This is a genomic window from Collinsella acetigenes (assembly GCF_012844445.1).
Lineage (GTDB): Bacteria > Actinomycetota > Coriobacteriia > Coriobacteriales > Coriobacteriaceae > Collinsella > Collinsella acetigenes.
In genome coordinates this window covers 1-57,671 of sequence record NZ_JABBCP010000006.1, presented here as the reverse complement: position 1 = coordinate 57,671, position 57,671 = coordinate 1, and the positions used below count along the sequence as shown (strand labels likewise).

55 protein-coding genes (1 of these 55 running past the window's edge) are annotated in these 57,671 nt (G+C 58.1%); 48 read left to right on the top strand and 7 right to left on the bottom strand.

The features are described 5' to 3' along the window. Together purE and HF320_RS09120 are read left to right on the top strand one after the other, a co-directional pair. Nucleotides 1-230, top strand: partial view of a 5-(carboxyamino)imidazole ribonucleotide mutase gene (gene purE, locus HF320_RS07385; RefSeq protein WP_040219680.1) — the 3' portion only. The gene continues 235 nt to the left of window position 1, outside the view; only the last 230 of its 465 coding nucleotides appear in the window; the start codon falls outside the window, past its left edge; its stop codon occupies nt 228-230. 29 nt (nt 231-259) lie between these two features. After that, on the top strand, nt 260-1,939 hold the full coding sequence (locus HF320_RS09120) for a sortase domain-containing protein (protein WP_248276669.1): 1,680 nt from the start codon (nt 260-262) through the stop codon (nt 1,937-1,939). Between the two features lie 360 nt (nt 1,940-2,299). On the opposite strand, the gene HF320_RS07375 is transcribed toward HF320_RS09120, so the two are convergent. Further along, nucleotides 2,300-3,553, bottom strand: coding sequence for a putative ABC transporter permease (locus HF320_RS07375; protein WP_169277751.1), 1,254 nt, complete (start codon nt 3,551-3,553; stop codon nt 2,300-2,302). A gap of 609 nt (nt 3,554-4,162) precedes the next feature. On the opposite strand from HF320_RS07375, the gene HF320_RS07370 reads away from it, so the two are divergent. From HF320_RS07370 to pcp, 14 genes are all read left to right on the top strand, one after another. Then, a complete protein-coding gene (locus HF320_RS07370) occupies nt 4,163-4,480 on the top strand; it encodes a helix-turn-helix domain-containing protein (RefSeq protein ID WP_040219519.1) in 318 nt (105 codons plus the stop codon). A 280-nt stretch (nt 4,481-4,760) separates the two neighbouring features. Next, complete coding sequence (gene purF, locus HF320_RS07365; protein WP_169277750.1) at nt 4,761-6,434, top strand: amidophosphoribosyltransferase; 1,674 nt, start codon at nt 4,761-4,763, stop codon at nt 6,432-6,434. An 87-nt stretch (nt 6,435-6,521) separates the two neighbouring features. After that, a complete protein-coding gene (purM, locus tag HF320_RS07360; RefSeq protein ID WP_169277749.1) occupies nt 6,522-7,628 on the top strand; it encodes a phosphoribosylformylglycinamidine cyclo-ligase in 1,107 nt (368 codons plus the stop codon). Further along, on the top strand, nt 7,618-8,304 hold the full coding sequence (gene purN, locus HF320_RS07355) for a phosphoribosylglycinamide formyltransferase (protein WP_169277748.1): 687 nt from the start codon (nt 7,618-7,620) through the stop codon (nt 8,302-8,304). The genes purM and purN overlap by 11 nt, the downstream gene beginning before the upstream one ends. Before the next feature lie 123 nt (nt 8,305-8,427). Next, nucleotides 8,428-9,714 carry an ATP-binding protein gene (locus tag HF320_RS07350; RefSeq protein WP_169277747.1) on the top strand — a complete coding sequence of 429 codons (1,287 nt, stop codon included), beginning with the start codon at nt 8,428-8,430 and terminating at the stop codon, nt 9,712-9,714. A 110-nt stretch (nt 9,715-9,824) separates the two neighbouring features. Further along, a complete protein-coding gene (locus tag HF320_RS07345) occupies nt 9,825-10,295 on the top strand; it encodes a PTS sugar transporter subunit IIA (RefSeq protein ID WP_169277746.1) in 471 nt (156 codons plus the stop codon). Nucleotides 10,296-10,507: 212 nt separating this feature from the next. Next, nucleotides 10,508-11,725 (top strand): peptidylprolyl isomerase, encoded by a 1,218-nt coding sequence (locus HF320_RS07340; protein ID WP_169277745.1) that lies wholly within the window; start codon nt 10,508-10,510, stop codon nt 11,723-11,725. Between the two features lie 73 nt (nt 11,726-11,798). Next, nucleotides 11,799-12,242 carry a GatB/YqeY domain-containing protein gene (locus HF320_RS07335; RefSeq protein WP_169277744.1) on the top strand — a complete coding sequence of 148 codons (444 nt, stop codon included), beginning with the start codon at nt 11,799-11,801 and terminating at the stop codon, nt 12,240-12,242. 279 nt (nt 12,243-12,521) lie between these two features. Further along, complete coding sequence (locus HF320_RS07330) at nt 12,522-13,253, top strand: amino acid ABC transporter ATP-binding protein (RefSeq protein ID WP_040219509.1); 732 nt, start codon at nt 12,522-12,524, stop codon at nt 13,251-13,253. A gap of 112 nt (nt 13,254-13,365) precedes the next feature. Continuing rightward, complete coding sequence (locus tag HF320_RS07325) at nt 13,366-14,220, top strand: transporter substrate-binding domain-containing protein (RefSeq protein WP_169277743.1); 855 nt, start codon at nt 13,366-13,368, stop codon at nt 14,218-14,220. A 109-nt stretch (nt 14,221-14,329) separates the two neighbouring features. Next, a complete protein-coding gene (locus HF320_RS07320; protein WP_169277742.1) occupies nt 14,330-15,076 on the top strand; it encodes an amino acid ABC transporter permease in 747 nt (248 codons plus the stop codon). 3 nt (nt 15,077-15,079) lie between these two features. Next, nucleotides 15,080-15,727: an amino acid ABC transporter permease gene (locus HF320_RS07315; RefSeq protein WP_138377674.1), complete on the top strand. Its 648-nt coding sequence runs from the start codon at nt 15,080-15,082 to the stop codon at nt 15,725-15,727. Nucleotides 15,728-15,801: 74 nt separating this feature from the next. Then, a complete protein-coding gene (locus HF320_RS07310) occupies nt 15,802-16,533 on the top strand; it encodes a cytidylate kinase-like family protein (RefSeq protein WP_169277741.1) in 732 nt (243 codons plus the stop codon). A gap of 91 nt (nt 16,534-16,624) precedes the next feature. Continuing rightward, complete coding sequence (gene pcp, locus HF320_RS07305) at nt 16,625-17,230, top strand: pyroglutamyl-peptidase I (protein WP_169277740.1); 606 nt, start codon at nt 16,625-16,627, stop codon at nt 17,228-17,230. Nucleotides 17,231-17,460: 230 nt separating this feature from the next. Here the strand turns inward: pcp and gltA are convergent, their stop codons facing one another. The 4 genes from gltA to pth form a co-directional block, all read right to left on the bottom strand. Then, complete coding sequence (gene gltA, locus HF320_RS07300) at nt 17,461-18,870, bottom strand: NADPH-dependent glutamate synthase (RefSeq protein WP_022386249.1); 1,410 nt, start codon at nt 18,868-18,870, stop codon at nt 17,461-17,463. After that, nucleotides 18,858-19,700: a sulfide/dihydroorotate dehydrogenase-like FAD/NAD-binding protein gene (locus HF320_RS07295; protein ID WP_169277739.1), complete on the bottom strand. Its 843-nt coding sequence runs from the start codon at nt 19,698-19,700 to the stop codon at nt 18,858-18,860. Before HF320_RS07295 ends, gltA begins: the two co-directional genes overlap by 13 nt. A gap of 319 nt (nt 19,701-20,019) precedes the next feature. Beyond that, a complete protein-coding gene (locus HF320_RS07290) occupies nt 20,020-22,464 on the bottom strand; it encodes an autotransporter outer membrane beta-barrel domain-containing protein (protein WP_169277738.1) in 2,445 nt (814 codons plus the stop codon). Nucleotides 22,465-22,607: 143 nt separating this feature from the next. After that, entirely contained in the window at nt 22,608-23,237 is a 630-nt protein-coding gene (pth, locus tag HF320_RS07285; RefSeq protein WP_195906619.1) for an aminoacyl-tRNA hydrolase, read from the bottom strand. Between the two features lie 321 nt (nt 23,238-23,558). Between pth and HF320_RS07280 the strand changes: the two genes are divergently transcribed. Next, complete coding sequence (locus HF320_RS07280) at nt 23,559-25,256, top strand: zinc ribbon domain-containing protein (protein ID WP_169277737.1); 1,698 nt, start codon at nt 23,559-23,561, stop codon at nt 25,254-25,256. A 21-nt stretch (nt 25,257-25,277) separates the two neighbouring features. Continuing rightward, nucleotides 25,278-26,165 (top strand): aldose 1-epimerase family protein, encoded by an 888-nt coding sequence (locus tag HF320_RS07275; protein WP_169277736.1) that lies wholly within the window; start codon nt 25,278-25,280, stop codon nt 26,163-26,165. 462 nt (nt 26,166-26,627) lie between these two features. On the opposite strand, the gene HF320_RS07270 is transcribed toward HF320_RS07275, so the two are convergent. Beyond that, the gene (locus HF320_RS07270; RefSeq protein ID WP_169277735.1) at nt 26,628-27,716 is read right to left on the bottom strand and encodes a DUF1385 domain-containing protein; all 1,089 of its coding nucleotides are present in this window, start codon (nt 27,714-27,716) and stop codon (nt 26,628-26,630) included. Nucleotides 27,717-27,980: 264 nt separating this feature from the next. On the opposite strand from HF320_RS07270, the gene prfA reads away from it, so the two are divergent. From prfA to HF320_RS07135, 27 genes are all read left to right on the top strand, one after another. Beyond that, a complete protein-coding gene (gene prfA / locus HF320_RS07265) occupies nt 27,981-29,048 on the top strand; it encodes a peptide chain release factor 1 (RefSeq protein WP_169277734.1) in 1,068 nt (355 codons plus the stop codon). Between the two features lie 303 nt (nt 29,049-29,351). Next, nucleotides 29,352-29,798 (top strand): PTS sugar transporter subunit IIA, encoded by a 447-nt coding sequence (locus HF320_RS07260; RefSeq protein WP_040219491.1) that lies wholly within the window; start codon nt 29,352-29,354, stop codon nt 29,796-29,798. An 11-nt stretch (nt 29,799-29,809) separates the two neighbouring features. Then, entirely contained in the window at nt 29,810-30,271 is a 462-nt protein-coding gene (locus HF320_RS07255; protein WP_022386356.1) for a PTS sugar transporter subunit IIB, read from the top strand. Between the two features lie 77 nt (nt 30,272-30,348). After that, a complete protein-coding gene (locus HF320_RS07250; RefSeq protein WP_022386355.1) occupies nt 30,349-31,209 on the top strand; it encodes a class II fructose-bisphosphate aldolase in 861 nt (286 codons plus the stop codon). 11 nt (nt 31,210-31,220) lie between these two features. Continuing rightward, entirely contained in the window at nt 31,221-32,051 is an 831-nt protein-coding gene (locus tag HF320_RS07245; RefSeq protein ID WP_169277733.1) for a sugar phosphate isomerase/epimerase family protein, read from the top strand. Further along, nucleotides 32,051-32,821, top strand: coding sequence for a PTS mannose/fructose/sorbose/N-acetylgalactosamine transporter subunit IIC (locus tag HF320_RS07240; protein ID WP_169277732.1), 771 nt, complete (start codon nt 32,051-32,053; stop codon nt 32,819-32,821). Before HF320_RS07245 ends, HF320_RS07240 begins: the two co-directional genes overlap by 1 nt. Beyond that, nucleotides 32,811-33,650 (top strand): PTS system mannose/fructose/sorbose family transporter subunit IID, encoded by an 840-nt coding sequence (locus HF320_RS07235; RefSeq protein WP_169277731.1) that lies wholly within the window; start codon nt 32,811-32,813, stop codon nt 33,648-33,650. The genes HF320_RS07240 and HF320_RS07235 overlap by 11 nt, the downstream gene beginning before the upstream one ends. A gap of 23 nt (nt 33,651-33,673) precedes the next feature. Beyond that, entirely contained in the window at nt 33,674-34,849 is a 1,176-nt protein-coding gene (locus HF320_RS07230; RefSeq protein WP_169277730.1) for a mannitol dehydrogenase family protein, read from the top strand. Nucleotides 34,850-34,895: 46 nt separating this feature from the next. Continuing rightward, nucleotides 34,896-35,939: a zinc-dependent alcohol dehydrogenase gene (locus tag HF320_RS07225; RefSeq protein WP_040219482.1), complete on the top strand. Its 1,044-nt coding sequence runs from the start codon at nt 34,896-34,898 to the stop codon at nt 35,937-35,939. 2 nt (nt 35,940-35,941) lie between these two features. Continuing rightward, on the top strand, nt 35,942-36,913 hold the full coding sequence (locus HF320_RS07220; RefSeq protein WP_075844162.1) for an aldo/keto reductase: 972 nt from the start codon (nt 35,942-35,944) through the stop codon (nt 36,911-36,913). A 189-nt stretch (nt 36,914-37,102) separates the two neighbouring features. Then, nucleotides 37,103-37,822: a GntR family transcriptional regulator gene (locus tag HF320_RS07215; RefSeq protein ID WP_169277729.1), complete on the top strand. Its 720-nt coding sequence runs from the start codon at nt 37,103-37,105 to the stop codon at nt 37,820-37,822. Nucleotides 37,823-38,052: 230 nt separating this feature from the next. Further along, on the top strand, nt 38,053-39,243 hold the full coding sequence (locus HF320_RS07210) for a N5-glutamine methyltransferase family protein (protein ID WP_169277728.1): 1,191 nt from the start codon (nt 38,053-38,055) through the stop codon (nt 39,241-39,243). Nucleotides 39,244-39,441: 198 nt separating this feature from the next. Next, on the top strand, nt 39,442-40,140 hold the full coding sequence (locus HF320_RS07205; RefSeq protein ID WP_169277727.1) for an L-threonylcarbamoyladenylate synthase: 699 nt from the start codon (nt 39,442-39,444) through the stop codon (nt 40,138-40,140). A 2-nt stretch (nt 40,141-40,142) separates the two neighbouring features. Then, entirely contained in the window at nt 40,143-41,684 is a 1,542-nt protein-coding gene (glpK, locus tag HF320_RS07200; RefSeq protein WP_169277726.1) for a glycerol kinase GlpK, read from the top strand. A gap of 130 nt (nt 41,685-41,814) precedes the next feature. Then, the gene (rpiB, locus tag HF320_RS07195; protein ID WP_169277725.1) at nt 41,815-42,258 is read left to right on the top strand and encodes a ribose 5-phosphate isomerase B; all 444 of its coding nucleotides are present in this window, start codon (nt 41,815-41,817) and stop codon (nt 42,256-42,258) included. An 85-nt stretch (nt 42,259-42,343) separates the two neighbouring features. Then, entirely contained in the window at nt 42,344-42,991 is a 648-nt protein-coding gene (gene upp, locus HF320_RS07190; RefSeq protein ID WP_169277724.1) for a uracil phosphoribosyltransferase, read from the top strand. A gap of 459 nt (nt 42,992-43,450) precedes the next feature. Next, nucleotides 43,451-43,747, top strand: coding sequence for a hypothetical protein (locus HF320_RS07185; RefSeq protein ID WP_022386342.1), 297 nt, complete (start codon nt 43,451-43,453; stop codon nt 43,745-43,747). 45 nt (nt 43,748-43,792) lie between these two features. After that, a complete protein-coding gene (atpB, locus tag HF320_RS07180) occupies nt 43,793-44,590 on the top strand; it encodes a F0F1 ATP synthase subunit A (RefSeq protein ID WP_169277723.1) in 798 nt (265 codons plus the stop codon). A gap of 99 nt (nt 44,591-44,689) precedes the next feature. Beyond that, entirely contained in the window at nt 44,690-44,881 is a 192-nt protein-coding gene (locus HF320_RS07175) for an ATP synthase F0 subunit C (RefSeq protein ID WP_019127352.1), read from the top strand. 35 nt (nt 44,882-44,916) lie between these two features. Next, the gene (gene atpF / locus HF320_RS07170; protein WP_075844158.1) at nt 44,917-45,513 is read left to right on the top strand and encodes a F0F1 ATP synthase subunit B; all 597 of its coding nucleotides are present in this window, start codon (nt 44,917-44,919) and stop codon (nt 45,511-45,513) included. Beyond that, nucleotides 45,506-45,982, top strand: a complete 477-nt coding sequence (locus HF320_RS07165; RefSeq protein ID WP_169277722.1) for a F0F1 ATP synthase subunit delta — start codon at nt 45,506-45,508, stop codon at nt 45,980-45,982. Before atpF ends, HF320_RS07165 begins: the two co-directional genes overlap by 8 nt. A gap of 2 nt (nt 45,983-45,984) precedes the next feature. Further along, entirely contained in the window at nt 45,985-47,589 is a 1,605-nt protein-coding gene (gene atpA / locus HF320_RS07160) for a F0F1 ATP synthase subunit alpha (protein ID WP_169277721.1), read from the top strand. Nucleotides 47,590-47,594: 5 nt separating this feature from the next. Then, entirely contained in the window at nt 47,595-48,503 is a 909-nt protein-coding gene (gene atpG / locus HF320_RS07155; protein WP_169277720.1) for an ATP synthase F1 subunit gamma, read from the top strand. Continuing rightward, entirely contained in the window at nt 48,503-49,957 is a 1,455-nt protein-coding gene (gene atpD / locus HF320_RS07150; RefSeq protein WP_022386336.1) for a F0F1 ATP synthase subunit beta, read from the top strand. Before atpG ends, atpD begins: the two co-directional genes overlap by 1 nt. A 3-nt stretch (nt 49,958-49,960) precedes the next feature. Then, nucleotides 49,961-50,353: an ATP synthase F1 subunit epsilon gene (gene atpC / locus HF320_RS07145; protein ID WP_169277719.1), complete on the top strand. Its 393-nt coding sequence runs from the start codon at nt 49,961-49,963 to the stop codon at nt 50,351-50,353. Nucleotides 50,354-50,442: 89 nt separating this feature from the next. After that, on the top strand, nt 50,443-51,726 hold the full coding sequence (gene murA, locus HF320_RS07140) for a UDP-N-acetylglucosamine 1-carboxyvinyltransferase (RefSeq protein WP_169277718.1): 1,284 nt from the start codon (nt 50,443-50,445) through the stop codon (nt 51,724-51,726). 13 nt (nt 51,727-51,739) lie between these two features. After that, on the top strand, nt 51,740-52,906 hold the full coding sequence (locus tag HF320_RS07135) for an LCP family protein (protein ID WP_248276668.1): 1,167 nt from the start codon (nt 51,740-51,742) through the stop codon (nt 52,904-52,906). 91 nt (nt 52,907-52,997) lie between these two features. On the opposite strand, the gene pepT is transcribed toward HF320_RS07135, so the two are convergent. Continuing rightward, entirely contained in the window at nt 52,998-54,245 is a 1,248-nt protein-coding gene (pepT, locus tag HF320_RS07130; protein ID WP_169277716.1) for a peptidase T, read from the bottom strand. 113 nt (nt 54,246-54,358) lie between these two features. Between pepT and HF320_RS07125 the strand changes: the two genes are divergently transcribed. From HF320_RS07125 to HF320_RS07115, 3 genes are all read left to right on the top strand, one after another. Then, complete coding sequence (locus HF320_RS07125) at nt 54,359-54,784, top strand: metal-dependent transcriptional regulator (RefSeq protein ID WP_169277715.1); 426 nt, start codon at nt 54,359-54,361, stop codon at nt 54,782-54,784. A gap of 23 nt (nt 54,785-54,807) precedes the next feature. Then, nucleotides 54,808-55,749, top strand: coding sequence for a homocysteine S-methyltransferase family protein (locus tag HF320_RS07120; protein WP_248276667.1), 942 nt, complete (start codon nt 54,808-54,810; stop codon nt 55,747-55,749). Between the two features lie 71 nt (nt 55,750-55,820). Further along, nucleotides 55,821-57,224, top strand: a complete 1,404-nt coding sequence (locus HF320_RS07115; protein WP_169277714.1) for a phosphohexomutase domain-containing protein — start codon at nt 55,821-55,823, stop codon at nt 57,222-57,224. Nucleotides 57,225-57,671 lie beyond the last annotated feature (447 nt).

The following is a 57,671-nucleotide window of genomic DNA, read 5'->3' as shown; positions in this document are numbered from 1 at the left end:
CCGCCTTCACGCCGCTGCCCGTCATCGGTGTGCCCATGAAGACCTCCGACCTTGGCGGCCTTGACTCGCTTCTCTCGATGGTGCAGATGCCCTCTGGCGTGCCGGTTGCCTGCGTTGCCATCAACGGTTCCAAGAATGCGGCGATTTTTGCCACCCAGATTCTGGGTGCCACGATGCCCGAGTATCGTACGGTGATCGAGAACATGAAACGCGAGATGGCCGAGGCCTAAACTCGACATCTTAAGAAATGGGGAAGAGCATGGCCGATATGGCACATACCGATAGGGGAGGCGCTATGCCGGGTGGTCGTCATGTGGCGGGGCAATCGCGTGTGCGCATGGTAAAGGCCGGCTCGCATTTCGCATCCGCCCCGGCTGCTTCTTCGGCCACGCCCGATCCAAAGGCTGCAGCAGACGCCTTCGAGCCTGCATGGACACCTCGTCCTGTGGGCGCGCGCTTTGCGACGTCGCCCAAGGCCGAGCAGCCTTCTGCCACGCAAGTGGCGGCGCAGATCGCGCCCAAGCCCGTGACGCTTCCGACGCGCTCATCCACATCGGCGAGTAACCCTTCTGCTTGGGAGACCGCCGAGTTCATGCGCATTGCGGCGGCGCGCGGCACGTCCGGTGCATCGTCTGCCGGCGCGGTAACGGCAAACGCGGCCTCTGCCACGCGCGCCATGCAGCCAATCGCTTCGCCTGCGGCGGCTCCGGCTACGGTATCCCGCGCTGCAAAGCAACCCGCTCTGCGCACGACGGCTCCGGCTCCTTCGGCACGTGCTGCCTCGCATTCTCCGCAGGTAAAGCCCCTGGCATCCGCTCCTGCAGAGGCTCCGGCTTTTGACCCCTTTGCGTATCATCCCGAGGTTGCCGAGCCCGACGAGGTGCCGGCGCATGTCGCGCCCGCCGTGCGCTCCGCGTCTCCCGCCACCGCGCCGGCTCCCCATGGCGCCGCGGCTGTTACTGCTCGGATTCCCGTGCAGACACCTCGGACCTCACAAAACCAGATGACATCCCCGAAGGGAGTTGCCCCTGTGGTTGCCGCTTCCACGCATCGCTCTTCCGCAAAGCAGCCGCGCCCGGTCCGCGCCGGTGGTTCTGTGCCGCCTCGCGCTCCGGAGCGTGGAGCCAAAGGCGGTCGCGGTGATAATCGTCCCCCGTGCAAGAAAAAGCAGATACTGCCTCTGGTCTTCATTATTGTGGGTATAGCCCTTTTGCTGGTTGCCGGAGGCCTGTTCATCAAGGCTCAGCTAGGCTATCAGGAGGCGCAATCATGCTATAAGCAGCTTGAGCAGTATGCCGTCAAGGGCGATGAAGGCGATGAGGTGCCCAGCGTGGACTTCAATGCCTTGGCGCAGATCAATCCGGATATTGTGGGCTGGATTTATGTCCCAGGCACGGTAATCAATTACCCCGTGGTTCAGACCAGCAACAATACAACCTATCTGAGCAGGCTTTTTGATGCTTCAGGCAATGGCTCGGGCACCATCTTCATGGACATGGACGATACAGCTCCGGGCTTGGTGGACGAGCAAACCACCATTTACGGCCATCATATGAACGACGGTTCTATGTTCAAGGCAATTGACAATACGCTCAATCAGGGTGATTTCGACAAAATCGGCAAGGTGTACTACATCACGCGCGATACCACCTATGTTCTCGAGCCTATGTTTACCGCGCAGGTCGAGGACACCTATGTCGACGCCCGCCGCACTAACTTCGATGCGTCCGATAAGACGCTCACCGCGTATCTTGAAGATACGCTTGGCCAGGCAAAGGCGAAGTCGAGCACCGCGGGGGAAGATGTCAAGAAGGCAAAACAGGTTCTTACGCTCGTGACCTGTGCAGGCGAGATTATCCCGCGTACCACGCGAGCCGCCATGGTGTGCACGGTTGTGGAGGCGCAGCCGCGCGTCGAGGGACAGGGCTCTGCGAACTAAGACGCTTTGCTGTCGCGCCCCCGCACGCGCAAGTTGTCGAAACGGCGAACTGGGATTTTGAATCGAGGGTGCCCATGTTTTGGGCTACTCGTCTACTGTCGGAGATGTGTTGCAAAGCGCATCTCCGTTTTTTTGAACGTTTGTCGAGCGATAGAAATGAGTGGCGGAAGAACGTGCACCTGGACGCTGCATGGAGCCCAAAAACGATTCAAAAGCCGCCATTCATCTGCAAACGAATGAATAACCGCCACTCATCTGGTCCGGCTCCCGAGTCAAACCAGCGCGATGGACCCTGTGCCATCGACACATGTGACAAAACGAACCTGAGGACTTTTGTCATGTGCGTGGGCGGTCTGGGGTTTAGGCGGCGCTGTCTTCGGCACTGAGCACGCGACTGGTATCCTGCGGCGTGATTGTCATGCTTTGGAAGCGATGCTGCATGTAATCGTCATCAAAATGAGCGGCATAGAACTGTTCGACATGCGTTTGCGGGGTGAGGCCGCTTACGCGCTCGAACCAGCAGTCGAGCGATTGCAGGGTCATGACGCCGTCGATAAGCATGAGAAGCGTGCAGATGGACGTAAGCGAATAGCGCCAGGTCCAGGGGATGCGGTTGATAAGCTTGAGCAGGCGCGGCAAGAGCACGCGAATCCATGCGAGACCCAGGCAGCCCCAGATGCCAGCGAACATCGTGCAGGTGCGGCCGCCAAAGAGCACAGCGATGGGATCGGGCATGCCAAAGAGGCGCATGTGGTTGTAGTCCCAGGCAACAACACCAAACGATATCTGCAAGAACCAGGCGACAGCCACTTCGAAAAGCGCCCCGATGCATGCGCTCACCATAAAGATGATGATCGGGTTCTTTTTATAAAAGCGGTTGAGCGCCACCGTCATGAGCAGGGCGCCAAAACCGTAGATAGGCGAGAACGGGCCAAAGAGGAGACCAGCTCGATCTTGATAAACACCCGGCTCCACCACAACCATATGCCAGATGGTCTCAAGCACCAGGCCAATGACGCTACATGCGATAAATACCCAGAACAGATTGAAGAAGTTGAGGCGAATGAACCCCTCGCCTGTCTCGTCACGGCCAAGCATGGCATCGCGTGCGGCCTCGCGATTGATCATGTTGCGCAGGCGACGCTGCAGTTCGCGCTCCTGGCGAAGCGATGGATCGACGGTGATTGAGAGGGCGATGAGAATCGCAAGCTGTACGGCAGGTCGGATGAGATGCGACCCGATACCGCTAAGCATCATATCGATGATGATCTGAATGATGGTGACGACGATAAGCGCGTATGACCAGCGTGCAGCGTGGCGTCTGCGATTCTTGATGAGTGAGATGCCAAAAACGATAAGGCCCACGGTATCGAGTACGGCAAACGAGATACCGACGATGGCGATGACAAGGGCTACAAGTGGGTTTGCACCGATGGTCACGGTGTCGGGGTTTTGAATGAGTTGCTGGGCAATGTAGCCAAAGAACATCAGGTAGACCGGAATCGAGATGACGCCGGAGGCGATGCAGAGGCCGCCGTAGATTTTAATGAAGAGGGGAAGCTCTCGAATTTCCGATTCGGTGACGATTTTTGGATCAAGCATGTTGCGCGCCATAAGCGCTCCTTTTGTTTCAATCAAACCTGAATCATATGGTAGCTCATCCAAGGTAGTGCTCCGTGCGGTGTGCGCGGGTTGCATAAGGGTAGTGTACCGATTGCTATTATATGAAGATTATGTACCAATTGCGACTGGGGGATGGCTAAATAAATGCCGCTGTGTCCGTTTGATATTGCGGCCTAATTGCATGTGCGCTAGCGATGAAGTGGCATTTTGTAAATCGGTACAAACCCAGCAGCCCTCTAAAGGGGACAACGCCCCTTTGCATTTTTACCGAGGCGTTTACCGAGGCGGCGTCGCGACTCGCCGACTAGAAACTGAAAAGAATACATCAGTGTACTAAAATCACAAAAGGCGACACAGGAATGTTACATAAAACGTGCATACAAGTACGTTGGGCGAGAAGGGTCGGTGGTCGGCCGCATGATAACCGTCGAATTAAATAACGGGGGGGGGATCTTCAAAATCGACCTGTACCTCAACGATTTCTCTAGAGCAATTGCTTTTTATGGGTCGATTGGCAGACGCCACCTTGAATCGTCCTCTCGCTCCTCGGGGTTTTGCAGCATGTTGGATGGCGGCCAAAACGCAGCTGAGGAGTGACGCATGTCTAGGAAAGTAACGCTCACGGTACCCGTCGATATCGTAGTTCGTGATCGGGACGTTCATGTGCTGGCACTGGTAAAAAAGCGCAGTGGGGCATCGAGCCATGGCGTGAGCGCGTCGATTCGTTCGTTTGCAGACGAGCTGGACGTGAGCCTCGACACCGCGCGTCGTGCCCTTGCTTCGTGCGAGGAGGCGGGCTATCTGACGGTGAGAGCCAACCGCATGGAGAACGGTGGTCAGCTTGAAAACACCTATTGCGTTACCAAGAGCGGCGATGGGGTCATCGAAGCCGCGCGAAGGGCGGGGCTCATCTCCTAGGTTCTGCCATTTGCTGCGGCTCTTAAGGCGACTGCAGAGTTTAGAGGGCTTCGGCCATAATTTGCATCGCCGCCGGTGTCGCTGTGCTCAAGGGACGCCATGAGTAACAAGCCAAGGCCCCGTGCTTAAATTCACATCGAATTATTGGTCCGCATCCTCGTTTGAGGGTGCGGACTTTTTTCTAAGCTTCTCGAGAGGCTCCGTTGCCGTCCGTCTGCCGTCGTACCTGTGCGTATAATAATCTGGTAAACGCCAATGCATAGAGTCATGAGGGGATAGCATGTCTCAAGAAACCATCCATGCGGCCCAGGCCGCCGCAGGACGTGTGTCCGAGCCGGAGCAGCTGGACGAAGATAAGGATCAGCTGCACGAGGAGTGCGGTGTCTTTGGTGTTTGGGCGCCAAAACGCGACGTTGCTCGCCTGACGTATTTTGGCTTGCGCGCGCTGCAGCATCGCGGCCAGGAGTCGGCGGGTATCGCGGTGGGTGACGGCGGTACCGTTATGGTGCGCAAGGATCTGGGCCTTTGCGGTCAGGTCTTCTCCAACGCCGACCTCTCCACGCTTACCGGCCAGCTTGCAGTGGGACACGTGCGCTACGGAACCGCAGGTGCCAAGAGCTGGGAGGCCGCGCAGCCGCACCTCTCTACCATCAACGAGGTCATTATCGCGCTTGCGCATAACGGCACCCTCGTGAACACCGACGAGCTGCGTCGTCAGCTTATCGAGCTGGGAGTTCCGTTTCTCTCAAATTCCGACTCCGAGGTAGCAACCAAGCTCATTGGCTACTTTACCCAGCGCACCGGTCATTTGCGCGAGGGCATCCGCAAGACCATGGAGCTCGTGCGCGGCGGTTACGCCATGACCCTCATCAACGAGAGCTCCCTCTACGCCTTCCGTGACCCGCATGGCATCCGTCCGCTCGTGCTGGGCAAGCTCGTAGACGGCGGCCTTGATCAGGCCGACCTCAAAGCGGCTGCCAAGCTTCCCTCGCTCGAGGAGAGCACCGAGGCGAACGAGCCTGTGCCCGAGGTCACTACGGCGGGCGGCTGGGTTGTCGCTTCCGAGACGTGCGCCCTCGACATCGTGGGCGCCGAGTATGTTCGCGACATTCGCCCGGGCGAGATTTTGCGCATCAACGACGAGGGCCTTGTTTCCGAGCAGGGCGTGCCCGCGGCGGAAAAGCCGGCAAACTGCATCTTTGAGCAGGTTTATTTTGCTCGTCCCGATTCCATCATGAACGGCAAGAGCGTTTATGCTTGCCGCTACGACATGGGCCGCATGCTTGCTATCGAGTCGCCCGTCAACGCCGATATGGTCATTGGCGTTCCCGACTCCGGCATGCCTCCGGCGGAGGGCTTTGCTCACGAGAGCGGCATTCGCTATGGCGAGGGCCTTATCAAGAACCGCTACGTGGCTCGTACCTTTATTGAGCCCACGCAGGAGCTGCGCGCCATGGGCGTACGCATGAAGCTCAACCCGCTCAAAGACAACATCGAGGGCAAGCGCATCGTCGTGATCGACGACTCCATCGTGCGCGGCACCACTATGGTGCAGCTCGTCAAGATGCTGCGCGGCGCCGGCGCCAAAGAGATTCACGTGCGCATCAACTCGCCCGAGGTCATTTGGCCGTGCTTCTATGGCATCGACACCGATGTCCAGCAGCAGCTGATCAGCGCCAATAAGACGGTCGACGAGATTTGCGAGTTCATCGGTGCCGACTCCCTGGCGTTCCTCTCGGTCGAGGGCCTGCTCAAGTGCATGCCGGAGGGCGGCTACTGCGACGCCTGCTTTACGGGTGTCTATCCGGTGGCTATTCCCGATAGCTTTGGTCGCGACAAGTTCATGGAAGGCTACAAGCCGCGCAACCTCACCAAGCCCATGCGCTTTGCAGACGATGCGATTGTCGAGAAGGATAAGGATAAGAGCTGGGAAGAGAATCATCCCGAGGCATAATGCACCTTTTGGCGCCAGGAGCGGCAACCCGCGACTTGGCGCCTGTGTCTTTTTGTTACCAAACCGCTCCACGCGAAAGGAAATCCGATGAGCGAGAATACCAAGCACGTGACGTACGAGGACGCCGGCGTCGATACGGCCGAGGGCGGTCGCGCGGTCGACGCCATCAAGCAGATGGTCAAGGAAACCAATCGTCCCGAGGTCATTGGCGGTATTGGCGGCTTTGGCGGTCTGTTCTCCGCCGCCGCCCTTAAGGACATGGAAGACCCGATTCTTATTTCGGGCACCGACGGCGTGGGCACCAAGCTCGTGCTGGCGCAGCTGCTCGACCGCCACGAGACGGTGGGTCAAGATCTTGTTGCCATGTGCGTAAACGATATTCTCGCTTCTGGCGCCGAGCCGCTGTTCTTCCTTGATTACGTGGCTATCGGTCATATCGAGGCCGAGCACATGGCAAAGATCGTGAAGGGCGTGGCTGACGGCTGCAAGCTTGCGGGCTGTGCGCTTGTGGGCGGCGAGATGGCCGAGCATCCCGGCGTCATGCGCCCGGACGATTACGACCTTGCCGGCTTTACCGTGGGCGTTGTCGATCGCCCCAAGATGATCGACCCTGCAAACGTCCGCCCGGGCGACGTCATCATCGGTTTGCCCTCCACAGGCGTTCACTCCAACGGCTACTCGCTGGTGCGCAAGGTTATTGGCGTCGACGGCATCGTGCCGGGCACGCCCGAGGCGGCCGCCAAGCGTGCCGAGCTTGAGCAGCCGCTTGAGGAGCTGGGCGGCCTTTCGCTGGCAGATGCCCTGCTGGCACCCACTCGCATCTATGTGAAGCCGGTGCTCGAGCTGCTGCGCGGAGGCGCCAACGTGCACGCCATCGCTCACATTACGGGCGGCGGCATCACCGAGAACCTCAATCGCGCGCTGGCGGCAGATGTCGACGCCGTGGTCGAGCGCGACGGATCCAAGATGGGCTGGGACGTGCCTCCTGTCATCACCTACATTTCCGAGCATGCCGAACTTGCCCCCAACGAGGCGTGCAAAACCTTCAACATGGGTGTGGGCCTGTGCTTCATCGTGGCTCCCGAGGACGAGGCTGCAATCACCGTCGCCCTCGAAGGCATGGGCGAGAAGCCCTTCCGCGTAGGCACCTGCGTCGAGGGCTCGGGCAAGGTGACATACTCCGATGAGCGATAAGAACGTTTCCCGTCCCGCTCCCTATACGCGCCCGACGGGTACACCCGTGGCCGAGCCGCTCAAAATCGGCGTGCTTATCTCTGGCTCTGGCACCAATCTTCAGGCCTTGATCGACCGCATTGCCGAGGGCAGCCTTAACGCCAGTATCGAGCTGGTGGTTTCGAGTCGTGCGGACGCCTATGGCATCAAGCGCGCGGAGGAAGCCTCCATCGAGACGCTCGTGATGAGCCGCGAGGATTATGCCGATCCCATCGCTGCCGATCAAAAGATCGTGGACGCTCTGCTCGAGCGCGGCGTGGAGTATGTGGTGATGGCCGGCTACATGCGCATGGTCCGTACTCCGATGCTTCGGGCGTTTGAGAATCGTGTGGTCAACCTGCATCCGGCATTGCTGCCGAGCTTTGTAGGCGCGCATGCCATCCAGGACGCGTTCGACCGTGGCGTCAAGGTGACGGGCGTGACCGTTCACTTTGCAAACGAGGTGTACGACTGCGGCCCCATCATCGCTCAGCGCGCGTTGCCCATCGAGGAAGAGTGGGACGTCGACACGCTCGAGTCTCACATCCACGATATCGAGCACGTGCTGTATCCCGAGGCTGTGCAGATGCTCGCCGATGGTCGCGTTCATGTGCTGGCCGACGGCAAGGTGGCTATCGATCCGGTGCCCGCCGCATAGCGTTTCTTGCTTGTCGCTTCAATCGACTTGACCCATACAAGCTCCCCAACCTGCCCTCAAATACGAGGGGACGGTTGGGGAGCTTTGCTATGATGGGGGCGTAGCTTCGAAAGAGGTGGCGACATGATCGATGACGTCCGGTTTTGTGAGATTGTGAACAGACTCCGCGCGCAGGGAACCGACGACGGCGAGGTCGAAGTCAAAACCTGCGAGACGAGGCTCAGCGCGGATATCTGGGAATCGGTAAGTGCATTTGCCAATACGGCAGGTGGCATCATCATTTTGGGTCTGAGTGAAAAGGACGGCTTTGCGCCGGCCCCTCACTTCAACATCGATCGCGTGCGCGATCAATTCATTGCGGGTATAGGCGATGGTGGGTCGCAGGGGTGCGTTGGAAACCCTCCTGAGTACGAACTGGCCCGCCGCGAGGTGGATGGCAAGCAGGTTCTGGTTATCGAAGTGCAGGAACTAGACCTTCGCTTCAAGCCCTGTTATGTGGCCGCACGTGGCATTCAAAACGGCAGCTACAAGCGCGTCGATGATAAGGACATCCACCTGTCCCCAACAGAGCTGTACGGCTATCAGGGTGCTTTGCTTCCAAGCGATGCCGAGTCGATGCCTGTGCCGGATTCTTCTGTGGACGATCTGGATGAGAACTTGGTGGAGGCAATTGTAAAAAAGCGCGTGCTCCAGGCGCCGCATGTTATGCGTGGCGCGGAAACGCGGGAGAAGCAACTTGTTCGCCTTAATATTGCAAGTGCTGCGGGGCCCTTGCGTCTGGCAGGACTTCTTGCTGCTGGGCTCTATCCGCAGCAGTTTTATCCCGAACTCGTTATCGATGTCGCGGTTCATCCGAATCTGCAAAGGCTCGGGGCGGGTTCTGTGCGATTCGTTGACCGGCAGGTGTGCGACGGTCCGCTTACCGTTTGCATTGAGGATGCCCTTGCTGCGGTGGGGCGAAATCTGCGCCGTGTATCACGCACTATCGGTGCTCGCGACCGTGAGGAATGGGAAGTCCCCGAAGAGGTTCTTCGCGAGGCAATCGCAAACGCCTGCATTCATCGCGAATATTCGACGCTGTTTATAGGGCGCCCGGTGAGTGTAGGCCTCTATCCCAACCGGATAGAGGTGCTTAATCCAGGAGGTCTTTGGGGTGGAAAGACGCTTGGCAATTTGTGTGACGGTGAATCGCGCTGCAGAAATCCCAAGCTGATGAGTCTTATGGCTGCCGCGCCTTTTAAAGGCGCGCGCGATTTGGCTGTCGAGCGACATGGGGCTGGCATGGCGACAATGATCCATGAGCTCGAAATGCGTGGGCTCGATAGGCCGCAGCTCGAGGCACGGGCAGATTCATTCAAAGTTGTATTTTGGCGTCCACGGACCGTGCTCAATTGTTGCACTTGTATGTAAATTGCTGTACAACTTTTGCCCAGCGATGGCTGTGCTACCATCGATTTTGCTAAGCTGTCTCGCTGCCCATTTTGAGACAGCGCACATGTCAACAAGACAGGAGAGAGAACATGGCAAGCAAGGATACTGAGCTGTTTAGCCCCGATCTGGTCTTCTTTGATTGGGAGGCCCAGAGCACTGACGAGTTCTTCACCAAGCTTGGTGCCGAGCTCAAGCAGCGTGGCAACATCAATGATGGCTGGTTCGACGGCATCTCCACGCGTGAGAAGAACTACCCCACCGGTCTTCACACCGAGGCCGCTGCCATTGCCATTCCTCACACCGATCCTCAGTTCATCGAGAAGCCCTATATCGCGGTGATCAAGCCCAAGACCCCGATCGTCTTCCAGCCCATGGCAGGCATGGGCGACGAGGTCCCCGCCGAGCTCATCATCAACCTGGGCGTTCTGCGTGATGGCGGCCAGGTTGCCGTGCTGCAGAACCTCATGAACATCTTCATGGACAAGGAGAAGACGGCCGACATCCTCGCGCAGACCACGCAGGAGGGCATGATCGACGCCATCACCAAGTACTTCGAGTAGCATTCGTTTCCTGTTTTGATCAACAGGTTTTAGCTGCCCCCTTTTATGACCCCTGTGAGCCTGCCGCTCGCAGGGGTTTTGTATATGCAGGCCGTTAAGGCGTTTGATATTGTCACGTTTTTCTGAGCTGGGCATATCTATGAGACAATAGGAAAACTCAGGTAGTAACCAGTGTGCGCGCCTGCGAGCGCAGGCGCGATAAGGATGTATCTATGGCTCAGCAAAAAAAGAAATCGCCTACGCCCGCCGATAAGACTCAGGCACCGCGCAAGAAGGACGTGCGTGCCCGCGCTCGAAAGACGCGCATGTCCAAGGGCGTCAAGATTTTGCTTGTTGCCATCGGCTGCGCAGCGATGATTCTCTCCGTTTCCACCATGGCGTGCTCCGGCATCATCAACCAGAGCCAGAACAAGAAATCGTATACGCTTACCGGCGGTGTTGCTGCCAAGGTCGACGGCGTGAATATTACCGAGGACACCGTGACCAAGCAAATCATGAACGTGCGCGCTTCCGGTGGCTATGACACCGACAAGAAGTGGGCTCAATATCTGGTTGACAACGGCATGACGCCCGAGAGCTATCGTGCGAGCGTGATCGACTCCCTGGCGCGCCAGTACCTGGTGCAGAAGGCCGAAAAAGAATACGACGTCCAAGTGACCGATGAAGATGTCGAGCAGGCTTGGAAAGACGCCGCCGCAAACTATGAGAGCGAGGAGGCATTCGAGAACCAGATCAAGATGTTTGGCTTCACTAAGGACAGCTACAAACAGCAGCTTGAGAGCACCCTTAAGCAGACCAAGCTCAAGGAGAAGGTCGCCAAGGCCGCCGAGCCCACCGACCAGGAGGTTATCGACTATCTCAACAGCAACCTCTCCACCTACAACGACGCCCGCCGCTCTCAGAACATCCTGTTCAAGGTGAATTCGGGCGCTACCGATGAAGAGAAGGCAAAAGTCAAGGAGAAGGCCCAGGAGGTGCTCGACAAGATCAACGCGGGCGAGATTTCCTTTGACGATGCCGTGAGCAAGTATTCCGAGGACACCGGGTCCAAGGACAACAAGGGCGATGTGGGTTGGGATAAGCTCACGAGCTTTGTCGATGAGTATCAGTCGGCTCTTTCCGGTCTCAACAAGGGCGACGTGAGCCAGCTTGTCGAGTCTTCCTACGGCTATCACATCATCAAGTGCACCGACTATTTCCACGTGGACGAGTCGGTCACCTCGATCGATCAGGTTCCCAAGAAGATCGTGAGCTACGTCAAGAACATCCTCAAGACCCAAAAGGAGAGTACGGCGTACTCTAAATGGATGGACGCCTATATCAAGAAGGCCGACATCCAAGTCAACGACATGCCCAAAGAGGTTCCGTATAATGTGAGCCTGAAACACGTGACGCCAAGCACCGGCTCCTCCTCAACTTCGAACGAGTAGTCGCGCGTGACAACTGTACGTTTACCTGCGAGCCCGCCCAAACGGCGGGTTCGTTTATCGGAAAGGGGTTTCGATGACCAACGAAGAGCTGCAAAAAGAAATGATCGCCGCTATGAAGGCGAAGGACAAGACGCGTCTGTCTATCATTCGCCAGGTCAAGGCCGAGGTGAAAAACATCGAGGTCAACGAGCGCCGCGAGGTGACCGAGGAAGATGTGAACGGTATGATTAAGCGTCTGATCAAGCAGACGAGTGAGACGCTTGATATGTCCATCAAGGCCGGCAACAACGCTGAGCGCACCGAGACCCTTACCGAGCAGGTTGAGATTTTGCAGAGCCTGCTGCCTCGCCAGATTTCGGGCGAAGAGCTCGTGGCGCTGATCGAAGAGGTCATTGCCGAGACGGGCGCTACCGCCAAGAAGGATATGGGCCGTGTGATGGGCGAGCTCGGTCGCCGCACCGGGGGCAATTTCGATAAGCCGGCGGCAGCAAAAGAGGTTGGCTCTCGTCTGGCATAGGCATATCCTTGGGCTCTTTAGCCTGATGGAGAATTCGAGCGGTATACCAGGCGCTCTGTATGAAGTACGAAAAGAGTGGGCATAAAACCCACCAATTCGTATAAAACCGCCTTTTCTACCGTTGCCCGTTTGTAACAACTCGATTTCGAATCGAACAAGCGCCCCCTCATACGGAGCGCTTGGTTTTTTCCAACCGTAGAATGGATGGAGCCGCGAAGCAGTGTTGCTTGTGGATGCGCCGCGTCCCGATTCGATGGCAGATAAGGAAGGAACTCGTCCATGTCCGATATGATCCAGATCAAAGGGCTCAACAAATACTTCGGTGACCTGCATGTCCTGAAGGATGTCAACCTGAACGTCAAGGCTGGCGAGAAGCTCGTTGTCATCGGTCCGTCCGGTTCCGGTAAATCCACGCTCATCCGCTGCGTCGATTTTCTTGAGGAGCCCACGTCTGGCGAGGTCATCATCGACGGCACGCCGCTTACCAAGAAGAATCACTTGGAGATGGCCCGCAAGTATTCGTCGATGGTGTTTCAGCAGTTCAATCTGTATCCCAACATGACGGTGCTGGGCAACTTGACGCTGGCTCCCATCAAGCTCCAGAAGAAGAGCAAGGAAGAGGCCAACAAGATCGCCATGGCCGCGCTTGAGCGCGTTGGTTTGGCGGCAAAAGCGGGGGAGTATCCTCAGAATCTCTCCGGTGGCCAGCAGCAGCGCGTTGCAATCGCCCGCGCTCTGTGCACCAAACAGCCCATCATTCTCTTTGACGAGCCTACTTCTGCGCTCGATCCCGAGATGGTCCAGGAGGTGCTCGACGTTATGGTCGAGCTCGCTCACGAGAACATCACCATGATTTGCGTCACCCATGAGATGGGCTTTGCCCGTCAGGTGGCCGACCGCGTGGTGTTTATGGACGATGGCCAGATTCTGGAAGAGGGCACGCCCGATCACTTCTTTGAGAATCCCGAGAACCCGCGTTGCCGTGAGTTCTTGGACAAGATTCTTCACTAGTTTGTTTTCGCATGCGGTATAGCCGCCGCATCGAGATATGCCGAGTATGGGTTCGGCGCCATGGCTGCATACGCTGCCATGAATTGCGTATCGCAGGGAAGGGGTACCAACAATGGATATGTCTCGTCGTCAGTTTTTGAAAGTAGCCGGTTTGGGCGTCCTGAGCGTTGCCAGCATAGGCGCGCTTGCTGGCTGCGGTTCCGGTAGCAAGGGCTCTGGTTCCAGCAGCGACTCCAAGATTGCCACCATCAAGGAGCGCGGTAAGCTTAAGTGCGGCGTCAAGAAGGACGTTTTGGGCTATGGCTACCTGGATACCAAGACCAAGAAGTACGAGGGTCTCGAGATTGACCTTTGCTACCAGATTGCCGCTGCCGTCCTGGGTGTTTCTTACGAGGAGGCCGTCAAGAAGGAGCTTTGCGAGTTCACCGACGTCACGCCCAAGACTCGCGGTCCGCTGATTGATAACGACCAGCTTGACATCATCGCTGCCACCTATACCATCACCGATAAGCGCAAGAAGAGCTGGGACTTCTCGACCCCGTATCGCACCGACCACGTGGGCATCCTTATCAAGAAGAACTCCGGCATGAGCAAGATGGCCGACCTTGACGGCAAGCTCATCGGCGTCTCCCAGGGTTCCACCACCAAGGATTTGGTTCTCAAGATGCTTGAGGACGAGAAGATCGACGCTACTCCCGAGTTCAAGGAGTTCCCGGACTATCCGTCCATCAAGAGCGCCCTTGACGCCGGCAATGTCGACGCCTTTGCTATGGACCGCTCCACGCTCAAGACCTACACCACCGACGACTGCGAGCTGCTGCAGCCCGAGATTGAGTTCGGCGCCCAAGAGTACGGCGTGGCCACCAAGAAGGGCTGCGACCTGTCCAAGACCGTCGACGATACCGTCAAGAAGCTTCAGAAGGACGGCTGGATCGACGAAGAGATCTCCAAGTGGGGCCTGCTCTAAGGTGATGCCGTTGCTGTGCTAAACGCATCTGCGTTGCACGGCTTTTGATCGCCCGGGCGCCGGCGCGTCCGGGCGATATATGTTCGTAAGTTAGGAAGGAACTCTCGCCATGCTTGAAGGACTCCTCGACTCCATGCGATGGGAGATGACCTTTAGCGAGATGGGAAGCTTTTGGGATGGCTTCTTCGTCACGCTGCAGGTTGTAATTGCCGGTTTGGCGCTCTCGCTGATCCTGGGCACCCTGCTCGGTGTGTTTTCCACCACGCGTTCGCGCGTGCTGCGCGCTATTAGCCGCATTTACGTGGAGTTTTATCAAAATACGCCGCTGCCGGTCCAGGTGTTCTTCATGTACATGGCGGGCCCTCAGCTGCTTCAGGTCATTACCGGGGCGGCATCTCCTGTGCGCATCTCCTCGTTTGCCCTGGGCTTTTTGGGCGTAGGTCTCTACCATGCCGCCTATGTTTCCGAGGTTATCCGTACCGGTATCGAATCGGTGCCGCGAGGCCAGATGGAAGCGGCGCTTTCGCAGGGCTTTAGCCGTGTTCAGGCGTATCGCTACGTCATCTTGCCGCAGACCTTCAAGGTCATCTTGCCCCCGCTGTGCAATCAGGCACTCAATTTGGTCAAGAACACTTCGGTGCTTGCGCTTATCGCTGGCGGCGATTTGATGTACAACGCCGACGGCTTTGTTTCTACTTATGGCTACCTGCAGGGTTATATCCTCGCGTGCGTGATGTACTTTATCATCTGCTTCCCGCTGGCCATGCTCGTTCAGTGGCTCGAGCGTCGCTCCAAGCGTCGTCCGCGCGCCAAGGTGATTCCCGGTATCACCGATGTTGCTGCAAAGGAGGCCTAAGAGATGCAGATCTTCAATGCAGACAACCTGAGCTTCATCATGCTCGGCTTTGCCAAGACCATCGAGATTTCCTTCTTCGCTATTATCTTCTCGATTATCTTTGGCACCGTGCTCGCCATGGTCAAGCAGTATTGCACCGGCAAGCTGCGTCCGCTCTCTTTGCTGGTGAGCGCCTATATCGAACTGTTCCGTTGCACGCCTAACCTGCTGTGGATTCTCTTTATCTACTTTACGGTCAAAGGCAACGACGTCATGATCTCTGTGCTGGCGTTTACCGTCTTTACCTCGGCGGTTATGGCCGAGATTATCCGTGGCGGATTTAACGCGATTCCTAAAAGCCAGTTTGAGGCTGCGCAGTCGCAGGGCTTTGGATTCTTCTCGACCATGCGCCTGATTATCTTGCCGCAGACGTTCAAGACCATCATCCCGGCGCTCTTTAGCCAGTGCACCACGGTGATCAAGGACTCGTCGTATCTCGCCGGCATCAACGTGGCAGAGTTCATGTATTCGACCAAAGTCGTTATGGCTCAGACTTCCGACCTCTCGCAGGTACTTGCCCTCTACGGCTTTACCTTCGCGCTATACTTCGTGCTGAACTTTGGCATTTCGCTCATCGTCCGCGCATATCAGCGTCGCGTTGTTGCTGCGTAGTCGAGCGTTTTGACTGGATGATTTGCCCGAAGGGCCTGGGTTTAGGCTCCTCTCGTATGTGAAAGGGAAGACCGATGGCGGTTATCAAGGACAAGATCGATCAGCGCCGTGCTCTTCGTGAGGCTACGCGAGCGGGACAGCCGGTGGTTATCACCATCGCTCGCGATTTTGGTGCCGAGGGTCACGAGATTGGCAAGATGCTCTCCTGTGAACTGGGCATTCCTCTGTATGACAACGAGCTGCTGGTTCGCTCCGCATTGCGTGAGGGAGAGTCGCTCGACAAGATGGCGGCCTACGACGAGCAGCTTGCTATGGACAACGTGGCCTTTTTGCCCGATCGTGTGGATTCGCGCTCGCTTTCGGACAAACTGTTCAAATCCATGTCGCAGGTGATTGTCGATTTGGGTGCTACGCGCAGTTGTATTATCGAGGGCCGTCTTTCCGATTACCTGCTGCGCAACAATCCCAATCACATCGCCGTGCTGGTGACGGCTCCCTTTGAGGACCGTGTCGAGATTGTGCGCAAGAAGCGCGGCCTTAACAAGAAGAAGGGCGCCAAGCTCGTCAAACAGATGCAAAAGATGCGCGAGGCGTTCTACAAGCGCTATTCGGGCGGCAAATGGAAGATGACGAGCGGCAAAGACATTGTGGTCAATCGTGCCAAACTTGGTCGCGAAGGCTGCGTCGAGGTTATCGCTTCTGCATACCGCTATAAGCTGCGCGAGCTTGGCGTGTGCGAGGAAGCCGTGGCACGCGTTGCCGCCGAGGTTGAGGGTGCACCTGCTGCTCCGGAGACTGCCGAATAGACCTCGTGTTGCATATCGGCATATCACCTAGAATGGGGACGCTCTTTGCTCTTACGCGAAGGGCGTCTTTTCTTTTTTCGAAGGGGATTGGATGAAAGTTCTCGTTACGGGGTTTGAGCCATTTGGGCCAGACAGCATCAATGCATCATGGGAAGCCGTGCGCCGCTTGCCAAAGCGCACGGCGGGCATCGATATTGTGGCGAAGTGCGTGCCTGTTGTGTTTGGCGATGCCGCACGGATTGTCGAAGAACTCATTGAGCGGGAACAGCCCGATGCCGTTTTGTGCACAGGCGTTGCTGCGGGTCGTGCGCAGGTAACGCCCGAGTATGTGGCCATCAATCATCGTCACGCGCGCATTGCGGATAACGAAGGGTTCCAGCCGTGCGACGAGCCTGTGGTTGCAGGGGCTCCCGATGCCTACTTTGCCTCCGCACCGGTTTACGCCATGGCGAAGGCGTGCTGCGAGCAGGGTATACCTGCGGCGGTTTCTTATTCTGCGGGCACGTATTGCTGCAACGATCTGTTCTACAGCGTGCGTCATTTTGTGCAGCAGCGGTATCCTGGCATGCTGGTCGACTTCATCCATGTCCCGCAATGTCCTGAGCAGGTGGCGATAGCGGGTGAGGTCAAGCCCTCCATGGAGCCCGCTACGGCAGTTCGGGCCCTGGAGATCATGATTGAGATTCTCTTTAAATAGGGCAGCTAAGGGCAGCGCGCCCAAGGCGACTACAGATGACCTTTCCGCTACAGGGGAGGACGCGGCTATGACAATCGCCGCCATGGGCGTTACCGGCGCTATCCTGATTGTCGCCGGTATGCGGTTTCTAAGCGCCGCAAGCGTTAGGTTTTGGCAGCTGGCATAAAAAGTCCCCGCCGGGCGTGTGCTCGACGGGGACTTTGCCGTTTAATGGCTAGCGCTGTAGGCGATTACTCGCCCAGCAGGCTCTTGGTGATGGAGGCTGCGGCCTTCTTGCCAGCGCCCATGGCCAAGATGACCGTGGCGGCACCGGTCACGATATCGCCGCCGGCCCAGATGCGCGGATCGGTCGTCTGACCGGTCTCCTCGTCGGCGATGATGTAGCCCCACTTGTTGAGTTCCATCTTGCCGCCGATCTTGGAGGCAAACGGGTTGGCATTGGTGCCAATAGCCGAGATGGCAACGTCGCAGGGAATTTCCTCGATAGCGCCCTCGATAGGCACGGGACGACGACGGCCGGACTCATCGGGCTCGCCAAGCTCCATCTTCTGGACCTTGACGGCGCACACGGTGCCATCCTCGCCAGCGATAAACTCGAGCGGGGAGACGAGTGGCATAACTTCGACGCCTTCTGCCTTGGCGTGGTGCAGCTCGGCGCGACGGGCGGGCATCTCGTCCTCGGTGCGGCGATAGGCGATGATCGCACGCTCGGCGCCCAGGCGCTTGGCGGTACGGACAGCGTCCATGGCCACGTTGCCGCCGCCAAAGACCACGACGTTCTTGCCGTGCTTGGTGGGGGTGTCGTACTCGGGGAACTTGTTTGCCTTCATAAGGTTCACGCGGGTGAGGTACTCGTTTGCGAAGAAGACGTTGGGCAGGTTCTCGCCGGGGACGTTGAGGAACTTGGGCAGGCCAGCGCCCGTAGCGATGTAGAGCGCGTCAAAGCCCTCGTCAAACAGCTCCTCGGCCGTGGCGATGTTGCCTACGACGGAGTTGTACTCAAACTTGACGCCCATCTCCTCGAGACCGTCGATCTCGCGCTTGACAACCGCCTTGGGCAGACGGAACTCGGGGATGCCGTAGACCAGCACGCCGCCGCCGGTGAAGAACGCCTCGAATACCGTGACGTCAAAGCCGTTGCGGGCAAGTTCGCCCGCGCAGGTGATGCCGGAGGGGCCGGAGCCCACGACGGCGACCTTCTTGCCGTTCTTGGGCTTCATGGCCGGCTTGGAGGCAAGCTCGGGCTGATCGCCCACGAAGCGCTCGAGCTGGCCGATAGCCACCGGCTCGCTCTTCTTGCCGCGGATGCACTTGCCCTCGCACTGGTTCTCCTGCGGGCACACGCGGCCGCAGATGGCGGGGAGCATGGACTCCTCGCGGATGGTGTCCAGAGCGCCACCGTAGTTCTTCTCGCGAATCTGCTCGATGAACTTGGGGATGTTGATGTTAACGGGGCAGCCCTCGACGCAGAACGGCTTTTTGCAATCCATGCAACGCTCGGCCTCGGCGAGTGCCATTTCCTCGGTGAAACCCTTGTCGACGGGGCGGAAATCGCATGCGCGCTCGGCTGCCGGCTCCTCGTTGTCCGGGGTGCGCGGCGACTTCATATCAGGAACAAAACGGCCATTTACTTGTGGCATGCGCAGCTCCCCTCCTCATAGGCCTTGAGGGACTGGCCCTCCTCGGTACGGTATGCAGCCTGACGTGCGCGAAGGTCATCCCAGTCGACCTTCGTGGCGTCAAAATCGGGGCCGTCGACGCAGGCGAACTTCGTCTTGCCGTCGACCTCGACGCGGCAGCAGCCGCACATGCCGGTGCCGTCAACCATGATGGGGTTGAGGGAGGCGGTGATGGGGGTGCCGTACTTCTCGGCGGTGAGGGTCGAGAACTTCATCATCGGCACGGGTCCTACGCAGAAGACCTGCGTAACGGCCTTGGACTCAAGCAGGCGCTCGAGCGGAGCGGTGACTACACCCTGCTCGCCGTAGGAGCCGTCGTCGGTGGTGATGTGGATGTGCTCGTCGTCGAGCAGCTCGCGGAACTGATCTTCGAGCAGCAGCAGGTCCTTGGTGCGAGCGCCCATGATGGCGTGCACCTCGTGGCCGGTCTCGATCAGATGCTTGGCCACGGGGAAGGCGATAGCCAGGCCAACGCCGCCGCCGATAACGGCGCAGGGGCCGTCGGGCATCTCGGTGGGAACACCCAGGGGACCGGTGACGTCGCGCAAGGCATCGCCGGCCTCGTAGGCAGATAGCATCTCGGTGGTCTTGCCGATCACCATGAAGATGAACTCGACCCAGCCTTCGTCGGCATTCCAGCCCGCAAGGGTGAACGGCACGCGCTCACCGCACTCGTTGGCGCGGACCATCAAAAACTGACCAGCATGTGCATGCTTGGCCATGGCGGGCGCCTCGACGCGGAACTTGAACACCTTCTCCGAGAACTGCGTCTTCTCAAGGATCTTGTACATAGAACCCCTCTCTGTTGTTGTGAAAACGGAAGAAATACGCAGGTAACCGCCGTTTTCAATTGCAACTGTGTTGCGGTGGCATGCGTGTACAAATGAGGGCCGGGCGATTGGCCCACTGGCATCTTGAGCCTTTGCGCATACCGCGCTCAATTATAGCTTTGCCGGGTGCTTTATCGCGCAACGCTGCCGTCAACGGTAAGGGTTGACGAGGGGTTGGAGACAGGGCTCGATTCGTGTGTTAGGGGTGGCATGTCCGCAAAAGGAAGCGGCCCCATGACGGGGCCGCTTCGTGAACTTGTATCTGCGTGCGAACGATGCGTTACTTGTTGCGCTTGCGCACGAGCGTTAATCCTGCCGCTGCGGCGGTAATTCCTGCGATGCATGCACTCGTTGCCGCTAAAGCCGCGCTGTCTCCCGTGGCAGGAAGTGCATTCTTGCCCTTTGTCCGCTTTTCCGTTTTTACAGCGGTGCCGTTCTTACCCGCATCGGCATTTGCGTTGTTGTTGGGCTTATCGGTCGGAGCCGAGTCCGAGCTATGGTCGGAGTCGTCAATGGTGAGGGATTCCTCGCCCTTGCCGTCGGCTCCACCGTTTACGCCCTTGCCGCCTGCAATCTGGCGTTTGTTCGCCTTGGTGGTAACGGTGACGGTCTTTACGCCTGCGTCGGCTCCGTCGATTGCGCTGTTGTAGATGGTATCGGCGTCGCCTCCGGTGAGGGTGAGCGTGCCTGTCGAAAGTATGCCCGTTCCCGTAACCGCTGTGGCGGGAACGCCGTTGCCTCCGACCTCGTAGGAACCGCCGGTTGCCGTAAGCGCTCCCGCTCCGGTGATAGCGCCGTGATCGAGCTCGATGGCGCTTGCGGCATTGCCGGGCGCAGTGCCGCCGTTGCCGCCGGTCGCCGTGAGATTGGACCCTGCAGGAATCTGCACGGTGCCCGTGACCTTGAGGCCGATCTGGCTTTGGTCGGCCTTGATGATGTTGGTGCCCTCAAAGGTGACGATACCGTTGGCGGTCACTACCTGCGCAGGTGCGGCAGGCGTCGGCTTGCGGCCGTCTGTGAGGAATTGAGCGTGCGAGACGACCTCGGAATCCTTGAGCGTGGAGCCGTTGTTGAGCGTTATGGTATTCGTGACGGAAGAGCTTCGGTTTAGCGTGAGCGTGCCGCCGTTGACCTCAATGGGGCCAAAGGCACAGGAGTCGGTGAGCGTCAACTTGCCGCCCTTTTCCACGACAATCTTGACGGAGCTGTTGATCTTGATGTTCTCGAGCGTGACGTCGGCCCCAGCGGGGATTGTGAGGGTATCGCTTGCCGCGGCATCGGTTGCGTTGCCGATTTGTCCGTATAGGCCGCTTGTGTGGGAGCCGTAGATGTGGTGCAGCCACGTGGGAATCGTTGCGTTATCGCTGCGGTCGATCTCGTAGGGCTCCATATCCCAGCTGTCGGGGTTTCCGGAGAGTGCGGCAATCTGGCTTGCGAGTGTTTCGTTTCCGCTATAGATGCGCAGCTCTACCGTGTTCGTGTTAAAGGTGTAGTCTCCGAGCGTTGCTGTGGCGCCAACCTGGTAGGTGCCCGCGGCTCCCGCCGTGCCGGAAAGCGTGACGGTCGCCTTGCCGCCGGCGTTGAAAAGCGTGGCAGAAAGACCTGTGCCTTCGGGCGAGATTTGGGGCTTGAGGGAATACGCCTTGCCCTCTGTTGTGGACGAGAAGTCGAAGTAACTTTGCTTGTTGCCGGCCTCGTCGGTGACATAGACGGTGAGCTCGTGGTTCGAGCTGTCCTGGTAGTCGCCCTGTCCCGTGCGAACGGCGTCAAGGGTTCCTTCCACCGTAAAGGTGTAATTCTGGTGCACCGTGATGTTTGCGGTTACGGATTTGCTCTGCGTACCGTTCCCGGATTCATCCGGGGCGACAGCGGTGATGGTGGCGGTGTAGGTTCCGAATGCCGCGGGTGTACCGGAAATCGTGACCGTGCTGCCGTCTACAGAGGCGGTGAGCCCCGAATCGGCCTGGTCGATGCTGGCGCTGATCGTGGCCTTCTTCGCATTGGTCCCGCTCAGCGTGAGCTTAACCTTGTCCTGGAACGCGTGGCCGTGCACGGCGTCGTTGAGGGTGGTTTTGCTCGCAACGATGCCGAGGTCCTCAAAGCTGCTTTGGGCTTTGCCTTTGTTGACGGGTTCCTTTGTCGTTCCGGTATAGCTTGCCTGGCCATTATTCAGGATGGTCGCCGTTTTGAACGTGCAGTTCTCAAAGGTCGCCTTGCCGTCCGTCTCGATCTTAACGCGGCCGGTGAACGTGCAGTTTTTGAATGTGATGTTTGCGCCTGCGGGGATAACCAGGTGATCATCGAGAAGCTTGAGCGTCAGATGGTCGAGCGTCGTGGTGGAGCCGGAGGCAAAGGTGAGAGTCTCGTAGCTGCTTGCATAGCCAAGCTGGCGATCATACGCCTTGCCCTCGCTCTCCCAAAAAGACTGCTGCCAGCCGGTCATGCTTTTAACCTGGGTTGGGATGACGGTCGTGCCGTTGCCATTGTCCGAGACGCCGCAAGCGCTCGTCGAGATCTTGATGCTCGTTGCGTCGTTGAGCTTGTTGTTGATCCAGCCGTAAAGGGAGGGGTAATTGTCATCGACAACAAGCTCGCTTGCTGAGGTCGTTGCCGCAAAGGCGGGCGTAGGGAGGGCGAGCGCTGCGCCTGCGGTTCCGCTCACAACGGCAAGGGCGACGGCTCCTGCCGCAAGTACTCCCGGCATGCGCCTCGATGGTGCTTTCATAGAACTCCTTCTCCTGTTTCGATATTAGTTAGTAGAGACTAACTAATAATACTTGAGAAGGAGACCTTTCAACCGAGAAAGTTATACAGGGATAACAAAAGAAGATGATGACGACTGTGCAGAAGACCGAGCGTGGAGGCTGCCTAGTGCTTTCCGTTGCTGGCGGCGGCGCCGTTCACGTGGTCGCGCGCAAAGATCACGCCGCGGGTGAGTGCGGTTGCCGCGGCCTCGGCGGCGCGAACCGTGGTCTCGTCAAAATCCTCCGCCTCGCGGGAGCGCAGCTGCTTGAGCACGAAATCTGCCACCGGCATGCGTCCCGGAGGGTTGCCAATGCCCACACGCACGCGGCTGAAGTCGCGGCTGCCCATCTTGTCGATAATCGAGCGCAGGCCGTTGTGACCGGCATGCCCGCCACCCACTTTGATGCGTACGTCGCCTGCGGGGATGTCCAGCTCGTCATGGATCACCAGCAGTTCTTCGACACTCACCTTGTACTGCGCGCAGAGCTTGGAGATGGGGCCGCCGCTCGTATTCATGTAGGACTGGGGCTTTACCAGGATCACCTCGCGCTTGCCGCCCTCAGCCTCGGCATCGTTAACCTTGATGGAGGCGACTTCGGCTCCGGCCTGGTTTTTCCAATACGTCACGTTTGCCTGACGAGCGAGCTCGTCAATCGCTTTGAATCCGGCATTGTGACGCGTTTGCGCATACTCCTCGCCCGGGTTGCCAAGACCGGCGATCATTCTGATTTTTTGCGGCTGAGCTGCTGCCATGGGTGGTTCCTCTCATGCGTGTTGTCCATGGGTATGGTGATGGGACGCGCGGGCTATGTCAAACCATGCGCAGCAAAAAGCGGGACAAGACCATGCCCGGTCTTGTCCCGCTTGGCGTAGACATTCGATCGATGTCGCAGACGATAAGCATGACAAAAGCCCACGGGTTTAGTTATATGGATGCCACCTCATATAACGAGGAGCATCAGGAAGATTTTTGCTGCATTCAGATCCCCGTTGCCCTGTAAATGATGACGAGCGCATCCCATTCGTGGGCTTATACTTTGCCCATATGGAAAACGTCCAGGTTAGGATGCGCTCATGATTTGTGCTCATTGTCATAGCGAAATCGCTGACGACTCGATGTTTTGCACCGAATGCGGAGCGAAAGTCGAGGCCTCTGCCGCATCGTCGATGCTGCGCCCCTCCGCCCGCGTTTGTCCGCATTGCGGCAACGACATTCCGGCAGACGCTGAGTTCTGCACCATGTGCGGGGCACGTCTCGAGGCAGGCGATGACGCCGCGCTCACGACTGCGGATGGGTCCGAGCCAGAGCCTGTGCCCGATCCGGTCTGTCCGCATTGCGGCGCGCCGCTGACGGATGGCGCCGAGTTCTGCACGCAGTGCGGATCGAAGGCCGATGCCTCAGACGTCTCTCAGACAGAGGGCGAAATCGAGACGCGCGCCTTGACCTTTGAGCAGCCCGATGCAGATGCCGAGCAATACCGTGCCGATGCGGCTGCTGCTCATGAATCGCTCAACGTCGTGACGCCGGACCTTGGCATGGCGGACCCTGTTCCGGTTGATAAAACCGCATTGATGCCCAAGCCTGCTCCCGCTTCGGGCGAGGGCAGCGGCCCGGTTTCGCCCGAGTCTCTTGCCGATAAGGCGCGTGCCGGTGCGAATGCGCCCAAGAAGAAGGACCCTCGCAAGATTGCCGCTATCGTGGCGGGCGTTATTGTCGCGATCGCCGTGGTTGGCGGTGGTACCTGGGCGTTCATCAACTATCAACACCAGCAGCAAGTGGCTGCCGAACAGGCGCAAAGGGAGAAGGACGAGGCTATCGCCAAGGCGGAGCACGTGGTTGTTATCAAGGTGAGTGGGGACGGCTGGGATACCTCGGCCGGGGCCTCGCGCCTGCCGGTGCACGTCGAAGGAACCGACTCTAAGGGTGAGAAGGTCGACGAGGTCCAGTACGCCACCTCCGATGGCCGCGGCATCAATCTGCGCCAGGGCAACTATGTGCTCTCGGTGCCCTCTTCGCCCATCGCTGCCGACGGTACCGTTTTCAACGTCTCGAACACGCAGGTAGAGGTCTCGTTTACCGCGAAGGATGAGGAGGGCTCCGAGATCGATGCTACAGGTAGGGGTGGTTTTGAGCTCACTCCCATCGACGCCCTCGAGGTGACGGACGAGCAGATCAACAAGGCATACGAGTATGCCTCGAAGGATACAACCGACGGCGCCCCCGATGCCGATGCGCTCAAGACAGCCGCGACCAAGCGCCGTGACGATGCCGTTGCTGCCAAGAAGGAGGCCGACGCCAGGGCTGCACGTACCATTACTACCGCAGACTACACCCTCGAGCTGCCTTCTTATTGGGATGGTCGCGTGACCGTTAAGTACGAGGGAGATTCCGTGGTTGTGTACTCCAAGAATTACCCCAAGCGCGCGATTTGCTCGATATTCGTTGACGCCCAAGGTGACGGCCCCATGGGAGACATCGGTACTTCCCAGATGGGTTACGCAAGCCTTTCCAATGGCCGCTATGCGCACGTTTGGTGCGACCGCTACTCGTATATCATCGCATATGCCAACATTACGAATTCGACCAATCCGGACGACTACTACACGTACGACGAGGCGCGCGAGCTCGTGGACCTGCAGACGGGCGGCGCGGTCCACTATGACGACGTCCTTGCTGCTATGAAGGACGATGACGCCGACGCGGACGACTTGATCTTTGCCCAGGACACGTTCTTCCAAAACAACATCGTCAGTCAGATTAAAGCCAAATAGCGACCGGGCGAAAGGATGGCTATGGCAATCGTCACGATTAAAAACGATACCTGTACGGCTCAGGTCGACACTATGGGCGCACAGCTTTTGAGCATGCGTTTTGATGATCGCGAATATCTCTGGCAGCGCGATGAGCGTTGGTGGGGTCGCACCTCTCCGATCCTGTTTCCCATCGTGGGCAATATCCGTAATGGCGAGGCGATGTCCGAGCAGGGGCCGTGCCATATGAAGCAACACGGCGTGGCGCGCAATTACGAGCACCGCGTGGTGGACGTTGCAGCCGATGGAACGTCGGCGACGTTTGAGCTGTGCGATTCTTCCGAGACGCGCGAGCAGTATCCGTATGCTTTCCGTCTTAACATGACCTATGCCCTTGTGGGCGAGGCGACGCTCGCGCAGACGTTCTCGGTTACCAATACGGGGTCGGTGACGCTGCCGTTTTCTGTTGGCGGTCACCCAGCGTTTAATATCCCCGTCGAGGGAACGGACGAGGCCTTCGACGAGTATGACTTTACGTTTGCCGAGCCCTGGCACGCCGAATGCCCCAAGATTGTGGAAGGCGGCCTGGCCGATCCAACCGATACCTTCGTCGTGCTCGATGGCGGCGACACCTTGCCGCTCGCGCGCAGTTGCTTTGATTACGACACCATGGTGTTTAACCACGTGCCGGGCAACACCGTGTCGCTTACCGGTCGCCGCAGCGGCCATGGCGTGCGCGTCGACTTTCCGGGATTCGATTATCTGGGCGTATGGTCGATGGCTCCCGACGCACCGTTTGTGGCTATCGAGCCCTGGACGGGCCACGCCACGTTGACTACCGAGGATGACGTGCTGGAGCACAAGGAGGGCATCACGTTGCTCGCCCCCGGCGCCACCGACAAGCGAACGTTTACCATTACGGCATTCTAATTTCATGACAAAAGTCCACGGGTTTATTTTGTTACATTTTGTAGAATGAAAAGAAAAACGCCCTGGTAGGATGCCTGATCCTGCCAGGGCGCTCGCGTGCTTTGCGGCTACGGTGCCGACATTGCCGATGATCGGCGGCTTTTCGTGTACCGTAGCCGCTTCTTTTCCACCATCTACTTCTGTTGATTGCGCCTGTTGATGCTAATGAGTGGCGGCTTTTCGAACATTTTGAATCGAGTGGCGGACAATCTAGCGTTCGGTGATCCAAAGCGGCTCCAAAACGCTAGATTATCCGCCACTCATTGCAGAATGCGCGATTTTCCGCCACTGATTCGAGTCGCGTCACGAAAAGTGATGTAGGGCCCTCTCTGATGTAGGACGCTCTCGGGGGTGTGAGCCCGCCCGATGCTACGCCGCCCTCCTCTTCCTGCCGATTGCCTCGACAACAGACCCGTCGACGCCCTATCGAGCCTTCCGTTCGTGCTCGTCTACGAGTTTGAGGGCCGCGATGGCGCACTCAAGCATTCCCTCATCTGCCGTGCGCGTCGTGAGCTTTTGCATCATAAGGCCTGGCCACAGGGCGATTTTCACCAAGGGATTATCGGGGTGCGAGCCTGCCCACTTGACCGTGACCTCATAAGAAAGTCCAGCGACGAGCGGCAGCATAGCGATGCGCGAGGCAAAGACAAAAAGCGAGCGCAGGATACCAACAAGCCCAAGCCCGTCTGCCCAGGCACCAACGGGCACGAGCGTGTGTACCACGATGGCAACCATTACGGTCATGACCAAAAAAGCGGTGCCGCAGCGCACGTGGATGCGCGAGAACTTGGCGGCGTTTTCGGGCGTGAGGGGCAGACCGTGCTCAAAGCAATGGATCGATTGATGCTCGGCGCCGTGGTATCCGTAAAGACGCGCCATGTCGGGAACAAGGCCGATGCCGCCGACGTAAGCGATGAGCACTATAATGCGCAATAACGCCTCACAAAGGTTCCAGGCAACCGTATTATCGCTGGTAAGCGGCCCCATAAGAAGATTCGACAGACCAACGGGCAGCGCAACGAACAACCCCATGCCAAGGGCCAGGCCAAACGCGGTGGAGAGGACAAACTGCCAGCCGGATCCATCCGAGGAAGTCTGTTCGTCATGCTGGGAGTTTTGGCTTGGGGCGCAGGCGTCGGCGGTGGAGGAGGCCGTCGCGGGCTTGTCGGGCGACTCGGCGGCACATGATTTCCCGACAGGCGAGGATTTGCCGGGGGCGTCGTCCTCTTCAAAGGCGTGCTCGGCGGCGATTTCCATTGCTTTATAGGAGAGCGACAGGGAACTTACAAGAGAGACGCACCCGCGCACGAGCGGGAGCTTCGTCCATGCCGAGCGGCTCTCGGGGGCAGGCAGGTCGTGCTCCTCGGTATAGATGGATCCGTCTTCGCAGCGAACGGCTACCGCCCAGTGGTCGCGACCGCGCATCATCACGCCCTCGAGTGTGGCGGCTCCGCCGATATGCGTGGCAAAAAGCTCGCCTTCCTCGGCGATGGGTCGATCATTGTTTGGCATGTTTGCGCTCCCGGTCGATGCGTGCGTACCGATAGCCCATGATACTAGGTGCGGCGCGCCTATCCTTTTGCGTAAAAGCGGTTTTATGTATGTTGCAGAGATGCCCGTTTTTTCGCGGTATTATGAGGAGGTTTACACGAGGAGAGTCTATGTACCAAAAGATCGACATGTTCTAGCTGCTTTTGCCATTGCCTGCGGCATGCTGCCGCGGCTGCTACTCTCTGTCGATTTTTACTTCCCCATAACGGAATAAAGGAGCCGCACATGCGCGACAAACTCGAGAAGCTCATCGCTGCCTACGAAGAGCTTGAAAAGAAGCTGGCAGACCCCTCTGTTGCCTCCAACATCAAAGAATTTACGCGCCTCAACAAGGAGTACGCGCATCAAACCGATCTTGTGCGCGCCGCCCGCGAGTACCTGGGCGCACTCGACGACATCGAGGCCGCTAAGGAGATGCTACACGAGGCGACCGATGCCGATGAGAAAGAGATGCTCCAGATGGACATCTCCGAGAACGAGGCAAAGCTTCCGCAGCTTGAGGAAGACATCAAGTTCATGCTCATCCCCGGCGACCCCAACGACGACAAAGACACCATCATCGAGATTCGCTCCGCTGCCGGCGGCGACGAAGCCGCCATCTTCGCGGGCGACCTCTTTAAGATGTACCAGCGCTTTATCGAGTCGCGCGGCTGGAAGATGGAAGTGCTCGATTCCAGCCCGTCCGAGGCCGGCGGCTTCAAGTCCATCGAGTTCAAGGTAACGGGCGATCGCGTGTACTCCGTTATGAAGTATGAGTCCGGCGTGCATCGCGTCCAGCGCGTCCCCAAGACCGAGAGCCAGGGTCGCATCCAGACTTCGACGGCGACCGTCGCCGTGCTGCCCGAGGCCGACGAGATCGATATCAAGATCAACCAGTCCGATCTTCGCATCGACACCTATTGCGCTTCCGGTCCTGGCGGCCAGTGCGTTAACACCACGTATTCCGCCGTGCGCATCACGCACCTGCCCACCAATACCGTGGTGCAGTCGCAGGAGCAGCGCTCGCAGATCCAGAACCGCGAGGTCTGCATGCAGATGCTCCGCGCTCGTCTGTATGAGATGGAGCTGGAAAAGCAGCAGGCCGAGCTTGGTGCCGAGCGTTCGAGCCAGATTGGCCACGGCAACCGTTCGGAGAAGATCCGCACCTACAACCAGCCACAGGACCGCGTGACCGACCACCGCATTGGCTTCAACTCCACCTATAACGGCGTCTTGCTGGGCGATCAGCTCGTCACGGTGATTGACGCCCTCGCCGCTGCCGACCGTGCCGAGAAGCTTGCGCAGGCTGTCTAAAGAACGCGCTGGGGAGCGCGCGATATAACAAAGGAATTTGGCGAATCAATCGCTCCAAGACCCGGTTGCTTACGGCGGCCGGGTCTCTTTATATCAAAAATAACCCATCTAGCAGGGGATTCGTTAAACAGGATTCTTGAGTCCCCAGATGTCCGCACGCCGTTCATCACGTTTATTCGACCGCTGAGCGGTGCGTGTAATATTACAAACGTTATAGACGTATAGTACATACCAGATGAACAAGAGGTTACGAGCTATGGGGGCCGTAACTACGAGTTCGGTTCATTTGGGAGGGGCAAAACGGTGGAGAAGCGAATCGTAATCGCCACGCATGCAATGTTCTCGGAGGGCATCGCCTCGTCGCTCAAGATGATCTTTGGCGACGCTGTTCCTGTTGAGTGCATCACGGCATATGTTGATTTGAGTGTCGATTACCAAGACAAGCTGGAGAAGATCGTCTCCGAGCATGACTACGAGCATGCGGAGCTCGTCGTGCTGACCGATATCCTGGGCGGTTCGGTGAACAACGAGTTCATGGGCCTGCTCGACAAGTACAACTTCCATCTTATTACCGGCCTTAATCTGGCGCTTTTGTTCGAGGTTGTCACGTGTCCCGCAGAGGACCTGACTGCGAACTTGCCGTCGATTGTAGAGCAGGCTCGCGAGCACATCGTACTGTGCAACGAGCTTGTCGAAGCCAAGGCGGCAGCTGCGGCAGATGACCAACTGGCTGAGCTTAACGAGTTTTAGGAGGCAAACCCATGATCAAGTTGTTCCGAATCGACCACAGGCTTCTTCACGGTCAGGTTGCATTCTCGTGGACCAAGTCCATCGGTGCCGACTGCATTCTTGTGGCAGACGACGAGGCCACGACGAACAGCCTCAAGATGACTACGCTGCGTCTGGCAAAGCCCCAGGGCGTGAAGCTTGTCGTCAAGTCCATCGACGACAGCATCAAGGCACTCCAGAGCGGCGTTACCGATAAGTACAAGCTGTTCATCGTCACGGGCAGCGTGGCCGACGCCAAGCGCATCTGCGATGCCGTGCCCGAGATCAAGAGCATCAACCTTGGTGGCATCAAGAATCGCGAGGGCGCTCGCCAGGTAAGCCAGGCGATCTTCCTTCTTCCGGAGGAAGAGGACGAGCTACACGAGCTGGCTGCAAACGGCGTCGAGCTCGAGATTCGCCAGGTGCCAACGGAGAAAAAAGAGCTCTACAAGTAATCAAGTAACGACACTCGCACACATTCAATGCGGTTCACATGCGCGATGCGCATTAAGAAAGAAAGGGAGAACCTATCATGATGGAACCGATGCACGAGCTTCTGCAGGAAGCGAAAAAGGGCGGCTACGGAATCCCCGCTCCCAATGTCTACAATCGCTTTACTATCGAGGCTGCGCTGCAAGCTGCAGATGAGCTCAATGCCCCGGTGATTCTTGGCTGCCCCGGTGTCTTTGGCATCGAGGAAGTCGGCGAGCTCGCTCGTTACTACGAGCGCAAGTATCCGCGCGTTCCGTTTGCCGTGAACCTTGACCACGGCGGCCCGTTCGACCACCTCATCCGCGCTATCCGTGCTGGTTTCTCCTCCGTTATGGTCGACCGCTCCACGCTTCCCTACGAGCAAAACGTCGCAGAGAGCAAAGAGATCGTGAAGATCGCCCACGCCGTTGGCGTTTCCGTCGAGGCCGAGCTGGGCCATGTTGGCCAGGGCGTCGAGTACGAGCAGACCCGTGACGCTGGCCTGACCCATCCTGAAGAGGCAGTTTCCTTTGTCGAGGAGACGGGCGTCGACTGCCTGGCAGTTGCCGTCGGCACCTCCCATGGCGCCTACAAGGGCACCCCGCATCTCGAGTTCGAGCTGCTCGAGACGATCGCCAAGAGCGTCGACGTGCCGCTGGTTTTGCACGGCGGCTCCGGTACCGGTGACGATCTGATTGCCAAGGCCATCAAGTGCGGCATTCAGAAGGTCAACCTCTGGACCGACCTCTCCCAGGCTTCCAACATGGCGGTCAAGGAGGCTATTGAGGCAGACTACGCGCCCGATGTCGATCCCGATAAGAAGAAGATTAGCTCCTGGCAGTACGACATGATCGGTGCCGATGGCTACAAGGCCGCGCTCGAGCACTACATGCATGTCTTCGGCTGCGTTGGCAAGGCTTAAGGAGTAATTCCATGCGCTTCCTGCCCACCAACCAGATTTGGCGCTATTGGAGCTTCGATACCTGTTTGCGAGATATCGAAGCCACGGGAACACGCGATATCGATTTGTGGTTGTGCAATAACCACGTGAATATCGACGCTCACGATATCTACAACGCTAAAGCAATTGTTGATGGGCTCCGGAAGCACAGGGTGCGCGTACGCACGTTAACCCCCGAACAGGGTAATCCAAAAGCTTACAACATCATGGCTTCGGATTGCCATATCAAGCGGTTAACAGAAGGTTACTATCGGCAAATTGTTCGCCTGGCGGGAATGTTGGACTGTTCTCGCATATCGATAAACGGCGGCTGGTTTTCGCTCGATGAAGTTCCTTCAAAGGCTTGGGACAACATGGTTTCAAGCATCGGGCTGATTTGCGATATCGCAGGCGAGCAGGGAATCGACGTTTGCCTGGAAACCCTTACGCCCAAGCGATATCGCCTACTTACCGATCGTGGCTCGATGGCACAGGCACTTTCCGATATCGACCGTCCCAATTTGCAGGTGACGCTGGATACCGGAACGATTGCTCGCGCCGGAGAAGACCTCGAGGACTATCTCGAACAGTTCGAAACAAAGATCGGCTACGTGCACTTGACAAATCTCGACCCGAGCGTTTTCGCACATTTGGCCTGGGGAGACGAGCACGGCATCCTTGACGCCGCACGCATCGTGAACTCCTTGATCCAACACGGTTTTGACGGCGATTGCGCTCTCGAAATGACCTGTCCCTCCTATTTTAATAACCCGCGCGAAGTTCTTGCTCGCGCACTCTCTGTCCTGAAAGGATGTGAACGGTAATGCTCGTACAAGCTCTGCTTGCTGGCTTGGTAGTCGGTCTTTCCAAGATGGAATACTTCTTTGGCTACAGCATGTTCAATCGCCCCATCGTTGAGGGCGCCATCATGGGTCTCGTTTTGGGCGACCCCGTGACCGGTACGATCATCGGCGCCACGCTCGAGATCGTCTTCCTCGGTTCGTTCCCGGTTGGTGCCGCGGTTTCTCCCGACGGTGGTACCGCTGCTGGCGTCTCGACGGCGTTTGCCATTCTTACCGGCGCTGGCGCTGCGGTGGGCACCGCCTTCGCTGTGCCCCTGGCACTTCTCGGTGGCTTTGCCTTCGTGCTCTGCAAGTTCATCAACAACGCTTTTGCCGAGGCGATGAAGGCGCAGCTTGCCAAGGATAACGATAAGGCTGCCCGCGCCCTGTTCTGGGCAGGTAGCTGGGTTGGCACCTTTGGCCTCTACTTCTTGATCGGCTTCCTTTCCGTCTTCTTTGGAAGCACCGCGCTCGAGTCTGCAGTCTCCGCTATCCCCACCGATGTGATTAACGGCCTGGCATCCGGCGGCAACCTGCTTCCCGCCGTGGGCTTTGCCCTGCTGCTGTCCATGATTATGGACAAGAAGCTCGCCCCCTGGTTCTTTATCGGATTCATCCTCGCTGCCTACCTGCAGCTCCCCGTAATCGCAGTAACCGCTCTGGCCACTGCAGCTGTCGTGCTCATCCTGGTGAGCCGCAGCGAGAACCCCGCTACTTCTACTGCTGATGAAGGTGATGACAATGAGTTCTAATCAGACCACGAACGGCAAGCTTACGAACAAAGACTTGACGCAGATTTACGGTCGCTACATCCACCTCAATGGCATGAACGACTATCCGGGCCAGATGCATGCTGGATTTACCTACTCCATCATCCCGGCGCTCAAGAAGATCTACGCGGACAACAAAGAGAAGCGTATCGATGCTTACCAGCGTCACATGAACGAGTACTTCAACGTGACTCCGTATCTTTGCGGTTTGCCTCTGGGCGTCGTCCTGGCCATGGAAGAGCAGAACGCTGCGGACGATGACTTCGATACCTCGACGATCACCGGTATCAAGACCGCTCTTATGGGTCCCCTTTCCGCCATTGGCGACACGCTTTTCCACGCAACGCTTCGCGTTATCGCAACGGCCGTCGTGATCAGCATGGCTTCTGCCGGCAACATCCTGGGCCCGATCCTCTTCCTGTTGATCTTCAACATTCCCCAGTTTATCTGCCGTTGGTGGTCGCTCAAGAGCGGTTACAGCATGGGTACTAAGCTGCTCGAGCAGGCTGAGTCTTCGGGCATCATGGAGAAGATCTCCTACGCTGCGAGCGTTATCGGCCTTGCTGCCATCGGCGCCATGACGGCGTTCAACGTCAACCTTTCCTGCGCCCTCACCATCCCGAACGCGGCAGGTGGCGACCCCACCGCGGTCCAGAGCCTCTTTGATGCCGTGTGCCCCAAGATCTTGCCGCTCGGCCTCGTGCTGCTGTGCTACTGGCTGCTTGCTAAGAAGAAGGTCAATGTGATTCCTCTTCTGCTCGGCCTGCTTGTCGTCGGCGTCGCTCTTCGTCTCCTGGGCATCATCGCCTAGCGACATAAGGAGGACTGAATCTTATGTCGACTGAAGAATCCCCGCGTGAGATTGCGATTCTCGGTGCGGGAAAGATCGGCAGGGGAGTTGTGGGCTTGCTCTTCTCCCGCGCAGGATACCGCCTGCACCTGTATGACATGTACATGGAGGGCATGCGCAAGCTTGAGGCCCAGGGCTACTACGATGTTCGAGTAACCGACGGCCATGATGTTGACGAGTCCACGCGCATCGACGACTTCGATATCGTCGATAGCACCACCGACGCCGAGGTCATCGCGCTTCTTCAGAGCGTAGACATCGCTGCGTGCTGTGTGTACGAGGGGGCATTCAAGAGCCTTGCCCGCGTCATCGCCGAGGCTGTTTCCCAGCGCCATGCATCCGGGAACGAGCGCGATCTCAATATCCTGCTGTGCGTGAATGCTCTGGGCGCTCCCGCAAAGGTCGTCTCGTATATCGAGGGCGAGCTTGCCGAGGAACACCTCACGTATTTCCGTGAGCATGTGGGCGTTTGCCAGGTCATGGTTCTCGCCGCCGGCATTCCGAGCGATCCAGACGCCAACCCCTGGCAGGTAGTTGTCTCTGCGAATCCCGGACTGGAGATCGACGCGGATGCCTGGAAGGGCCCGCAGCTTCAGATCGAGAACGTCTCCTTCATCCGCGGCGCCCAAGGCCATATCTACCGCAAGGTCTATTGCGGCAATATGCGCCATGCTATGGCCGGCTTTATGGGCAAGGCCGCTGGTCACGAGTTCATTTGCGATTGCCACAAGGACCCGTGGATCCGCGCCAACATCGTCGCGGCGTTCGAGGAAGCTCACGCAGCCATCGTACAGGAGTACTCCTTTGATCCGGCAGAGGACGCCGAGTGGGTGGAATTCATCTACTCCAAGCTCGATGCCGACGTCAAAGACCCGGTCGATCGCGTTATCGCAAAGACCGACGAGAAGCTGTCGCACGATAACCGCTTCGTTGGCCCGGCTCTGATGTGCCTGCGGCACGGAATCGTCCCGTTCTATCTCGCGCGCGGTATCGCCTACGGACTCGATTGTCTTGCAGCCGAGCAGGGCGTGGAGCTTAAAGACGACGCGGCGGTGCGCGCCTACGCTCGCGAGATCTGTTCGCTTGGCGAAGACGAATGGATGCTGCTCGATCTTGTCGCCAAGCAGCACGCCGACATCGCTTTTCGAGCCGCCGAATAACCGACGGCTGTAATAACCAATACCAACGACTGAAAACGAGGAAACCATGAAAGCAAAAACAGCTGTACTCACTGCGGTTGAGACGGCAGAGGTGATCGATCGCGAGCTTCCCGAGCTGGGCGAGCACGACGTTTTGGTCAAGATCGATGCGAATAACATCTGCACGTCCGAATACGGTGCCTTTAACGGCGCACGCAAGCGTCCGCTTCCCCTGGTGTTTGGACACGAGTGGGCAGGTACCGTGGTCGAGGTCGGCTCTGCGGTCGACAGCGTTGCCGTAGGCGACTACATCGCGAGCGGTTACCAGTACGACCCCTATTCGGAGCCCAGCCGCGAGGGCCGCACCAGCGAGTGCACCAAGCTGCAAAGCGCCGATCACCCCAACCCGGATGGCTATTTTGGCAACGCCGGCTGCGCCAACTACGCCGTTGCCAAGGAAGTTGCCTGCTACAAGATCGATAAGGGCATCGATCCTTCCGTGGCCGCCCTTCTTGAGCCCCTGGGCACCTGCTGCGCCGGCTTCCGCCGCTTTGGCATCGAGTACGGCCAGACCGTCGTCGTTATCGGTGCAGGCACCATGGGCGTTCTCAATGCTCTGGTTGCCAAGGCACATGGTTGCCGCGTCATCATCACCGAGATGATGCCCAAGAAGCTCGAGACCGCAGCGAAGCTCGGCCTGGAGACCATCGACGTTTCCAAGTGCGATCCGGTAGAGAAGGTTCGCGAGCTTACCGGTGGCAAGGGTGCAGACGGCGTCATCATCGCCGTTGGCGCTTCGGGCGCTTATGCCCAGGCCCTCGAGATGGCCAAGGAGAAGCGCGCCCACCTGCTTATCTTCGCAGCAGGATACCCGGCGCCCAAGTGGGAGCTCGACCCCAACACCGTGCACTATCGCCGCATGGTCATCGTGGGCTCCTACGGTGCCGACGCTGTCGACTTCCGCGAGGCCGCCTCGATGATCAACATGGGCGCCGCCGACTTCTCCCAGCTTGTTGAGGAGAAGATTCCTCTGGATAAGATCCAAGAGGCCTTTGAAGAGGCATGCAAGCCCGGAATGTATCGAATCAGCGTCCAGTGCCAGGAGGACTAACAATGCGTTACAAGACAATGAAAAAATCCGGCGAGAAGATCTCTGCTATCACCGTCGGTACGTGGGCCATCGGCGGCAAGAACAGCATGGGCGGCGGCTACGGCGAGATTGACGACCAGGACTCCATCGAGGCAATCAAGGCCATGATCGATGGCGGCGTCAACCTGATCGACACCGCTCCCATCTACGGCGAGGGCCACTCCGAGGAGGTCGTTGGCAAGGCTATCGAGGGTATCCGCGACAAGGTTTTGATTGCCACGAAGTACGGCTCCTACATCGAGAACGGCAAGGGCGTTCACTGCAGCCGTCCCGATTCGGTCCTGCGCGAGTTCGACGCATCGCTCAAGCGCCTGAACACCGATTACGTCGACATGTACCTCATGCACTGGCCCGACGACCTGGGCACTCCCATCGAGGATACGATGGCTTGCGTCAACAAGCTCAAGGAGCAGGGCGCGGTTCGCATGCTCGGCCTGTGCAACTCCGATAGGGCCCTCATCGAGCGCGCAAGCGCCGTTGCCGATATCGACATCGTGCAGCTTCCGTTCTCCATGGTCAATCAGTCTGCCCTCTCCGACCTCAAGTGGTGCGAGGAGAACGACATCGATGTCATGACGTGGGGTTCTTTGGGTGCAGGCATCCTTACCGGCGCCGTGCGCGAGAAGCCGAACTTCGACGAGAAGGACTTCCGCGCTACCTTCTATCCGTTCTATCAGGAGCCTATGTTCTCCAAGATTCAGGAGTTCCTCAAGACCATGGACGTCTTGAGCGAGAAGTATGGCAAGCCGTTGGCCCAGATCGCCATTAACTGGAGCACGCAGAAGAGCTTTGTCTCCACCGCGCTCACCGGCGTTCGCAAGGTGTCCGAGGCTCAGGAGAATTGCGCCGCCTTTGAGTGGAGCCTGAGCGACGAGGATATCGCTCTGCTCGATGCCGAGCTCACGCGCCTCGAGATCACCGAGGCAGTCGCATAGTTCACCTTTTTATTGTCCGAGGTGCGCATCGCTTTGCGCGCCTCGGACATTGAGCCCATGACCCTTGGGCTCTTTTTCGTACCGTTCGATTGGTCATATACCTTTTGCGGATACTATGACCTTATGACCTTGTATTATGGAGCATGCAAGCGGCAAGCGAGCTGCTGCCGAGTGAGGAGTATGAACATCATGAGCCAGCTTGAGATGCCGCTGTATCAACAGATATACGACGAGATTAAGCATGCTGTCGATAACGGTGTATATGCTCCGGGGGATAAGATCCCAACCGAGGCGGAGCTGTCGACCAAATACGCCGTGAGCCGTATTACGGTGCGGCGCGCCATCGAGGATTTGAGTGCGGCAGGTTTTTTGGTAAAGCGACGTGGTTTGGGCACGTTTGTTTGCGAGCCGCGCATGCGCAGAAAGCTGCTGCAGGGTGGCCTGCCCCAGAGCTTCAGTGAGATTTGCCGCAAGAGCGGCCGCGTTCCTGGTGCAAAGCTCATCAATCGCGAAATCGTCGTTGCTCGCCAGGACGAGCGCGAGTTCTTTGGTCTCGATGAGGGTGACCTTGTCTTGCATGTTCAGCGTCTGCGCACGGCTGACGAGCAGCCCATCTTCGAAGAGAACATGTGTCTTCCCTACGTTGAGAACAAGGAGCTCGCAAGGTGCGACCTTCAGGGAAATTCGCTCTATGAGCTGCTGGACGAATTTTATGGAAGGAAGCCGGTGCAGAACCAGAAGGTTCTGGTCGAAGCCATGGGCGCGTCGAGCGAGCGCGCGGGCCGTTTACAGGTGCCTGTTTCCGAGCCGCTGCTGTTCATTACGACATATGCTCTCGATCAAGATGACAAGCCTGTCTATATTGGCCGTCAATACTTTATCGGTTCGCGCTACATGCTCGATCTCTAGCAGTTAGCCTGCGTTGCGGTTGTTTTAAAGCTCGGTTGCCTCTTGGCAGCCGGGCTTTTTGCACGCGTTGTTTGATTTGGGGAGAGATGTCGCGGAATTTGGGGAGAGACGGCGTGTTGAGATGGTGATGGCATCTCAAGTTGCCTGCTTTTTCGCATTGTTGAGAGACAGATGCCATCGCTGCTTTAGAATCGCTAGGCGATACCCGGACCCGCTTTATGGAGTGTGCCATGGCAGCTAAGAAAGACTGGACAGTGAAAGAATGCCTTGATTGGACGGCCGATTATCTCGGTTCCCACGGCATCGAGCGTCCTCGTCTCTCGGCCGAATGGTTGCTCTCGGCGGCGACGGGGTTAACGCGCGTCGGGATCTACACCAACTTCGATACGCCGCTGACGGCAGATGAGCTCTCCTTTATGCATCAGGCCGTGGCGCGTCGCGCGAAGGGTGAGCCGTTGCAGTACATTTCGGGCGAAACTTCCTTCAGGACTATCGATGTTGCCTGTGAACCCGGCGTGCTCATTCCGCGTCCCGAGACGGAAGTGCTGGTCGAGGAGGTGCTTGCCTATCTTGACCAAGAGGTGTTGGGCAACGATGGGCGGGGGCAGAAAGTTCGCGTTGAACTGCCCTGGAACGACGAGGTCGAAGCCGCGCGTCGTGCCGAGGCCGAGGCGGCGGCAAACCAAGCTGCGGATGATACCGATGATTTGCAGCAAGATGGTCCCGATGAAGGAACGTTTGGTCATATTGAGCCAGACGAGCTCAATGATGAGCCGGAAGAATCCCTCGAGCCTGTGTCGGATGACGTCTTGGACAAAGGTGTGGCCGAGTCTTCTGTCGCGGATGACGGTTCGATTTCCGATGCCGAGCCTCGTTGCGCGAGGGTTTTGGAGGTGGGCTGCGGCACGGGCTGCATCTCTCTTTCCATTGCAGCGGAACGCGCTGGACGTGTAATGTGCATAGCGACCGATATCGAGCCGCGTGCCGTGGCGCTTGCAACCAAGAATCGCGAGAGCCTGGACATCGCTCCCGAGCGGGTAGACATTCGTCTAGGAAATCTGGTTTCCCCTCTTGATCGCGAGAGCGAATGGGGGACGTTTGACGTATTGGTTTCAAATCCCCCGTACATCCCTACGAAGGTGATGGACGAACTTCCTCATGAGGTGGCCGATTTTGAACCGCACCTGGCACTTGACGGCGGAAGCGACGGCCTGGATATTTTTCGTCGTCTTCTTAATGCTGCTCCCTATATGCTTCGCGAGGGCGGTCTTTTTATCTGCGAGCTCTTTGAGAAGGCGTGCGATCCGGCGGCTCAGCTGTGTCGCGAGGCGGGATTGGGAGATGTGCGCATCGTGGAGGATCTGACCGGTCGCCCTCGCATCGTTGCTGCCCGCGTGCTGGAAGCTCGTACGCGCGATTAATGCGGGTATGCGTCCTATAGTGCGCTTTTGCATCATATAACCATCACAGATGTGCCCCTTTGCCGAGCGCATGTTTCCGTTTGTCGCGCATGTGATGCCCACATGGGTGCGAATGTGCGCTTCGTGCAACAATGAGCACTTGACCTCTTGCCCTGTGTGGTGGGGAGAAGACGATTTGTGCTGGAAAGGGATGGATGCATGCGGCGTATCTACAACATGAGTACAGGCGTATGCGGCGATTTTGCCGTGAAGGACGCTGCCTCCTGTTTGGTCGCGGGCGCATTGGCCCTACTTCCTACCGAGACCGTCTATGGCGTGGGTGTTGCCGTTGCTGCCTACGGGCAGTGCGCAGAGCTTCCCGTCGAGGGGAGCGGGTACCGACGCATTTTCTCGCTCAAGCGACGAGAACTCACCCAGACCGTTCCATGGCTCGTGGCAGATGAATCCGCCCTCGATCGCTACGGCGTGGATGTGCCTTGCGCTGCCCATGCTCTTGCTCATGCGTTTTGGCCGGGTGCCCTCACTATCGTAGTGAAGGCTTCCGATGAGGTTCCCCTCTATATGCAGGCGGCGGACGGCACCGTTGCGTTGCGCGCAAGCGCATGCGGGTGCGTTCAGCGTCTTGTTCGCGCATGCGATTCTCCTTTGGCGGTGACGAGCGCCAATACGCACGGCATGCCGGCACCTGCCTCGTTTGAGCAGGTTGAGCAACGTATCCTTGCGGGCGTGGACCTTGCGATAGATGGTGGCAAAACGGTTTGCCAAGAAGCCTCGACTATCGTTTCTTGCGAAGGGGGTCAAATTGCCCTTCTTCGCGTGGGCGCTCTTGCCCAATCCGATCTTGAGGCCGCCCTGCGCGCCGCAGATATCAACATTCCAATTCGGAAGGGATGCTAACCATGCCGTTTTCGCTGAAAGACCTGGGCTTGGTCGACACGATTTCCGTATCAACCGGCAACAACTACATCATGGCCCTAGACTCAGGTACTACTTCAGTGCGCGCCGTGATTGTGGACGAGTACGGTTGCATCGTTGCCCAAGCGTCCAAACCGCTCAAGACCATCTGTCCTCATCCGGGCTGGGTGGAACAAGATCCCATGGAGATTCTTGCCTCGCAGATTGCCGTGATGATGGAAGTCCAGTTCAAAAGCGGCATCCATTCCGATAGCATCGCCGCCATCGGCATCAGCAACCAGCGTGAAACCACCGTGGTGTGGGACCGTGACAGCGGCCAGCCCATATACAACGCCATCGTGTGGCAGTGCCGCCGTACGGCGCCTCTCGCCGAGCAGCTTATCGTCGACGGCTACGAGGAGGAAATTCGCGCTAAGACCGGTCTCACCCCTGATCCGTATTTTGCGGGCACCAAGATCCGATGGATTCTCGACAATGTGAGCGGCGCGCACGAGGCTGCCGAGGCCGGCGAGTTGATGTTCGGAACTATCGACACCTGGCTTATCTACAACCTCACCGGCGGGGTTACCTATGCAACCGACTACACCAACGCGAGCCGTACGATGCTCTTCAACATCAATACGCTTGAGTGGGACGAAGATCTGCTGGGGCACCTCGATATTCCTCGCTCCATGATGCCCGAGGTCCGCTGGAGTTCGGGTGATTTTGGCCGCGTATCGAGCGAGATCATGACGCACATGCCCCCCATCATGGGCGTTGCCGGCGATCAGCAGGCATCGCTGTTTGGCCACGGGTGCTTTGAGCCGGGCGCTGCTAAGAATACGTACGGTACCGGTTGCTTCATGCTCATGAATACGGGCGAGACAATCGTGGAGTCTGCGCATGGTCTGGTCTCTACTATCGGCATCGCTGAGGGCGGAAAGATCAGCTATGCCCTCGAGGGATCCATCTTTCATGCGGGATCGACCATCCAGTGGCTGCGCGACAAAATGGGCATCATCGCGAGCGCAGGGGAAACTGCTGCAATCTGCCGCTCGGTGGAGGGTAATTCGGGATGCTATTTCGTCCCTGCATTTAGCGGCTTGGGCGCCCCTTGGTGGGATCCGAACGCTCGCGCGATGATCTGCGGGCTCACTACTGCATCCGACCGCGCGACCATCGTACGCGCGGCGTGCGAATCCATGGCGTATCAAAGCTACGATGTCTTGCGCTCCATGGAGGCAGATTCGGGCATCAAGCTGCCAAGTCTTTGCGTCGACGGCGGGGCCTCTCGCAACGAATTCATCATGCAGTTTCAGGCAGATCTTCTAGGCATTCCCATTGTGCAGGCCGAATCTCTCGAGACCACTGCCCTGGGCGCCGCCTATCTTGCGGGTTTGGCTGTTGGCTACTGGGAAGATCACGAGGATTTGCTGCAAAACGTGGGCGAGGCAAAGACCTTTGCCCCAGCGGGCGATACGGCTCAGGTGAACTTCAACCTCGCGGGTTGGCATGATGCCGTGGCGCGCGCGAGGACCACTCAATAGGGCCTTATACGTGGTACAGTGAACGTGGGACGTGCTGTATTCCCCGATGCTCATTTTTGTCGGGAGCTCTGTCTGGCTGTTCGGCACGCCCTGTCATTATCGAAACGACATGTCGGAAAGGACATCAAACATGCGTGTTGCAATCGCATCAGATCATGCCGGATTCGAGCAAAAGCAGCTCTTGGCTGCCTATCTTGCAGAGGATCTTGCGCAAGACGTTCTCGACCTTGGCCCCGATTCCGACGACCGTGTCGATTACCCCGACTTTGCCAACAAAGTTGCCCACGCGGTAGCCAACGGAGACGCCGAGTACGGCGTGCTTGTATGCGGTACGGGTATCGGTATGGCTCTCACGGCGGATAAGGTTGCAGGCATCCGCGCCTCTTCTATTACCACGCCCGAGTTCGCGGCGCTCTTCCGCGAGCACAACGACGGTAACGTGGTCTGTCTTTCCGGTCGCTTTGTTGATCTTGACGTGAACAAGCAAATCATCAAGACATTCCTTACCACCGAGTTCGGTGGCGGCAGGCATCAGCAGCGTGTCGACAAGATCATGGCGAACGACAACAGGTAATCGCGGCCCATAAACCTTAGTAGTATATATAGTGCATGGTTCTATATATTAGTGCGCGATGTTTACGGGGGAGAGAAGAGGGGATATGGCAGAAGAGTTCGATATGACGCGCGTGACCGTTGTCGTCCATCCGATGGTGCAACATAAACTGTCGATTCTGCGCGATGCGAATACCGGCTCAAAGCAGTTCCGCGAGATCGTGAAGGAGCTCGGCCTGTTTGAGGGATACGAGGCAACGCGCGATTTCCCTCTTGAAGATGTGCACGTAACCACGCCTGTTTGCAAGACTGTGTGCAAGAAGATCTCTGGCCGTAAGGTCGCTGTCGTTCCCATCCTTCGTGCGGGCTTGGGTATGGTCGACGGCTTGCTCGAACTTGTTCCCGCGGCACGCGTGGGTCATATCGGTATGTATCGCGATGAGGAGACCCACGAGCCTCACGAGTACTACTGCAAGATGCCGGCCGATATAGACAAACGTATATGTTTGGTCGTCGACCCTATGCTGGCCACCGGTGGTTCGGCCATCGCGGCGATTCAGTACCTGCGCGAGCAGGGCGTGAAAGATATCCGTCTGCTTGTGATCATCGCGGCCCCCGAGGGAATCAAGGCTGTCCTTGACGCCGACGAGAATGTTCGTTTGTTTACGTGTTCTATCGACGAGCGCCTGAACGAGAGGGCTTATATCGTGCCCGGGCTTGGTGATGCCGGCGATCGTATCTTTGGAACGAAGTAAAACGAAAAAACACAAACGGTTTTGAGCAAACCCTCCTATCGATTTTCGGTAGGAGGGTTTGTTTTTGACGGCAAAAAGCGCCGTTTGCGACTGAATACGGAACGCTCACGGTCGGATTGCGCATTGTGCTTGCTGTATCGCGACAACTAGGCTGCAAAATAGGACCCACGTGTATTGGGGGCCGATATGGTTTGGAGCGTTCGGGCGACAAGGCGACGGTGAAAACTGATCATCAAAAAATGTCAAACATGTGATGATTAATTATCATTTGTCGTTTTTCTTCCGAAAGCTAACCGGGGCATTATTCGCTACCAGCGCGTATTCGATCGTATTCCTTTTTTTCGTGATTTCATGACAAAAAGAAGCGGTTGATTTTTGGATTTGGGTGCCTAGAATAGTTGCAACGTCTGTGGACCCTGGTGATACATCTGTCACGAGGCCACGTGAAAGGGGGAGGGCATGCTTGCCTTCGAGCTCTCAGCTCACGGCCCCTTCGTGCTGGCCGGCGTGGTGGTGGGCGTCTTCGCGTTTTTGCCGATGTGGCTGGCATTGGAGCCGGTGCTTCGGCGTGGACGCGAGGCCAATATGACCAAGGGGATGTTGAGCGTCGGTGCGTCGTTTGTGGCTCTGCTGCTTGGCATCGTAGTTGTTCACTTGCTGTTTCACGGCGTCCTTGTCGCGTTTGTGGCAGGAGAGATCGGCGGTTTCCTCGCCGGCTCTGTTGTGGTCGCGTGCCTCGTCATCGCGGCCGAGTAGGAAAGAGTCTCCGGGTGTACCCGGCGGCATGAGAAAGGTGGAATCTTGGACGCGTTCGCCAAGCTCCCAGATGCAATTGCAGAGCTCGTTGCCGAGTTCTCCTCGACGCCTGTTGTCGGCGATTTGAATGTTGGTCTCACCCAATATTCGCTTTGGCTGCTCATCGCGGGTGTTGTGCTTCTGGCTGTTATTTTCGCATTTGTGAAAAAGCAGTCTTTGGCTCCCAAAGGCTTTTTCGTAAATGGCGTCGAGTGGGTCATCGAGTATGTTGAGGATGATATCGCCAAGGGCGTTGTCGGCTCCAATTGGCGCCAGCACTTCCCGTTTTTGGCGACGTTGTTCTTCTTCATCTTGATCAACAACTTCATCGGCCTGGTGCCCGGCATGAAGCCCGGCACGGGCGCAATAGGCTGTACTGCCGCCGTCGCCCTGGTCTCCTTCATCTACTTCCTGTATTTCGGTGTGAAGAAGCACGGTCTTTTCGGCTACCTCAAGAGCCTTGCTCCTGCAGGCGTTTCGTTCCCCATGAACATCTTCGTGTGGGTTATCGAGGTCTTTTCGCTTCTGCTCCGTTTGGTGACGCTTGCCGTTCGTCTGTTCTGCAACATGTTCGCCGGACACATCGTTATGGGTTCGTTCGCCATCATGGCGAGCATCTTCGCCCAGCCCCTACTCGCGCATTTCTCCGCCATGAACGCGGTGGGCGCGCTTCCTAGTGTGGCTTGGGTTCTCATTCTGCTCATCATCTACGCGGTCGAGCTTATCGTCGCGTTTGTTCAGGCGTACGTGTTCACGGTTTTGTCTGCCGTGTACATTCAAATCGCCGAGGCGGATGCCCACTAGGGCGCGCCCCATTCATTTCGGTGTCTAAGGGCGCGGCTTCCCGCACGCCCTTAACAGCATAGGTAATCATGCACACAGGTGCACGACAAAGGAGGAATCGTGGGAGTTATCGGATATGGTCTTGGCGTAATCGGTGCCGGCCTTGCAATTGGTCTCGCAGCGTTCGGCGCAACGAGCGCAATGGCCCGCCAGCCTGAGGTCCAGGGTCGTGCCTTCACCGTCTTCATTCTGGCATCCGCCTTTACCGAGGCTCTGGGCCTCATCGGCTTCGTCGTTACGCTGATCTCCTAGGGAAGTCGCATATCGTGTCCCAGAAGGAGAACAACATGAAGCAGATCAACCGCGCAACCGTCGCGGCTGCCATCTCGAGTTTCGTGCTCGCGGTGCCTGCCCAGGCGTTTGCTGAGGAGTCTTCCAATAAAGCGGAGATCCTCATCCCCAAGATGGCCGAGTTCATCCCTGCGCTGATCGCTTTCCTTATCATCTGGGTCGTGCTCGCCAAGTTCGCTTGGCCGCAGATCCTCTCGATGATGGATGAGCGCGGTAAGCGTATCCAGGAGAGTCTGGACGAAGCCGAGACCACCAAGAAGAAGGCTATCGCCTCTCGCAAGGAGTACGACGAGCTCGTCACCGACGCCCGCCGTAAGTCTGCAGACATCGTTCTTGAGGCCCGCAAGGATGCCGAGGCCGAGCGCGCTCGCATCATCGAGGCAGCGCACAAGGAGGCCGAGGACATCATCGCCAAGGCCCATGCCAATGCCGAGGACGAGCGCAATGCCATCTACGCAGCTGCTGCCGCCTCTATTGCAGACCTTTCCGTTTCCGTCGCCTCCAAGATCGTGGGCGAGACGCTCGACCAGGACGGCGAGCAGCGTCGCCTTATCGAGCGCTATGTCAAGGAAGCGGGTAGCCTGAATGCCTAATAGCCGCATGCAGGACAGGGTGCTGGAGACGTACGCGCGCTCCCTCATGGAGGCTGCGAAGGACGAGGACCGTGTGTTCCGCGATCTCAACGAGCTTGAGGCTATCTCGAACGCGGCCCCCGAGGTTTTCGCCGTGCTCATGTCCCTGTTCGAGCGCGGTCAGCTCGATCTTCTTCCTCAGATCGTCGCCCTCTTCAAGGAGATGACCGAAGAGGATGAGGACGTGGTGGGCGTTACCGTGACGACGGCCGTTCCGCTCGACGACGAGCTGCGCCGCACTATCACAGAGAAGTGCGAGGGCGACCTTGGCCGCAAGGTCTTCCTCATCGAGAAGGTCGACCCTTCTATCATCGGAGGCCTTGTGCTCGAGGCGCGCGGTCAGCGCCGCGACGTCTCGGTTAAGACGCAGCTGCGCGCTGCGCGCGAGGCCCTCGTTTCTACGAGTATTACAAACGGAGGTGAAGCCTAATCATGTCAGAGATCAATGCTCAAAGCATTGCCGCAGCACTGGCCGAGAAGCTCGACAGCCTGTCCGCGACCGTTGACACGCAGGAGGTTTCCCATGTTGACGAGGTCGGCGACGGCATTGCCCGCATCTCCGGATTGCGCGGTGCCATGGCCGGCGAGTTGCTCGAGTTCAAGAGCAGCGATACTGGTGAGACCGTCTACGGTCTGGCCCAGAACCTCGACCGCGATGAGGTCGGCGCCGTGCTTTTTGGCGCGGTCGACATCATCAAGGAGGGCGATGAGTGCCGCACCACCGGCCGCATCATGGACATTCCTGTAAGCCGTGCCATGCTCGGCCGTGTCGTGAATCCGCTGGGTCAGCCTATCGACGGCTTGGGTGAGATTCGTGCCACCCATACGCGCCCCATCGAGTTCAAGGCTCCTGGCGTTATCGAGCGTACCCCGGTGTGCGAGCCGGTTCAGACCGGCCTCCTCGCCATCGACTCGATGATTCCCATCGGTCGTGGTCAGCGTGAGCTCATCATTGGCGACCGTAAGACGGGTAAGACCGCTATCGCCATCGACGCCATCTTGAACCAGCGCGGCAAGGATATGATTTGTATCTACGTCGCCATCGGTCAGAAGGCATCGACGGTTGCAAACATCCGTGAGACCCTCAAGCAGCACGGCGCTCTTGACTATACGGTCATTGTTTCTGCTACCGCTGCAGACTCCGCTCCTATGCAGTACATCGCGCCTATGGCTGGTGCCGCAATCGGTGAGTTCTTCATGTATAACGGCGAGAATGGCGAGCCTGCTTCCGAGGACAACCCCGGCGGTCACGTGCTGGTCATCTATGACGACCTGTCCAAGCAGGCTGTCGCTTACCGCCAGATGTCCTTGACGCTGCATCGTCCGCCCGGACGTGAGGCCTACCCCGGCGACATCTTCTACCTGCACTCCCGCCTGCTGGAGCGTGCCTGCAAGCTCTCCAAGAAGAACGGCTATGGTTCCCTGACGGCCCTGCCGATCATCGAGACCCAGGACGGCGACGTTTCCGCCTACATTCCGACCAACGTTATTTCCATTACCGATGGTCAGATCTACCTGCAGTCCGAGCTCTTCTTCCAGGGTCAGCGCCCTGCAGTCGACGTTGGCATCTCCGTGTCCCGCGTCGGTGGCTCCGCTCAGACCAAGGCAATGAAGCAGGTTTCCGGTTCGCTGCGTCTTGACCTTGCCGCTTACCGCGAGCTCGCCGGCTTTACGCAGTTTGGTTCCGACCTGGACGCTGCTACTCAAAAGCAGCTCACCCACGGTGCCCGCATGACCGAGCTGCTCAAGCAGCCGCGCTTCAAGCCGTTTGATGTTACCGAGCAGATCGTTGCGCTCTTCGCCGGCAATAAGGGCTTTGTGGACGACCTCCCGGTCTCCCAGGTCCTGCCGTTCCGTAACGCGCTTCTCGATTACATGACCAAGACCTATGCGCCGCTTCTCGAAAAGCTGCGCTCCACGAAGATCGACGATGAGCTGGACGAGCAGCTCATGCAGGCAATCTCCGATTTCAAGAACGACTACACCGCAAAGCTTGCAGAGACTTCTGAGAGCACTAGCGGTGCCGAGGAGAACTAGGCTCTATGGCTAACCTTCGCGACATCAAGAAGCGAATCTCCTCGGTCACGAGCACCAAGCAGATCACGCGCACGATGGAGATGGTCTCTACGGCCAAGATCCGTCGCGCGCTCGATCGCGCGCATCAGGCTGAGCCCTACAAGACGGCGCTTACCGATGTCATGCTCACGGTGGCAACCGATGCCAGCATCGCGTCTGACAATCCTATGCTCGCCGTGCATGAAGAGCCCAAGCGTGGTCTTGTGATCGCCATCGCGTCCGACCGCGGTCTCGCCGGCGGTTTCAACGTGAACGTTGACCGTGAGTGTGAACGCATTATTCGCGAATGGCGCAATGAAGGCATCGAGGGCCAGATCATCACATGCGGCCGCAAGCCAAGCGAGTATTTCTCCAGCAGGGGAAATGTCGTCATGAAGTTTGAAGGCTTCTCGGCAGACCCTCGTCTGGAAGACGCGCGCATGATTGCCGACTACATCTGTGACAGCTATGTTGCAGGTGAGCTTGACCGCGTCGAGGTTGTGTACCATCACGCTCGCAACCGCGTCGATCAGCAGCTGCGTGTCGAGCATCTGCTTCCGCTCGATCCCGAGATGGTCGCTATGGCTCATGGTCCTCGCAAGAACGAGGATGAGGGCCCCAAGCGCGTTTCGTCGTCGTTCAAGTTTATTCCGAGTGCTCAGCATGTTTTGGGGGAGCTGGTTCCCTCTTACGTTCTGACCATCATTCACCAAGCGCTCATCGATTCGGCGGCCGCCGAGCAGGGCGCAAGGCGTAAGGCGATGCACTCGGCAACGGAGAACGCTACCACGATTATCGCGACTCTCACCCGTATGTATAACCGCGTACGTCAGGCTTCCATTACCACCGAGCTCAATGAGATCGTGGCAGGAGCCGCAGCATTGGAGGAACACTAATGGCAGAAACCACCGTACAAGCGGCGGTCGAGGAGGCCACGAAGCGGGAGACCGCAGGCGAAGGACGCGTCGTTCGCGTTATCGGCCCTGTTGTCGACGTTAAGTTCGACGGCCAGGTCCCCTCGATCTACAACGCACTGACGGTCGAGGCCGATACCCCCATGGGGCATCTGAGCACGGTTCTCGAGGTTGAGTCCCAGCTGCCCGGCGGCGTGGTCCGCACGGTCGCTATGACTTCTACCGACGGCCTGCAGCGCGGCCTCACCGCAACCGATACCGGTGAGCCCATGAAGATGCCCGTCGGTCCCGAGACCCTCGGCCGCATCTGGAACGTCATCGGCCAGCCCGTTGATGGCAAGCCCATGCCCCAGATCGATGAGTACTACCCCATCCATCATCCGGCGCCGGCGTTTGACGAGCTCACCACCAAGACCGAGATCTTCGAGACCGGCATCAAGGCAGTCGACCTGCTCGAGCCCTACATCCGTGGCGGCAAGACGGGCCTGTTCGGCGGCGCCGGCGTTGGCAAGACCGTTCTGATTCAGGAACTCATCAACAACCTCGCACAGGAGCACGGCGGTACGTCCGTATTCACGGGCGTCGGCGAGCGTACCCGTGAGGGCACCGACCTGTTCCTCGAGATGAGCGAGTCTGGCGTTATCGATAAGACCTGCTTGGTCTACGGTCAGATGAACGAGCCGCCCGGAGCGCGTCTGCGCATCGGTCTGGCGGGCCTTACCACTGCGGAGTACTTCCGCGATCGTGGCCAGGACGTTCTGCTCTTCATCGATAACATCTTCCGCTTCTCTCAGGCAGGTTCCGAGGTTTCCGCACTTCTGGGCCGTATGCCGTCCGCCGTTGGTTACCAGCCCACGCTGGCAACCGAGATGGGCGACCTCCAGGAGCGCATTACCTCTACCAAGACCGGTTCCATCACTTCCGTCCAGGCTGTTTACGTCCCCGCAGACGACCTGACCGACCCGGCTCCGGCAACGACGTTCACCCACCTGGATGCAACGACCGTTCTTTCGCGTTCCATCGCTGAGCTCGGCCTGTATCCGGCTATCGACCCGCTGGCGTCCTCTTCCGACGCTCTCGACCCTGCGGTCGTGGGCGAGGAGCACTACCGCGTGGCCGTCAAGGTTCAGGAGCTCCTGCAGGAGTACTCCGACCTTCAGGACATCATCGCCATCTTGGGCATGGACGAGCTTTCCGAGGAGCAGCGCCTTACGGTTAACCGCGCTCGTAAGCTTCAGCAGTTCCTGTCCCAGTCGTTCCACGTGGCAGAGCAGTTCACCGGTAACCCCGGCGTGTACATCCGCGTCGAGGACACCGTTCGCTCCTTTGCCGCAATCGTCGACGGCGAGTGCGACGACCTGCCCGAGCAGGCTTTCCGCTATGCATCCACGATTGACGACGTGCGCGAGCGCGCTGCCAAGATGGGGGAGAAGTAAGCCATGCTCATCCGTATCGTATGTCCGGAACATTGTGCCTATGAGGGCGAGGCTGCCTTTGTGGTTGTGCCCTCTACGGACGGCGAGTGCGGCATCCTTCCCAAGCACGCGAACGAGATCTGTACCATCACGGACGGTTACGTGCGCGTGTGTGACAAGGAGATGGGCACGGTCGACCGCACATTTGCGGTGGGCGGCGGCTATGCTCAAATTGCCGACGACACCGTTATCGTGCTGGCCGAGCGGGCCTGCGATCTGGCGGATGTCGATGCCGAGAAGGTTAAGGTTGAACTTCAAGGTTTTGAAGACAACCTGAGGAATCTGTCGGAAGACGATGCGCGTCGCGCCTACCTTTATAATGAAATCGCATGGTGTAAGCTACTGCTTGCAAAATAGGTATTGAGGGTTCATCCTCTGCCAACAATGCGATGGACATCATGCCCGGGAGACTTGTGCTCCCGGGCCTTTTTTTGAAAGGGACAGGTTTGGATATCATCCGCGTTGAAGGTGGTCATCCGATTGAGGGACGCGTGTGCGTTTCGGGCGCTAAGAACTCTGCGCTCAAGCTCATGGCTGCAACCTTGCTTGCTCCGGGCAAAACCACCCTTACCAATGTGCCCAATATTTCCGACGTACACGTGATGGGCAAGGTTCTTAAGGGCATGGGTGCCACGATCGAGGTCGTGGACGAGCATAGTTTGGTTATCGATACTTCTGCTGTCGATCAGTGGGAGGCGCCGTACGAACTCGTTGCCAAAATGCGCGCGTCTACGGCGGTCCTCGGTCCGTTGCTGGGCCGTATGGGCAAGGCGAAAATCGCAATGCCCGGCGGCTGCAACCTGGGTGCCCGCAAGATCGATATGCACATTTTGGGTCTTGAGGCCCTGGGCGTGAAGTTCGATACCGAGCATGGCTACATCTATGCCGACGCCGGCGAGGGAATGCATGGCGAGACCGTTACGCTTGAGTTTGCGAGCGTAGGCGCCACGGAGAATCTCATCATGGCTGCGGTTCGCGCTAAGGGCACCACGGTTATCGATAACGCCGCGCGCGAGCCCGAGATCGTTGACCTCGCTAACATGCTCAACGAGATGGGCGCCCAGATCACCGGTGCCGGAACCCCTGTCGTTACGATCGAGGGCGTTTCTGAGCTGCATCCTGTCACGCATCGCGTGATTGGTGATCGCATCGAAGCCGGTACCTTTATCGTTGCGGGCGCTTTGATGGCTGGCGATGCCGGTGTTGAGGTGGTTGGATTCGCTCCGCACCATTTGGGCATGGTTCTTAAAAAGCTCGAGCTCATGGGCATCGATTTTGAGCGCATCGAGGGCGGTGTGCGCGTGTACCGCGTTGACACCATTCGCCCGGTGGACATCCAGACCTTGCCGTTCCCGGGTTTCCCCACCGACATGCAGGCTCAGGTTATGGTTCTTTCCGCTCTGGCAGATGGCAGCTCTGTCATCACCGAGAACATCTTCGAGAATCGCTTCATGTTCGCCTCTGAGCTTGTGCGCATGGGGGCAAACATTCGCATCGAGAGTCACCACGCCATGATTCATGGCGTCAAGGGCTTCTCGGGCGCTCAGGTCACCTCTCCCGATTTGCGCGGTGGCGCTGCGCTTGCCGTCGCTGGTCTTATTGCCGACGGAACGACTGAGGTTTCTGCTATCCATCACATTGACCGTGGATACGAGCACTTCGTAAAGAAGCTCGTAGAGCTGGGGGCGCATGTGGAGCGCGTCACCGTCCCCGATCCTATTGACGACTAGACAGGTCCTTCTTATGAGAAAAAAATCCGTACAGCAGATGCGTGCTGCGGCTGACGAATCGAGCAGCCGCGTTTACAGTCGCACGAACGTGGCCCGCTATTCAGAGCGCGCTCGTCAGCGCCAACGCGGAAAGCGCATCCGCCGCACGATTTTGCTTACGCTCATGGGCGTGCTTATCGCAGGCGTTACGGCATGCGGTCTGTGGTTTGGCAAGATTGTTTCCAAGCTCAATAACGGCGAGATCATTACCAGCGGACTGCTTTCGTCTCTTACCGATTCCGATGTCACGCGCGATCCGTTCTACATGCTGCTGCTGGGAACCGATGGCCGTCCGGGAGACACTGCCTATCGTGCCGACTCCATCATCCTTGCGCGTGTTGACCCTAAGGCCAAACAGGTCACGCTCATCTCCATTCCGCGCGATACGAAGGTCGAGTACAAGGGTTCGACCATGAAGATCAATGCAACGCACGCCTACGATGGCGCCGAAGGCATGGTCAATGCCGTTAACGAGCTGTGCGATGTCGAAATCGCCCACTATGCCGAGATCAGCTTTGATGGCATGAAGACCCTTGTGGACGCTGTGGGCGGCATCGATATCAACGCTACCGACGGCGTGGATGACCCGGAGGCCGGTCCGGTTAAGATTGAGCCGGGGCAGCAGCACATGGATGGCGAGACGGCGCTTACGTATTGCCGCGCGCGTCACCAGTATGCCGACGGCGACTATACGCGTATGCGCCATCAGCGCCAGGTCATCGGTGCCCTTGCGAACGCAGTGCTCAACAACATGGACATCACGCGCCTGCCTGGTGTCATCGAGTCTCTCTCCGACATGGTCGTCACCGATCTGGGCGTGCAGGATATCGTGTCGCTCGCGAACGCGATGCGTGGCATGGATACCGATAGCATGTGGTCGGCCAACTTGCCGTCTTGGGCGGGCGAGGATACATACATCGACGGCCAGAGTTACGTCTTTGTCTACGAGGACAAGCTCAAGGAGATGATGGAGCGCGTCGATGCCGGTGAGGATCCGCAAGGCCCGCAGTCCATGGGCTCCTCCTCGGGCGAGTCGAGTACGATTGCCGACCTTGCCAACAATGATTCCCGTTCGTTTAGCAACGGAACCGATAAGGGCACATCGTCGTCATCGGAAGAAGAAACGAGCTCTGAGGACTAAAAAAGAAAGCCGCCGGGCACAAGCTCGGCGGCTTTTTTGTGAGCAAGAGACGAGAGGCGCTTGCTTGAGGGGCGCTTGCTTTAAAGCGCTGTTACTCGGCAAAGCGACGTGCAAGCTCCTGCAAAACGTCAACGACGCGCTCCATCTGCGAGACGACAACAAATTCATTCACGCTGTGGCCGCAATAGCCGCCTGTGCCCAGGTTGGGGCAGGGGAGACCGCGGAAAGAGAGTTGTGCGCCATCGGTGCCACCGCGGATGGGCAGGACGAGGGGTTTGATACCCAGGGCCTCGTATGAATCGCAGACGATCTGTACGAGCTGCGGATAGTCTTTTACGATTTCTGCCATGTTGCGATACTGCTGCTTGATTTCGACGGTCACGCGCGGACGGTCGAGCTCGTTATTCATAAAATCGGCGGCACGCTGCATGAGGTCGATCTTTTGCTGGAACAGCTCGGCATCGTGATCGCGGATGATATAGCGAGCGGTGGCATGGGTGACGGTTGCCGAGACGCTTTCGCAGTGGATAAAGCCGTCATAGCCGTCGGTGTGCTCGGGACGCATATGTGCGGGCAGCAGGCTCTGGAATTGGACGAACAGGTCGTTTGCATTCACCATGCGGTTCTTGGCAGATCCGGGATGGATGGAGTAGCCCTCAAAACGAACAGTTGCCTCGGCGGCGTTGAAGCACTCCCACTCAAGCTCGCCCACGGCACCGCCGTCAACGGTGTAGCCGTAGGTGCATCCAAACGCGGGAATGTCCAGAAGCGAGGCGCCGTGGCCGATTTCCTCGTCAGGGCAAAAGCAGATGCCAAGGCGCGGATGTTTGATGGAGGGATCCTCGTGAATGCGCGCCACGAGCGCCATGATTTCGGCAACGCCGGCCTTGTCGTCGCCGCCCAGCAGCGTGGAACCATCCGAGCAGATGATGTCTTCGCCCACCAGGCCATCAAGGTCGGAAAGCATGTCGGGGCCGATTGCGACTTCGTTGCCATCGACAACGCCGGCGACCAAGTTTCCGCCCTCGTAGTGCACGATATGGGGCTTTACGCCAAAGCCAGGGGCGGCCTCGGTGGTGTCGATATGGGCGAGAAGACCAAGTGCGGGCTTATCTTCGGCGCCTTTGCTTGCGGGGATGTGCGCAACAACGTAGCAGCTCTCGGTTACGTAGGCGTCCTCAGCGCCAAGTGCGCGCAGCTCGTCAGCCAAAAGATTGGCAAGATCAAACTGGCAGGCGGTCGAGGGAACCTGGTCGCAGTGCTCGTCGGCAGATTGTGTATCAACCTGAACGTAGCGGAAGAAGCGCTGTACGACGTCGCTCATCGGGGTATCAGACATAATGACTCCTTATGCTCAATGTGCTGACGACTGTTACTCTAGCACGGTCGGGTCGTTGGCTTGTGGCGCCGTTGCGCTACACTAGGGGTACGGTTTAGGAAGGACGTGTGCCTATGGATACCACTGATGCTTCCCGTGAGCTGCATCTCACAGTTGCAAATGAAGATTATCTCGAGTGCATTGTTCGCATCGAGGAAGAGAACGGTTCTAGCGAAGCCATCCGCTCTGTCGATATCGCCCAGCACCTCGATGTCTCGAAGGCGTCGGTTAATAAGGCCATCAGTGCGCTCAAGGAGCGTGGTTTGGTCGAGCAATCTCACTACGGCAAGGTTCTGCTTACCGAGAAAGGCCGCGAGCTGGGGCGAGCGGTGTGGTATCGCCATCGACTTTTGAATGCCTTCCTAACGCAAGAGCTCGGTGTCGATGCCGAGCGCGCTGATGCAGAGGCCTGCATGATGGAGCATGCAGTATCTGAGGATACGATGACACGGTGGCTGCATTATCTCGAGAAGCAGGGTATAAGCATCGGCGAGGAATAATCGGCTCGGCAAGGATTAGACCGATGGACCAAGACCAAAATCAACTGTATTCAACCGATTCTTATGACCGGGCGGGCGCCGATCGCTTGCTCGGTCTTCTTTCGACGGGCGCCGTGCTCATGCAGGGGCCTGTTGGGACGATGCTCGCGTCGGAGCTGGGCGCCCAAGATGTTCCCGCTGCCTATTGGAATGTGGCGGAGCCTCAGGAGGTTACGCGTATTCATCAGCAATATGCCGATGCGGGCGCTCAGATTTTGCTCACGAATACATTCCAGGCAACAGCGCCTGCGCTCAAGCGCGATCATATCGAGTCGAGCGTCAATCTGGTGTGCGCGGAGGCCGTGGCAGCAGCTCATGCGGCGGGTGGTCAAAATCTTGTAGGTTCGATTGGCCCGTGCGGCATCGAGTGGTTTCACAAGGATGAGCCAGAATATCGTCTTGCACGGGACGCCTATCGTGAGCAAGCGCACGCCTTGCTCGCCGCGGGTGTCCAGGCATGTATGCTCGAGACCTTTACGTCAATTCGTGACCTCGAGCCTGCTGTCGCTGGTGTTGCAGATGTTGCAGATGGCATGCCTATGTTTATCAGCTTTGCTGTCGATGACGAGGGCAATCTGCTGGGTGATGGCCTGAATGTCGAGGCGGCCTGCATTTGGGCCGAGAAGCACGGTGCTACAGCGGTGGGCGTTAACTGCTGTTCTATCGCTGCGGCGACGTTGTGCGTGCCGCGTATGGCAAGCTCTTCGCACGGATATATCATGGTGCGTCCCTACGCGAGTCTTCCGGTGCGCGATGATGAGGGCTGCCTCAGGTGGAGCGAAGATGCCGAGGCCCTCGCCACCGCTTCTGTACAATGGGCGATCGATGGCGCTCGCATCATCGGCACGTGCTGTGGGGCTACGCCTGCATCGACATGTGCTATCGCCGAGGAGCTTGACGCATGCCATCGGCTTGTCGAAGAGTGACTATTCTGGTGGCAGATGCATGTGTGGGTCGCGCGGCTTGTGCGGCCCTTATTGAGTAAGAAAGAGTGCAGATGAGCACGATTATTCATTTTGGAACAGGCGGCTGGTACGCACGGCGTGACGGCGACTTTACGGAAGAAAACGTCGTGCGCCTTGCGGATGCGGCGGCGCAGATGTGGTCTCGCACCGATTCGGGTGCCATCGTCTACATAGGATATGACACCCGCGAGGGTGCGGAGCAGGCGGCGCGTCTTGCGGGCATGGTTGTTGCGGGCGCTGGCCTTGTTGCCATGATTTCCGATCGCTACACGCCTACGTCGGCGCTGTCTTGGGCGATTGCAAACGATCCGCGCGCATGCGGCGGCCTGATGATTACGGGTTCCAATCATTCAAGCGATTACCTGGGTATTAAGGTTCGTATGGCCGATGGTGGCACGGGCACTGCCGATGTGATTGACGCGTTGGAGGAGTCCATTCCTCTTGAGGCTACCGAGGCACGCGGTCCCCTTATCGAGAAGGATATCGTCTCGCCATATCTCGAAAGCCTTTTTTCGAACATCGATACTCAGGCGATTGCCGAGGCCGGTTTGCAATTGGTGTATGACCCCATGTATGGCTCGGCTCGCGGGTATCTTCCCGCTGTACTGGGCCCTCTCGGCGTGCAGACGATTGAGATCCACGGTACGGACGAGCCTGATGCACAGACCTTGCGCCCCGAGCCCATTGAGCCGTGGGTGGACGATTGCGAGCGGATGGTCCTCTCCTCCAAGGCTCATGCCGGCCTTATCTGTGACGGAGACGGCAGCCGTATTTCTGCAGTCGACGAGCGCGGACGCTACATCGACGCCCATCGGGTCTTTACGCTTGTTCTGGGGCATCTGGTTAAGCACCACGGCGCCCATGGGCGTGTTGCCATGGGCCTTACGGGTTCAATTCAGACGCGTCGCATGGCTCGTGAGCTCGGTTTGCCCCTCGCGATAAAGCCCATCGGTTTTAAATACATATATGAGGAGATGGTAAAGGGCGGCGTGATCATTGGTGGCGAGGAAACCGGGGGGATTGGTTTTCCCGAGCGCTTTCCTGGGCGCGATGGTCTGTATGCACACGTTTTGCTGTGCGAGATGATGGCGAAGGAGCATAAAACTCTGGGCCAGCTCATCGACGAGCTTGATGAGCATTATGGCCCCGTTGCCTATGCTCGTCGCGATATCCGCCTGCAAAACGAGGAAGTGGAAATGCTTCGGACGCTTATGCCGGGGCTGAACCCTCAAAACATTGTGGGCAGGGCGCCGGTGCATGTGAGCCATCGCGATGGCCTGCGCATGGAGTTTGATGATGAGTCTTGGCTGCTGCTTCGTCCTAGCGGTACCGAGCCCGTCGTGCGTATATATGCCGAGGCCGGAACGATTGAGCTTCGCGACGAGATGCTCGAGGCCGGCACCGCCATCGTGAAAGGCGAGTACGGCGGCATCTAGCGAAAGCCGGCCATTTTGTACACCGATGTAGGGCCGGTACATATATAGATATAGGCGAGATCGCAAAAGTCGCGGCGCATGTTCCGATTGGAGGGGCGTGCGCCGCGTTTCGGATACCGGGGCCTTCGTATATGTGAGGGCCCCGCGCCCGCGGGCCCGCCCCCCCTGCGGCATGGAACGGCAGCGCCTGTCCAGGCGATCCGGGTAGGGCCGCCCCCCCAATTGTGTGCGAAACGTGGAGACCGATATTCCCGGCCCAGAGGGGCCTCGCCTCTGGCATCATTAATCCCTGCGCGACGGCAGCCGACAGGCGGGCCGGCGCGGGTACCTTGAGAACCGGATACCGCGGGTGGAGCGATAGCATATCGACTCCATCCGGGACAGATGCACTAAATCATACCAATTCGAAGTATGAGCGAATGTGTACGGAAGTATAACTTGATAAGG

Coding starts and splice junctions, on each gene's coding strand:
- HF320_RS09120 (WP_248276669.1), top strand. CDS start 260: ATGGCCGATATGGCACATACCGATAGGGGAGGCGCTATGCCGGGTGGT.
- HF320_RS07375 (WP_169277751.1), bottom strand. CDS start 3,553: ATGGCGCGCAACATGCTTGATCCAAAAATCGTCACCGAATCGGAAATT.
- HF320_RS07370 (WP_040219519.1), top strand. CDS start 4,163: ATGTCTAGGAAAGTAACGCTCACGGTACCCGTCGATATCGTAGTTCGT.
- purF (WP_169277750.1), top strand. CDS start 4,761: ATGTCTCAAGAAACCATCCATGCGGCCCAGGCCGCCGCAGGACGTGTG.
- purM (WP_169277749.1), top strand. CDS start 6,522: ATGAGCGAGAATACCAAGCACGTGACGTACGAGGACGCCGGCGTCGAT.
- purN (WP_169277748.1), top strand. CDS start 7,618: ATGAGCGATAAGAACGTTTCCCGTCCCGCTCCCTATACGCGCCCGACG.
- HF320_RS07350 (WP_169277747.1), top strand. CDS start 8,428: ATGATCGATGACGTCCGGTTTTGTGAGATTGTGAACAGACTCCGCGCG.
- HF320_RS07345 (WP_169277746.1), top strand. CDS start 9,825: ATGGCAAGCAAGGATACTGAGCTGTTTAGCCCCGATCTGGTCTTCTTT.
- HF320_RS07340 (WP_169277745.1), top strand. CDS start 10,508: ATGGCTCAGCAAAAAAAGAAATCGCCTACGCCCGCCGATAAGACTCAG.
- HF320_RS07335 (WP_169277744.1), top strand. CDS start 11,799: ATGACCAACGAAGAGCTGCAAAAAGAAATGATCGCCGCTATGAAGGCG.
- HF320_RS07330 (WP_040219509.1), top strand. CDS start 12,522: ATGTCCGATATGATCCAGATCAAAGGGCTCAACAAATACTTCGGTGAC.
- HF320_RS07325 (WP_169277743.1), top strand. CDS start 13,366: ATGGATATGTCTCGTCGTCAGTTTTTGAAAGTAGCCGGTTTGGGCGTC.
- HF320_RS07320 (WP_169277742.1), top strand. CDS start 14,330: ATGCTTGAAGGACTCCTCGACTCCATGCGATGGGAGATGACCTTTAGC.
- HF320_RS07315 (WP_138377674.1), top strand. CDS start 15,080: ATGCAGATCTTCAATGCAGACAACCTGAGCTTCATCATGCTCGGCTTT.
- HF320_RS07310 (WP_169277741.1), top strand. CDS start 15,802: ATGGCGGTTATCAAGGACAAGATCGATCAGCGCCGTGCTCTTCGTGAG.
- pcp (WP_169277740.1), top strand. CDS start 16,625: ATGAAAGTTCTCGTTACGGGGTTTGAGCCATTTGGGCCAGACAGCATC.
- gltA (WP_022386249.1), bottom strand. CDS start 18,870: ATGCCACAAGTAAATGGCCGTTTTGTTCCTGATATGAAGTCGCCGCGC.
- HF320_RS07295 (WP_169277739.1), bottom strand. CDS start 19,700: ATGTACAAGATCCTTGAGAAGACGCAGTTCTCGGAGAAGGTGTTCAAG.
- HF320_RS07290 (WP_169277738.1), bottom strand. CDS start 22,464: ATGAAAGCACCATCGAGGCGCATGCCGGGAGTACTTGCGGCAGGAGCC.
- pth (WP_195906619.1), bottom strand. CDS start 23,237: ATGGCAGCAGCTCAGCCGCAAAAAATCAGAATGATCGCCGGTCTTGGC.
- HF320_RS07280 (WP_169277737.1), top strand. CDS start 23,559: ATGATTTGTGCTCATTGTCATAGCGAAATCGCTGACGACTCGATGTTT.
- HF320_RS07275 (WP_169277736.1), top strand. CDS start 25,278: ATGGCAATCGTCACGATTAAAAACGATACCTGTACGGCTCAGGTCGAC.
- HF320_RS07270 (WP_169277735.1), bottom strand. CDS start 27,716: ATGCCAAACAATGATCGACCCATCGCCGAGGAAGGCGAGCTTTTTGCC.
- prfA (WP_169277734.1), top strand. CDS start 27,981: ATGCGCGACAAACTCGAGAAGCTCATCGCTGCCTACGAAGAGCTTGAA.
- HF320_RS07255 (WP_022386356.1), top strand. CDS start 29,810: ATGATCAAGTTGTTCCGAATCGACCACAGGCTTCTTCACGGTCAGGTT.
- HF320_RS07250 (WP_022386355.1), top strand. CDS start 30,349: ATGATGGAACCGATGCACGAGCTTCTGCAGGAAGCGAAAAAGGGCGGC.
- HF320_RS07245 (WP_169277733.1), top strand. CDS start 31,221: ATGCGCTTCCTGCCCACCAACCAGATTTGGCGCTATTGGAGCTTCGAT.
- HF320_RS07240 (WP_169277732.1), top strand. CDS start 32,051: ATGCTCGTACAAGCTCTGCTTGCTGGCTTGGTAGTCGGTCTTTCCAAG.
- HF320_RS07235 (WP_169277731.1), top strand. CDS start 32,811: ATGAGTTCTAATCAGACCACGAACGGCAAGCTTACGAACAAAGACTTG.
- HF320_RS07230 (WP_169277730.1), top strand. CDS start 33,674: ATGTCGACTGAAGAATCCCCGCGTGAGATTGCGATTCTCGGTGCGGGA.
- HF320_RS07225 (WP_040219482.1), top strand. CDS start 34,896: ATGAAAGCAAAAACAGCTGTACTCACTGCGGTTGAGACGGCAGAGGTG.
- HF320_RS07220 (WP_075844162.1), top strand. CDS start 35,942: ATGCGTTACAAGACAATGAAAAAATCCGGCGAGAAGATCTCTGCTATC.
- HF320_RS07215 (WP_169277729.1), top strand. CDS start 37,103: ATGAGCCAGCTTGAGATGCCGCTGTATCAACAGATATACGACGAGATT.
- HF320_RS07210 (WP_169277728.1), top strand. CDS start 38,053: ATGGCAGCTAAGAAAGACTGGACAGTGAAAGAATGCCTTGATTGGACG.
- HF320_RS07205 (WP_169277727.1), top strand. CDS start 39,442: ATGCGGCGTATCTACAACATGAGTACAGGCGTATGCGGCGATTTTGCC.
- glpK (WP_169277726.1), top strand. CDS start 40,143: ATGCCGTTTTCGCTGAAAGACCTGGGCTTGGTCGACACGATTTCCGTA.
- rpiB (WP_169277725.1), top strand. CDS start 41,815: ATGCGTGTTGCAATCGCATCAGATCATGCCGGATTCGAGCAAAAGCAG.
- upp (WP_169277724.1), top strand. CDS start 42,344: ATGGCAGAAGAGTTCGATATGACGCGCGTGACCGTTGTCGTCCATCCG.
- HF320_RS07185 (WP_022386342.1), top strand. CDS start 43,451: ATGCTTGCCTTCGAGCTCTCAGCTCACGGCCCCTTCGTGCTGGCCGGC.
- atpF (WP_075844158.1), top strand. CDS start 44,917: ATGAAGCAGATCAACCGCGCAACCGTCGCGGCTGCCATCTCGAGTTTC.
- HF320_RS07165 (WP_169277722.1), top strand. CDS start 45,506: ATGCCTAATAGCCGCATGCAGGACAGGGTGCTGGAGACGTACGCGCGC.
- atpA (WP_169277721.1), top strand. CDS start 45,985: ATGTCAGAGATCAATGCTCAAAGCATTGCCGCAGCACTGGCCGAGAAG.
- atpG (WP_169277720.1), top strand. CDS start 47,595: ATGGCTAACCTTCGCGACATCAAGAAGCGAATCTCCTCGGTCACGAGC.
- atpD (WP_022386336.1), top strand. CDS start 48,503: ATGGCAGAAACCACCGTACAAGCGGCGGTCGAGGAGGCCACGAAGCGG.
- atpC (WP_169277719.1), top strand. CDS start 49,961: ATGCTCATCCGTATCGTATGTCCGGAACATTGTGCCTATGAGGGCGAG.
- HF320_RS07135 (WP_248276668.1), top strand. CDS start 51,740: ATGAGAAAAAAATCCGTACAGCAGATGCGTGCTGCGGCTGACGAATCG.
- pepT (WP_169277716.1), bottom strand. CDS start 54,245: ATGTCTGATACCCCGATGAGCGACGTCGTACAGCGCTTCTTCCGCTAC.
- HF320_RS07125 (WP_169277715.1), top strand. CDS start 54,359: ATGGATACCACTGATGCTTCCCGTGAGCTGCATCTCACAGTTGCAAAT.
- HF320_RS07120 (WP_248276667.1), top strand. CDS start 54,808: ATGGACCAAGACCAAAATCAACTGTATTCAACCGATTCTTATGACCGG.
- HF320_RS07115 (WP_169277714.1), top strand. CDS start 55,821: ATGAGCACGATTATTCATTTTGGAACAGGCGGCTGGTACGCACGGCGT.